Source organism: Acidiluteibacter sp. (genome assembly GCF_055129545.1).
This window is the reverse complement of sequence record NZ_JBSRUB010000023.1, coordinates 1-57,671: the sequence shown is the minus strand read 5'-3', so window position 1 is coordinate 57,671 and position 57,671 is coordinate 1. Positions and strand designations below refer to the sequence as shown.

61 protein-coding genes and 1 pseudogene (1 of these 62 running past the window's edge) are annotated in these 57,671 nt (G+C 36.9%); 42 read left to right on the top strand and 20 right to left on the bottom strand.

Features of this window, described 5'->3' with window-relative positions; translation table 11 throughout:
* From ACTB0X_RS11045 to ACTB0X_RS11020, 6 genes are all read left to right on the top strand, one after another.
* On the top strand, positions 1-221 hold the 3' end of the coding sequence (locus tag ACTB0X_RS11045; protein WP_463025079.1) for a vWA domain-containing protein. It extends 787 nt beyond the left edge of the window; only the last 221 of its 1,008 coding nucleotides appear in the window; its start codon lies beyond the left edge, outside the window; its stop codon occupies positions 219-221.
* A 1-nt stretch (position 222) separates the two neighbouring features.
* The gene (locus tag ACTB0X_RS11040) at positions 223-1,263 is read left to right on the top strand and encodes a vWA domain-containing protein (RefSeq protein ID WP_463025078.1); all 1,041 of its coding nucleotides are present in this window, start codon (positions 223-225) and stop codon (positions 1,261-1,263) included.
* On the top strand, positions 1,260-1,997 hold the full coding sequence (locus ACTB0X_RS11035) for a tetratricopeptide repeat protein (RefSeq protein ID WP_463025077.1): 738 nt from the start codon (positions 1,260-1,262) through the stop codon (positions 1,995-1,997). Before ACTB0X_RS11040 ends, ACTB0X_RS11035 begins: the two co-directional genes overlap by 4 nt.
* Positions 1,998-2,001: 4 nt before the next feature.
* Complete coding sequence (locus ACTB0X_RS11030; protein ID WP_463025076.1) at positions 2,002-3,801, top strand: BatD family protein; 1,800 nt, start codon at positions 2,002-2,004, stop codon at positions 3,799-3,801.
* On the top strand, positions 3,798-4,553 hold the full coding sequence (locus ACTB0X_RS11025; protein ID WP_463025075.1) for a tetratricopeptide repeat protein: 756 nt from the start codon (positions 3,798-3,800) through the stop codon (positions 4,551-4,553). The genes ACTB0X_RS11030 and ACTB0X_RS11025 overlap by 4 nt, the downstream gene beginning before the upstream one ends.
* A gap of 415 nt (positions 4,554-4,968) precedes the next feature.
* Positions 4,969-5,823 (top strand): ChaN family lipoprotein, encoded by an 855-nt coding sequence (locus tag ACTB0X_RS11020; protein ID WP_463025074.1) that lies wholly within the window; start codon positions 4,969-4,971, stop codon positions 5,821-5,823.
* Positions 5,824-5,843: 20 nt separating this feature from the next.
* Here the strand turns inward: ACTB0X_RS11020 and ACTB0X_RS11015 are convergent, their stop codons facing one another.
* Together ACTB0X_RS11015 and ACTB0X_RS11010 are read right to left on the bottom strand one after the other, a co-directional pair.
* Positions 5,844-6,107, bottom strand: a complete 264-nt coding sequence (locus ACTB0X_RS11015) for a hypothetical protein (protein WP_463025073.1) — start codon at positions 6,105-6,107, stop codon at positions 5,844-5,846.
* Positions 6,108-6,345: 238 nt separating this feature from the next.
* Complete coding sequence (locus ACTB0X_RS11010; RefSeq protein WP_463025072.1) at positions 6,346-7,266, bottom strand: AraC family transcriptional regulator; 921 nt, start codon at positions 7,264-7,266, stop codon at positions 6,346-6,348.
* A 162-nt stretch (positions 7,267-7,428) separates the two neighbouring features.
* Here ACTB0X_RS11010 and ACTB0X_RS11005 point away from each other — a divergent pair, with 162 nt between their 5' ends.
* Positions 7,429-8,928, top strand: a complete 1,500-nt coding sequence (locus ACTB0X_RS11005) for an aldehyde dehydrogenase family protein (RefSeq protein ID WP_463025071.1) — start codon at positions 7,429-7,431, stop codon at positions 8,926-8,928.
* A 71-nt stretch (positions 8,929-8,999) separates the two neighbouring features.
* Entirely contained in the window at positions 9,000-9,356 is a 357-nt protein-coding gene (locus tag ACTB0X_RS11000; RefSeq protein WP_463025070.1) for a DUF779 domain-containing protein, read from the top strand.
* 15 nt (positions 9,357-9,371) lie between these two features.
* On the opposite strand, the gene ACTB0X_RS10995 is transcribed toward ACTB0X_RS11000, so the two are convergent.
* On the bottom strand, positions 9,372-10,418 hold the full coding sequence (locus tag ACTB0X_RS10995) for a nucleoid-associated protein (protein ID WP_463025069.1): 1,047 nt from the start codon (positions 10,416-10,418) through the stop codon (positions 9,372-9,374).
* Between the two features lie 157 nt (positions 10,419-10,575).
* On the opposite strand from ACTB0X_RS10995, the gene ACTB0X_RS10990 reads away from it, so the two are divergent.
* The gene (locus ACTB0X_RS10990) at positions 10,576-11,688 is read left to right on the top strand and encodes an AbiH family protein (RefSeq protein WP_463025068.1); all 1,113 of its coding nucleotides are present in this window, start codon (positions 10,576-10,578) and stop codon (positions 11,686-11,688) included.
* Positions 11,689-12,112: 424 nt separating this feature from the next.
* Here the strand turns inward: ACTB0X_RS10990 and ACTB0X_RS10985 are convergent, their stop codons facing one another.
* From ACTB0X_RS10985 to ACTB0X_RS10975, 3 genes are read right to left on the bottom strand one after another with little or no spacing between them, the layout of a single operon-like run.
* Complete coding sequence (locus ACTB0X_RS10985; RefSeq protein ID WP_463025067.1) at positions 12,113-12,946, bottom strand: MBL fold metallo-hydrolase; 834 nt, start codon at positions 12,944-12,946, stop codon at positions 12,113-12,115.
* Position 12,947: 1 nt separating this feature from the next.
* Complete coding sequence (locus tag ACTB0X_RS10980) at positions 12,948-13,277, bottom strand: tRNA-binding protein (protein WP_463025066.1); 330 nt, start codon at positions 13,275-13,277, stop codon at positions 12,948-12,950.
* Positions 13,270-13,779: a DinB family protein gene (locus tag ACTB0X_RS10975; protein ID WP_463025065.1), complete on the bottom strand. Its 510-nt coding sequence runs from the start codon at positions 13,777-13,779 to the stop codon at positions 13,270-13,272. Before ACTB0X_RS10975 ends, ACTB0X_RS10980 begins: the two co-directional genes overlap by 8 nt.
* A gap of 228 nt (positions 13,780-14,007) precedes the next feature.
* Between ACTB0X_RS10975 and ACTB0X_RS10970 the strand changes: the two genes are divergently transcribed.
* A complete protein-coding gene (locus ACTB0X_RS10970; RefSeq protein ID WP_160632305.1) occupies positions 14,008-14,151 on the top strand; it encodes a hypothetical protein in 144 nt (47 codons plus the stop codon).
* A gap of 56 nt (positions 14,152-14,207) precedes the next feature.
* Here the strand turns inward: ACTB0X_RS10970 and ACTB0X_RS10965 are convergent, their stop codons facing one another.
* Positions 14,208-14,495, bottom strand: a complete 288-nt coding sequence (locus ACTB0X_RS10965) for a hypothetical protein (RefSeq protein WP_463025064.1) — start codon at positions 14,493-14,495, stop codon at positions 14,208-14,210.
* A gap of 67 nt (positions 14,496-14,562) precedes the next feature.
* Here ACTB0X_RS10965 and ACTB0X_RS10960 point away from each other — a divergent pair, with 67 nt between their 5' ends.
* From ACTB0X_RS10960 to ACTB0X_RS10875, 18 genes and pseudogenes are all read left to right on the top strand, one after another.
* Entirely contained in the window at positions 14,563-15,090 is a 528-nt protein-coding gene (locus ACTB0X_RS10960) for a 3'-5' exonuclease (RefSeq protein ID WP_463025063.1), read from the top strand.
* A 466-nt stretch (positions 15,091-15,556) separates the two neighbouring features.
* Positions 15,557-17,056 (top strand): T9SS type A sorting domain-containing protein, encoded by a 1,500-nt coding sequence (locus tag ACTB0X_RS10955; protein WP_463025062.1) that lies wholly within the window; start codon positions 15,557-15,559, stop codon positions 17,054-17,056.
* Between the two features lie 128 nt (positions 17,057-17,184).
* Positions 17,185-17,649, top strand: coding sequence for a hypothetical protein (locus ACTB0X_RS10950; RefSeq protein WP_463025061.1), 465 nt, complete (start codon positions 17,185-17,187; stop codon positions 17,647-17,649).
* A gap of 15 nt (positions 17,650-17,664) precedes the next feature.
* The gene (locus ACTB0X_RS10945; RefSeq protein WP_463025060.1) at positions 17,665-18,003 is read left to right on the top strand and encodes a hypothetical protein; all 339 of its coding nucleotides are present in this window, start codon (positions 17,665-17,667) and stop codon (positions 18,001-18,003) included.
* Positions 18,004-18,082: 79 nt separating this feature from the next.
* Positions 18,083-18,658, top strand: a complete 576-nt coding sequence (locus ACTB0X_RS10940; RefSeq protein ID WP_463025059.1) for a hypothetical protein — start codon at positions 18,083-18,085, stop codon at positions 18,656-18,658.
* A 257-nt stretch (positions 18,659-18,915) separates the two neighbouring features.
* Positions 18,916-19,215 (top strand): annotated as a pseudogene (locus tag ACTB0X_RS10935) (GNAT family N-acetyltransferase); the annotation flags it as partial.
* Between the two features lie 264 nt (positions 19,216-19,479).
* The gene (locus tag ACTB0X_RS10930; RefSeq protein ID WP_463025058.1) at positions 19,480-19,908 is read left to right on the top strand and encodes a MarR family winged helix-turn-helix transcriptional regulator; all 429 of its coding nucleotides are present in this window, start codon (positions 19,480-19,482) and stop codon (positions 19,906-19,908) included.
* Between the two features lie 76 nt (positions 19,909-19,984).
* Complete coding sequence (locus tag ACTB0X_RS10925) at positions 19,985-20,443, top strand: nuclear transport factor 2 family protein (RefSeq protein WP_463025057.1); 459 nt, start codon at positions 19,985-19,987, stop codon at positions 20,441-20,443.
* Positions 20,440-20,676 carry a DUF2798 domain-containing protein gene (locus ACTB0X_RS10920; protein ID WP_463025056.1) on the top strand — a complete coding sequence of 79 codons (237 nt, stop codon included), beginning with the start codon at positions 20,440-20,442 and terminating at the stop codon, positions 20,674-20,676. Before ACTB0X_RS10925 ends, ACTB0X_RS10920 begins: the two co-directional genes overlap by 4 nt.
* Complete coding sequence (locus ACTB0X_RS10915) at positions 20,666-21,040, top strand: DoxX family membrane protein (RefSeq protein ID WP_463025055.1); 375 nt, start codon at positions 20,666-20,668, stop codon at positions 21,038-21,040. The genes ACTB0X_RS10920 and ACTB0X_RS10915 overlap by 11 nt, the downstream gene beginning before the upstream one ends.
* A gap of 4 nt (positions 21,041-21,044) precedes the next feature.
* Positions 21,045-21,707, top strand: a complete 663-nt coding sequence (locus ACTB0X_RS10910) for an isochorismatase family protein (RefSeq protein ID WP_463025054.1) — start codon at positions 21,045-21,047, stop codon at positions 21,705-21,707.
* Between the two features lie 193 nt (positions 21,708-21,900).
* Positions 21,901-22,254, top strand: coding sequence for a hypothetical protein (locus tag ACTB0X_RS10905; protein WP_463025053.1), 354 nt, complete (start codon positions 21,901-21,903; stop codon positions 22,252-22,254).
* Between the two features lie 72 nt (positions 22,255-22,326).
* The gene (locus ACTB0X_RS10900) at positions 22,327-23,151 is read left to right on the top strand and encodes a pirin family protein (protein WP_463025052.1); all 825 of its coding nucleotides are present in this window, start codon (positions 22,327-22,329) and stop codon (positions 23,149-23,151) included.
* Between the two features lie 11 nt (positions 23,152-23,162).
* The gene (locus ACTB0X_RS10895) at positions 23,163-23,999 is read left to right on the top strand and encodes a pirin family protein (RefSeq protein ID WP_463025051.1); all 837 of its coding nucleotides are present in this window, start codon (positions 23,163-23,165) and stop codon (positions 23,997-23,999) included.
* Complete coding sequence (locus ACTB0X_RS10890; protein ID WP_463025050.1) at positions 23,980-24,663, top strand: pirin family protein; 684 nt, start codon at positions 23,980-23,982, stop codon at positions 24,661-24,663. Before ACTB0X_RS10895 ends, ACTB0X_RS10890 begins: the two co-directional genes overlap by 20 nt.
* Before the next feature lie 46 nt (positions 24,664-24,709).
* Entirely contained in the window at positions 24,710-26,077 is a 1,368-nt protein-coding gene (locus ACTB0X_RS10885; RefSeq protein WP_463025049.1) for an alginate export family protein, read from the top strand.
* 32 nt (positions 26,078-26,109) lie between these two features.
* A complete protein-coding gene (locus ACTB0X_RS10880) occupies positions 26,110-26,616 on the top strand; it encodes an SRPBCC family protein (protein ID WP_463025048.1) in 507 nt (168 codons plus the stop codon).
* Between the two features lie 83 nt (positions 26,617-26,699).
* Positions 26,700-27,041 (top strand): hypothetical protein, encoded by a 342-nt coding sequence (locus tag ACTB0X_RS10875; protein WP_463025047.1) that lies wholly within the window; start codon positions 26,700-26,702, stop codon positions 27,039-27,041.
* Positions 27,042-27,080: 39 nt separating this feature from the next.
* On the opposite strand, the gene ACTB0X_RS10870 is transcribed toward ACTB0X_RS10875, so the two are convergent.
* From ACTB0X_RS10870 to ACTB0X_RS10845, 6 genes are read right to left on the bottom strand one after another with little or no spacing between them, the layout of a single operon-like run.
* Positions 27,081-28,076 (bottom strand): zinc dependent phospholipase C family protein, encoded by a 996-nt coding sequence (locus ACTB0X_RS10870; protein WP_463025046.1) that lies wholly within the window; start codon positions 28,074-28,076, stop codon positions 27,081-27,083.
* Entirely contained in the window at positions 28,077-28,814 is a 738-nt protein-coding gene (locus ACTB0X_RS10865) for a 2-phosphosulfolactate phosphatase (RefSeq protein WP_463025045.1), read from the bottom strand.
* A 23-nt stretch (positions 28,815-28,837) separates the two neighbouring features.
* Positions 28,838-29,914, bottom strand: coding sequence for a glycine cleavage system aminomethyltransferase GcvT (gene gcvT, locus ACTB0X_RS10860; RefSeq protein WP_463025044.1), 1,077 nt, complete (start codon positions 29,912-29,914; stop codon positions 28,838-28,840).
* Positions 29,911-31,008, bottom strand: coding sequence for a glycosyltransferase family 4 protein (locus tag ACTB0X_RS10855; protein ID WP_463025043.1), 1,098 nt, complete (start codon positions 31,006-31,008; stop codon positions 29,911-29,913). Before ACTB0X_RS10855 ends, gcvT begins: the two co-directional genes overlap by 4 nt.
* Positions 31,009-31,017: 9 nt before the next feature.
* The gene (locus ACTB0X_RS10850) at positions 31,018-31,917 is read right to left on the bottom strand and encodes a methyltransferase domain-containing protein (RefSeq protein WP_463025042.1); all 900 of its coding nucleotides are present in this window, start codon (positions 31,915-31,917) and stop codon (positions 31,018-31,020) included.
* 25 nt (positions 31,918-31,942) lie between these two features.
* Positions 31,943-33,160, bottom strand: a complete 1,218-nt coding sequence (locus tag ACTB0X_RS10845) for a glycosyltransferase (RefSeq protein ID WP_463025041.1) — start codon at positions 33,158-33,160, stop codon at positions 31,943-31,945.
* Positions 33,161-33,349: 189 nt separating this feature from the next.
* Between ACTB0X_RS10845 and ACTB0X_RS10840 the strand changes: the two genes are divergently transcribed.
* From ACTB0X_RS10840 to fmt, 4 genes are all read left to right on the top strand, one after another.
* Positions 33,350-33,769, top strand: a complete 420-nt coding sequence (locus tag ACTB0X_RS10840) for a nucleoside-diphosphate kinase (RefSeq protein ID WP_463025040.1) — start codon at positions 33,350-33,352, stop codon at positions 33,767-33,769.
* A 677-nt stretch (positions 33,770-34,446) separates the two neighbouring features.
* Positions 34,447-35,649, top strand: a complete 1,203-nt coding sequence (locus ACTB0X_RS10835) for a class I SAM-dependent rRNA methyltransferase (RefSeq protein ID WP_463025039.1) — start codon at positions 34,447-34,449, stop codon at positions 35,647-35,649.
* A complete protein-coding gene (locus ACTB0X_RS10830; protein WP_463025038.1) occupies positions 35,639-36,982 on the top strand; it encodes an MATE family efflux transporter in 1,344 nt (447 codons plus the stop codon). Before ACTB0X_RS10835 ends, ACTB0X_RS10830 begins: the two co-directional genes overlap by 11 nt.
* 2 nt (positions 36,983-36,984) lie before the next feature.
* Entirely contained in the window at positions 36,985-37,938 is a 954-nt protein-coding gene (gene fmt / locus ACTB0X_RS10825; RefSeq protein ID WP_463025037.1) for a methionyl-tRNA formyltransferase, read from the top strand.
* Between the two features lie 58 nt (positions 37,939-37,996).
* Here the strand turns inward: fmt and ACTB0X_RS10820 are convergent, their stop codons facing one another.
* From ACTB0X_RS10820 to aroC, 5 genes are read right to left on the bottom strand one after another with little or no spacing between them, the layout of a single operon-like run.
* Entirely contained in the window at positions 37,997-38,512 is a 516-nt protein-coding gene (locus tag ACTB0X_RS10820) for a DUF4920 domain-containing protein (RefSeq protein WP_463025036.1), read from the bottom strand.
* A gap of 38 nt (positions 38,513-38,550) precedes the next feature.
* Positions 38,551-40,560, bottom strand: a complete 2,010-nt coding sequence (locus ACTB0X_RS10815; protein WP_463025035.1) for an OmpA family protein — start codon at positions 40,558-40,560, stop codon at positions 38,551-38,553.
* A 55-nt stretch (positions 40,561-40,615) separates the two neighbouring features.
* Positions 40,616-43,327 carry an AsmA family protein gene (locus ACTB0X_RS10810; RefSeq protein ID WP_463025034.1) on the bottom strand — a complete coding sequence of 904 codons (2,712 nt, stop codon included), beginning with the start codon at positions 43,325-43,327 and terminating at the stop codon, positions 40,616-40,618.
* Positions 43,328-43,340: 13 nt separating this feature from the next.
* Positions 43,341-44,642 (bottom strand): dicarboxylate/amino acid:cation symporter, encoded by a 1,302-nt coding sequence (locus ACTB0X_RS10805; protein WP_463025033.1) that lies wholly within the window; start codon positions 44,640-44,642, stop codon positions 43,341-43,343.
* Positions 44,643-44,650: 8 nt separating this feature from the next.
* Positions 44,651-45,730 (bottom strand): chorismate synthase, encoded by a 1,080-nt coding sequence (aroC, locus tag ACTB0X_RS10800; RefSeq protein ID WP_463025032.1) that lies wholly within the window; start codon positions 45,728-45,730, stop codon positions 44,651-44,653.
* Between the two features lie 115 nt (positions 45,731-45,845).
* Here aroC and hutI point away from each other — a divergent pair, with 115 nt between their 5' ends.
* From hutI to ACTB0X_RS10775, 5 genes are read left to right on the top strand one after another with little or no spacing between them, the layout of a single operon-like run.
* The gene (hutI, locus tag ACTB0X_RS10795; RefSeq protein WP_463025031.1) at positions 45,846-47,087 is read left to right on the top strand and encodes an imidazolonepropionase; all 1,242 of its coding nucleotides are present in this window, start codon (positions 45,846-45,848) and stop codon (positions 47,085-47,087) included.
* A 1-nt stretch (position 47,088) separates the two neighbouring features.
* Positions 47,089-48,078, top strand: coding sequence for a formimidoylglutamase (locus tag ACTB0X_RS10790; RefSeq protein WP_463025030.1), 990 nt, complete (start codon positions 47,089-47,091; stop codon positions 48,076-48,078).
* Positions 48,079-48,080: 2 nt separating this feature from the next.
* Positions 48,081-49,079: a glutamate formimidoyltransferase gene (ftcD, locus tag ACTB0X_RS10785; protein WP_463025029.1), complete on the top strand. Its 999-nt coding sequence runs from the start codon at positions 48,081-48,083 to the stop codon at positions 49,077-49,079.
* A 33-nt stretch (positions 49,080-49,112) separates the two neighbouring features.
* A complete protein-coding gene (locus ACTB0X_RS10780; RefSeq protein ID WP_463025028.1) occupies positions 49,113-51,365 on the top strand; it encodes a patatin-like phospholipase family protein in 2,253 nt (750 codons plus the stop codon).
* Between the two features lie 9 nt (positions 51,366-51,374).
* Positions 51,375-51,590, top strand: coding sequence for a hypothetical protein (locus ACTB0X_RS10775; RefSeq protein ID WP_463025027.1), 216 nt, complete (start codon positions 51,375-51,377; stop codon positions 51,588-51,590).
* On the opposite strand, the gene ACTB0X_RS10770 is transcribed toward ACTB0X_RS10775, so the two are convergent.
* Complete coding sequence (locus tag ACTB0X_RS10770; RefSeq protein ID WP_463025026.1) at positions 51,587-51,949, bottom strand: GTPase; 363 nt, start codon at positions 51,947-51,949, stop codon at positions 51,587-51,589. The two genes, ACTB0X_RS10775 and ACTB0X_RS10770, sit on opposite strands and share 4 nt — an antisense overlap.
* Positions 51,949-52,485 carry an inorganic diphosphatase gene (locus tag ACTB0X_RS10765; RefSeq protein WP_463025025.1) on the bottom strand — a complete coding sequence of 179 codons (537 nt, stop codon included), beginning with the start codon at positions 52,483-52,485 and terminating at the stop codon, positions 51,949-51,951. Before ACTB0X_RS10765 ends, ACTB0X_RS10770 begins: the two co-directional genes overlap by 1 nt.
* A 164-nt stretch (positions 52,486-52,649) precedes the next feature.
* Here ACTB0X_RS10765 and ACTB0X_RS10760 point away from each other — a divergent pair, with 164 nt between their 5' ends.
* The 5 genes from ACTB0X_RS10760 to ACTB0X_RS10740 all read left to right on the top strand — a co-directional run bounded on the left by ACTB0X_RS10760 (position 52,650) and on the right by ACTB0X_RS10740 (position 57,257).
* Entirely contained in the window at positions 52,650-52,994 is a 345-nt protein-coding gene (locus ACTB0X_RS10760) for a hypothetical protein (RefSeq protein ID WP_463025024.1), read from the top strand.
* Positions 52,995-53,787: 793 nt separating this feature from the next.
* Complete coding sequence (locus tag ACTB0X_RS10755) at positions 53,788-54,768, top strand: lipoate--protein ligase (RefSeq protein WP_463025023.1); 981 nt, start codon at positions 53,788-53,790, stop codon at positions 54,766-54,768.
* A 32-nt stretch (positions 54,769-54,800) separates the two neighbouring features.
* The gene (locus ACTB0X_RS10750; RefSeq protein ID WP_463025022.1) at positions 54,801-55,034 is read left to right on the top strand and encodes a 4a-hydroxytetrahydrobiopterin dehydratase; all 234 of its coding nucleotides are present in this window, start codon (positions 54,801-54,803) and stop codon (positions 55,032-55,034) included.
* A gap of 10 nt (positions 55,035-55,044) precedes the next feature.
* Positions 55,045-56,487: an exonuclease domain-containing protein gene (locus ACTB0X_RS10745; RefSeq protein ID WP_463025021.1), complete on the top strand. Its 1,443-nt coding sequence runs from the start codon at positions 55,045-55,047 to the stop codon at positions 56,485-56,487.
* Positions 56,488-56,612: 125 nt separating this feature from the next.
* Entirely contained in the window at positions 56,613-57,257 is a 645-nt protein-coding gene (locus ACTB0X_RS10740) for a hypothetical protein (RefSeq protein ID WP_463025020.1), read from the top strand.
* The last annotated feature ends 414 nt before the right edge of the window (positions 57,258-57,671 follow it).

The window sequence follows — 57,671 nt, the reverse complement described above, 5'->3', positions numbered from 1 at the left end:
CTGACATTGCTAAAACAACTGGTGGAAAATACTTTAGAGCGACAAATAATCGCAAACTAGCTGAAATCTATTCTGAAATAGATCAACTGGAAAAGTCAAAAATTGAAGTCACTGAATACCGAAGAAAAAAAGAAGAATACCTCCCATTTGCATTGATCGCTTCGGTGAGTTTATTATTGGCAATAGTGCTCAAAACAACTGTATTTAAATCCATTACTTAAGATGTTTAGATTTGAACATACCTATTTCCTTTGGGGATTGGCTTTGGTGCCAGTGATATTGTTGTTGTACTTTATGTATCGCAGATGGCAAAAGAAAGCGCGTCAGCGTTTTGGTGATGATCACAGAATGAATCAATTGATTCCGAACAAGTCTCAATTGAAAACGAATATAAAATTCTACTTGGTTCTATTTGCATTCATTTTCATTGTCATCGGATTAGCCAATCCACAAATTGGAACGAAACAAGAAAATGTAAAAGCAGAAGGCTTAGAAATTATGGTGGCGATCGATGTTTCGAACTCCATGATGGCCGAAGATTTATCTCCTGATCGATTGACAGCAGCCAAATTAGCGATGGCTCGACTAATTGAAAAATTAAAAAGCGACCGAATTGGAATGATCGTGTTTGCAGGAGAAGCTTTTATTCAATTGCCGTTAACTTCAGATTATTCTGCAGCTAAATTATTTTTACAAACCATCAATCCAGGCATTGTGCCTACACAAGGTACAGCGATTGGTGCGGCTATTGACCTAGCCGTTAACTCCTTCCCAAAAGAAGAAGCAAAAAATAGAGCATTAATCATTCTAACTGATGGTGAAAACCACGAAGATGATGCCATTGCAGCTGCTGAAAGCGCAAGAAAAGCGGGTATTAGAGTCTTTACTGTGGGTATGGGAAGCCCATCAGGAGCGCCGATACCGGTCATTAAAAATGGACAGCAAAACGGATATAGGCAAGATAATTCAGGCAATACTGTAGTGAGTAGTTTGAACGAAGAAATGCTACAAGAAATAGCAATGGCGGGAGATGGTCAATATTTTCGTGCGACAAATTCTGGCGCTGGAATTCCACAAATCATGCAAGAATTAAGTGGAATTGAGAAAAAAGAATACGACAGTAAAATCTTCACTGATTTTGAAGATCGTTATCAGATTTTCTTTGGAATTGCGTTTTTCCTATTGTTTATCGAAGTGATCTTATCGGAACGCAAACCAAAATGGATAGAAAAAGTGAAATTATTTGAGGAGAAAGAATCATGAAAAAGCACCTCTACATATTAATCGTTGGAATAATTTCAAGCGTAGGTTTATTTGCTCAAAGCGAATACACCAGCATGCGCAAGGGAGATGAATTATTCAAACAAAACAAATACACCGAAGCGGCTGAGCAATACAAAAAAGCATTGGAAATTAATCCATCGGCTGATAAGGCCATGTATAATTTAGGAGATGCATTGTATCGAGAAGGAAAATTTGAGGAAGCTGCCCAGTATTTTGATCGATCGGCTCAAGCGTCAAAAGATAAAAATGACAAAGCAAGAGCCTATCATAATTTGGGGAACACTTTTATGAAAACTGAAAAGTACAAAGAAAGTGTAGAGGCTTATAAACGAGCTTTAATTAATCAGCCTAAAGACGAAGAAACTCGTTATAATTACACTTACGCGAAACAAAAACTACAAGAACAACAGCAGCAAGAAGAAGAGAAAAAAGACGACGAAAAGAAGGACGAGGATAAAAAAGAAGAAGAGAAACAAGATCAACAACAAGATCAAAAGGATCAAGAAAAAGAAGAGCAAGAACAACAGGAACAAGAGCAGAAAGAAGAGGAACAGCAGCAGGAACAAGAGCAGCAGCAAAAGGAGAATGAAATGTCGAAAGAAGATGCTGAACGAATGCTAGAAAACTTGAACAATAGAGAGCAAGAAGTACAGCAAGAGTTGCAAAAGAAGAAAAAGAAAGCAGTAAAAATTAATATAGAAAAGGATTGGTAAAAAGATGAAAAAGAGTGCTATCTATCTATTTATTCTTCTAATTGGGGTTGCTTTTGACGCCACTGCTAGTTCGGTGAGTTTTAAAGCAACTGTGAGTAAGACTGCCATTTCTTTGGGAGAACGAATTCAAGTTACTTTTACGACCAACACCAATTTAAGAAGCTTTACTCCACCTGACTTTAAAGGGTTTCAGGTGATTCAAGGCCCTATGCAATCCTATCGGCAGCAGAATGTAAACGGCAGAATCAGCAATGTGAGTTCTATTTCCTATGTTGTTCAAGCCATAGAGGAAGGAGATTTAGAAATTGGATCTGCTCAGGGAGATAATGGAGGAGAAATCATTAGTACTGAACCTATTCAAATAAATGTTTCCCAAAAGAATGCCGAACAGGAACGAAAAGAGCGTGAAGCGCAACAGAGAAAAGATGCCAACGCACTTTCTGAATCCATGTTTATCATGGTGGACGTGGATAAAAGATCAGCATATGTAGGTGAAAAAATTACTGTAAAATATACTTTATACACTCGTCAAACGCTTGCCAACCTTGCGGTAAATAAAACACCTGACTTAAATGGCTTTTGGAGTAAAGATATTAAATCGCTCTACGACAACAAGTTAAATCAAGACGTCGCTACCTTTAATGGAAAGCAATACACCACCTTAGAGCTTAAAAGCTCCATCCTTTACCCGCAGCGATCAGGAGAATTACAGATTGATCCAATTGAAATTAACGCCATTTACCAAGTGAGAACAGGCCAAGCTAGAAGCGTATTCGAGCAAATGTTTGGTGGAGCGATTGAAAACAAAGAAATATTACTAAAAAGTAAACCAATCAATATAACGGTTAAACCTTTAAAAGGAACGCAACCAGAAGATTTTAATGGTGCTGTTGGTTCGTTTTCAGCAGAAATGACTGCTACCAAAACAGAAGTAAAAGCCAATGAGGCGATCAATTTAAAAATAACAATCAATGGAAAAGGGAATTTACATTTATTGCCCTCTCCCACTCTTCCGGCTCAGCCTGATATAGAAGTTTACGATCCTAAAGTGAATGATAAATTTGCCACTAATATGAGTGGAATTTCAGGAAGCAGAGAATTTGATTACTTGATTATTCCTCGTCACGAAGGAGATTTTACTATTCCTGCATTTACTTTCAGCTATTTTGATTTAGCGAGTAATTCATTCAAACAAGCTTCTACCCAACCGATACAACTAAAAGTGTTGAAAGGCGATGGGAAAGAAGTAGTTGCCTACACTCCTTCGAATAAGGAAGAGGTGGAATTATTAGACAATGACATCATCCACATTAAACGAACTACTGATGGATTAACCGATGAAAACGAACACTTCTTTGGGTCAGGATTATTCTATTTCTTGATGATTCTTCCTTTCTTGTTATTAGTCGGTGGGATTTGGTACAAATCTAAATTTGATGCGCTTAACAGCAATAAGACATTATTAAAGCGAAACAAAGCCAATAAAATGGCGACAAAACGTTTGGCTAGTGCCAAAAAGCACCTAACGAATAATGATTTAACTTCGTTCTATCAGGAGATAGGTGTTGCTGTTTTGAACTACTTTTCGGACAAATTGAGTATTCCAAAAGCGGACTTATCCAAAGAAAAAATACTTGACCAATTGAACGGAACCCAAGTAATACAGGAGGATGTTCAGTCGGTGGCACAGTTAATAGACGATGCAGAAATGGCTCGATATGCGCCAAGTTCTGATTTGAAAGCGGAAGAAATGTACCAGCTTTCTATTGAATTGATCAGTAAAATTGAAAACCAAATCAAATGAGAAAAACACTCTTCACTCTAACATTCTTGTTTTCTGTGAGCTTATTTGCAGGAAATCAATTTGAAGCACAATTTGAAAAAGCAAATGAGCTCTACGAATCGGCGAACTACGAAGAAGCGCTGAATCAGTATTATGAATTGGAAAAAGCTGGCATCAATGGGTTCAATTTACAATTCAATATAGGGAACACGCACTATAAATTGGACGAAATCCCTTCTGCGATTTTGCATTACGAAAAGGCCTTAAAAATCGATCCATCAAATGAAGATGTAAAACAAAACTTAAAGTTAGCATATGCCAAAACCACCGACAAAATTGAGCCTGCTAGAGATTTGGTGATCAACCGATGGTGGAAAGAAATCATCAATTTACACTCAGCTGATTCTTGGGGAATAATCGCCACTTTTCTTCTATTTTCTAGTTTAATGTTAGCACTGATCTATTTATTGGGGAATAAATCAATCATTCGAAGAATTGGATTCTTTGGAGCTTCCACTGTTCTATTAATTGCAATAATTTGCTATTTCTTCGGCTACCAGCAAAACAGCTATTCCAACGAAGCTAAAGCTGCCATTATTTTTACGCCAACTGTGAGTATTAAGAGTGCTCCAGGAGAAAGTGGAACCATTCTATTTGTGTTGCACAAAGGAACGAAAGTACATTTACTCGAATCTACTGACGAATGGAGAAATGTAGCGCTTCCTAATGGGAATAAAGGGTGGATAAAAGTGGATGATATTCGGGAGATTTAACACTTAAGTATAATATAAAATACCTTATATATAACTTTTTTTATGTTCTTTTGGCTTGAACCAAAATTAACCAAAAGTTCAAGTCTTTGAGCATACTTCTGCGAATTTCCTCTTAAAGTCTAAGACGTTCGTCGGATCTCCTCAATTCTTCGGAGCTAGACGAACTTTCTAAGACTTCATTTCGAAATCCTTGAAGAATTCTCAAGGACAACTACAAAACTAACCTAAGTCTACTTTATAGCTTCTTCTTCATAATAAAGACGATAAAATGGAACCATTCTTTTAGTATTACACAAGAGATGACCTTTCGATATAACCATTTATTTTGTTACGGTTATTATAGATATTAAGGATTGATCATCCAATTTTATTTGAGGAACTCCTACCTTTGAATTCAAACGACTATAAGACAACTATGAAAGCGATTCTTACCAGTATTTTCACGATCCTTCTTGTTCATGCATCTGTTGCACAGAAAATGGATGCTTACCAAATTTATACCGCCGAAGGGAAAAAGACGACCTATAAAAAGTTGGTAAAAGCAGCCGATAAAAGCAACATCATCTTATTTGGAGAGCTGCACAACAATGCCATTTCGCATTGGTTGGAGTTGGAAGTATTGAAAAGTATTGCTAAAACAAAAGCAGTAACTGTTGGAGCAGAAATGTTTGAAGCGGATAATCAAGAGCCATTAAATCTATACCTCTCCGATTCTATTGATGCCAAAGGATTAGATAGCACCGCACGTTTATGGAACAATTTCAGAACGGATTACCAACCATTGGTTGACTTTGCCAAAAGCAAGCAGTTTCCATTTATTGCGACGAATGTGCCTCGCCGTTATGCATCAAAAGTTTACAAAGGTGGTTTTGGAAGTTTGGATTCTATCTCTGATTTAGAAAAAACATGGATTGCTCCTTTGCCAATAGCTTATGATTCTTCGTTGAGTGGATACGTGGAAATGATAAAGATGATGGGCGGACATGGCGGTAATAATTTACCGAAAGCACAAGCACTAAAAGATGCGACCATGGCCCATTTTATCTTGGCCAACTATAATCCAAACAGCACGTTTATGCATTACAATGGAGCTTACCATTCTGATGATTTCCAAGGAATATTGTGGTATTTGAAATTGCAAAAACCAGAATTAAACTACTTGACGATAACTACTGTAACGCAAGCCGGTATTTACAATTTATCAGATGAAGCCAAACAAAAAGCGGACTTTATAATTGTGGTGGATGAGGATGTGACAGTGACGTATTGATTACTGTACAAAATGTATACTTAAATCTTCTTCCAAGCACATCCATATGAGTCGTAATCTCTAATAACACAATACAGAGAATATTCATCATTTGAACAAAACTGAATTGAATTAAAATCATTTATTTTATACCATGTTATCCTCAAAGGAAGCCGATTAAAATATTCTTGAAATTCTATATTTTGGTTTGGTCCAATAAAAACTTCAGCATTTACTTTACAATCTTCAAGATAAATTATTCCATTTATCTCTTTTTTCTTGTTTGTTGCTTCTAAAAAATTCATAACAATAAAATTTAATTAATTATAAATACAAAAATATGCAACCACCTTTGATTTAATGAATTATATAATTATTGTTTACTTTCTTCCTCTACAACCCACAGTTTTATTGAAAGAATTTTTCGAAGAAATTAGAATAAATTGGAATAGTGAAAACGAAAGAGATTCATTTTCACCAGAAAATAGCGTTTTTTTGAGATATCCAGAGAAAAGGATTGCCTTTTAGAAAAAATATAAAATTTTAATCACCCATCACCGACTTCTTAAACTGCTGTGGCGTCATCAACTCCATCTTTTTGAATTGTCGGTTAAAGTAGCTGGCATTGTTGAACCCTGATTTGTAGGCCACCTCAGCTATTTGCAATTTCTTGTTTCGTTTGATCATGCTTTTTGCAAACTTGATCTTCTCCGAATTGATGTAATCGATTGGGGAAAATCCCAAAGTGTTCTTAAACTTTTTATGAAAGTGAGAATTACTCATGCATGCCTTTTCGGCCAATTGCTCCACTGATAGATCCTTCTTGGTTAAATTCTCACGGATGTATTTAATCACCATTCCCATTCTGGTGTCGGTCAACATATTCTCGTGATCGTTTAAAATAATGGATTTCGCTTTGGTTTGCAGCAATCGAACCACCAACTCTTGAATCATCAAATCCAACAACACATCCTTGGACTTATTATTATTGGTAAACGTATAAACCAATCGATCTACTAAATGATTCACCGCCGTATTATTGGTTAAGTGTGAGGCGAAATTATCCAACTTCCAATTTCCATTCTCTTCTTCTATGACCGTATGCTGATTAAAATGATGCACAATGTCATTGATTTTATTGGTATCAATCCCTAAAGCCAAGCATTGGGTAGGATCAGACTTGGTGGCTATTGGAAAATCGATCACCATTTCTTTGCGCGTTGGCATCACAACAGATTGGCCTGGATAAAAATCAAAACTTTCCAATCCGTCAATGTGCATTACCTTTTTACCGGTCAACATACTTGCAATCACAGGGAAATCAAACGTCAAGGCCACTTTATCGGCCACTTCATAGGTCTCAAAGATATTTAGTTCTGCAAACTCAGCTCTATAAACTGTTCTGTTCTCTACCAATTGATTCAACTTCCGTCGTTGATGATGCAAACTTAATAACTGACTCATAAGTGTTTAATATTATTAATCGAAATATGATAGGACTGTTCAATTTAATAATAAATACGTTCAATTGAAAAGAAAATAGATGAACTATTTTTAATGGCCGCTTAATTCCAGCTTCACAGCGGAAGAATCGGCGCTAGTACTAACTATTAAAAATAATACCTTATGAGTTATTCAAAACCCAAATTTAAAGACACCTATCACAACTTCATCAACGGGAAGTTCGTTGCCCCTATCGGAGGACAATATTTCGACAATACTTCTCCAATCGACAATTCGTTTATTGCAAAGTACCCTCGTTCGCAGAAAGAAGATGTAGAACTGGCGTTAGATGCAGCCAATGCAGCTAAAGAAGCTTGGGGAAACACATCCGTGACCGAGCGTTCGGCCTTATTAAACAAAGTTGCTGACATTATTGAAGCCAACTTAGAAGAGTTTGCGCTAGTAGAAACGTGTGACAATGGGAAACCAATCCGTGAAACATTGAATGCTGATATTCCTTTAGCTGTTGATCATTGGCGTTATTTTGCAGCGTGTATTCGCGCAGAAGAAGGCGGAGCAAGTGAACTCGATTCGAATACCCTTTCGATGAACATTAAAGAGCCACTAGGTGTGATCGGTCAAATTATTCCATGGAACTTTCCTTTATTGATGTTGTCTTGGAAACTTCCTCCAGCATTGGCTACAGGAAATTGTGTGGTATTGAAGCCAGCAGAGCAAACACCTTCCACTGCAACCTTATTGATGGAAAAAATTGCAGAGGTATTTCCTCCAGGAGTATTGAACATCATTCATGGTTTCGGACCAGAAGCAGGAAAGCCATTGGCATCTAGCTCTAAAGTAGACAAAGTAGCCTTTACTGGTGAAACCACTACTGGACAATTGATTATGCAGTATGCTTCTAAAAATCTAAATCCCGTAACGATGGAGTTGGGTGGAAAATCACCAAACATTTTCTTTAATTCAGTAATGGATGAAGACGATGCGTTCTTAGACAAAGCCATTGAAGGTGCAGTATTGTTTGCCTTCAACCAAGGTGAAGTATGTACATGTCCTTCTCGTATTTTAGTGCAGGAAGACATTTACGATAAGTTTATGGAACGTGTAATCGCCAGAACAAAAGCCATTATTCAGGACAATCCTTATGATGTAAACACACAAGTTGGTGCTCAGGCTTCCAACGATCAATATGAGAAGATTCAATCTTACTTGCAAATCGGTGTTGAAGAAGGTGCGAAAGTATTGGCAGGTGGAGCTGTTTGTAAATTAAGTGGCGATTTGGCCAATGGTTTTTACATTCAACCAACCATACTAGAAGGACACAACAAAATGCGGGTGTTCCAAGAAGAAATTTTTGGACCAGTAGCTTGTGTAACGAAATTTAAGGATGAAGCAGAAGCGTTAGAAATTGCAAACGATACCTTATACGGATTGGGAGCCGGTGTTTGGACAAGAGATGCACACCAATTGTATCAAATTCCACGAGCCATCAAAGCCGGAAGAGTTTGGGTAAACTGCTACCATGCTTATCCTGCACATGCCCCTTTCGGTGGATATAAAAAATCAGGTTTCGGAAGAGAAAACCACTTGATGATGATGGATCATTACCGTCAGACCAAGAACATGTTGATCTCTTACGATAAAAATAAATTGGGCTTCTTTTAATTCAATTTTATATTAACTCCATGAAGGCTGAATAGATTATTATTCAGCCTTTATTTCAAACACATCTCACCATGAAACGAATCGACATAACCGAAGAAGCGCTAAAAATTGTTCACCAATTGAAGGAAAAACACGGTGAACTGATTTTTCACCAAAGTGGCGGCTGCTGCGATGGTTCTTCTCCAATGATTTTTGAAAAAGACGACATGTACCTCGATGAGAGTGACATCCTTTTGGGCGAACTGGGAGGCGTTAATTTTTACATGAACAAAGACCAATTTGAATATTGGAAACACACGCACCTGACTGTAGATGTAACAACAGGCAGGGGAGCGAGTTTTTCTCTAGAAATTCCACTTGGTTTACGATTTTTGATTCATTCCCGGCTACTCACCGAAGAAGAAAACAAAGCTTTGGGAAATTATTGATGGGAACTGGATTGATTAATCCTCTTTCTCGTAGTAGATTTTATAAAACTTACGTCCGTCGGATTCTACTCCTTTTTCAATTAAATCTTTATCTCCATGAATGTAAACATGGAAGTTTTTATCCAATTTCAGGATGCTCTTAAATAGGCGTTGTTGCTTTTTCACTGCTTGTCCTGAAATGTCAAATTCATCTTTAATTTCCATCTCATGTTCTGTTCGATAATTGCTATCGAATGATCGGAATGAATTGATCACATTTTCATCTTGAAATACAGTTTCTTCAAACTCTTCTTTGTTGAAGGATTCCTTGGTTTTAAAGTACTCTACCGAACGATTCAAAATATCAATCTGATCGGTTTTGTCCACTGCGAAATCATCCGACATTTTATCGGTCACATAGCTCTTAGCGATGTTCAAAAACTCCTTGGTGTTGTGGTAATCATCGTTGCAGGTTTTTATGTTCAAGAATAAGTCCTTCCAATAATGAGCCTCTTCGCCTCTATTGGCCTTGTCGATAATACACACGCGGTATCCTTGGTCTTTGTCTCTATTAAAAATCAGGCAGCCTTTGTCCAACTTATCAATGTTGATCCCACTTTCGTAATTGATGGCCAAGTTGTCTTCTGTATCATTAATCTGAATAAACGAATGCTTATTCTCTGATTTAAAAATTCCAATGACATCTACCGCTTGATCATTCAACCGAATGCCATCCAATTTGGCGACAAACAAATCCCCAGGTTTAATATTCGGATGATTCGACACATCATATAAATACTGCGCTATCTTCTTGGTGTTGTCGTGAAAGGAAATGCCTCCTTCAAAAATAGAAGTCGCATAGCTGTAGAGCGGATTCAACTCAAATTCTCCATTGGAAAAAGTAAAGTTGTAAAACTCTTCTGTGGTAAATGGCTTTAGGAAATATTGATTCAATAACCCTTGCAGTGTCTCATCTTGCACATCAATGGAATCAGATGAAAAGTTCAACGGTTCTTCATTGGCTTTGTTTCCGACTTGGTGTACTGAAAGCTCTTTTATTTCTGAATTGATGTGATTGATCATAGTTGAATGGGTCTTGATAATTTTCCGAATTCAAAAGTAAGGTTTGGAAAGGGGAATTGGAAAAGGAATTTTAGAAAAATGGAAAAAGAAGTATTTATCTAAGTTTGATTATTGAGTAATTAAAAATAATTAAGACCTTTACAATAAAGCATATAATATGAATAGATTAATTATTGTTGGAAATGGTTTTGATTTGGCTCATGGAATGAAAACAAGTTTCGCAGATTTTATTAAAACTTATCTCTGTCAGGCTTTAATTCTTACACAAAACACTCAAGATTACTATGAAGATAAATTAATTCGAATTAATGCTAAAGTTCACCTTAAGGACGAAATTACAAACAAAACTATTCTTAAAAATATTGACTACATAAGAAGTAATTTTAATGGGGTTTTCACTTATAAAACACGACTATTCCATGCACTAGTAGATCAAGTTAATACTTTAAGTTGGGTTGATATCGAAATAGAGTTTTTTAGTGCTCTTCTAGAGATAAAAAGAAGAAATTTAAATCGAAAAAAGCCTGACCAAGGATATATAAATGATGTAAATTTATTAAACGATGAGCTTGATTTCATTAAAGAAAAGCTTATTGAATATTTATTAAAAGAAGAGCAAAGAACAGAAAAGTTTAGCTTGATAGAAAAGATAAAAGGTAGCTTTCATGAACAATTTTTAAGTAGCAATTTTCATAGTAAAATAGATGTTAATGGAAAGGAACCTGAATTCGTTCAATTATTAAATTTCAACTACACTAATACATTAGAAAAATACCTCAAAATCAATAAAATAAAAGACAAGAATGCAAGTGTATTAGATATAAATTATATCCACGGAAATATTGATGAAAAATATGGTAAACCTATTTTTGGATTTGGCGATGAGTTAAATAAAGACTACTTAAGTTTTGAAGATGAGAAAAACAATTCTTTGTTTAAAAATATGAAGTCTTTTGGATATGTTAAGAATAATAATTATTTCAAACTCATAGAGTTCTTAAATAATGATGACTTTCAAGTCTATATAATGGGACACTCCTGTGGTGTATCAGATAGGGTAATGTTAAATGAGATATTTGAACATAAAAATTGTAAATCAATAAAGGTATTTTATTATCAAAATACAGATAATATTTCCGACTTTGAGGATAAAATGTATTCTATTTATATGAACTTTAAAGACAAAGGAGAATTTAGAAAAAGAGTTGTGCCTGAGTCTTTAAGCTCCCCACTTCCACAATACAACGAAAATAAGCACCTCATAGGATAAAAGACTTAAATCTCACCAAAGTGCATTTCGATACATTTTTTCCCAACAAGACTTTTCAATATTCCCAGTCAATCCAATTCCCTTGTGAAAAAACACTCAATGTCCTTTGATTACGACATTTTAATTCATTGCAGAATGTCAGCACCCTGAGTGATTTAAAGGGCAAAAAAAGTAGTCCTTGATTATTTTCATTCAATTCCATCAAAGCGCATTTCGATACATTTTTTCCCAACCAGACTTTTCAATGTTCCCAGTCAATCCAATTCCCTTGTGAAAAAACACTCAATGTCCTTTGATTACAAAACTCCAATTCATTACAGAATGTAAGCACCCTGAGTGATTTAAAGGGTAAAAATATAGTCCCTTATTAAAAAGAAAATGCCAACGCCCTTTAAATTGTATCGAAGGGCGCTGAATCTCTCTCCTAAAACACCTCGTTAAATCGGAAAGATTCTTTAAATCGAACTCCTTTCTCCGTATTCTGAACAGTTATGATTTCGTTGGTGGCGTCGTGCTCCATAAACATGAAAATCTCCTCATTGGCGCATCTGTCTAAAAACAACTTTTTCTCATCCATTGTCAGCAAAGGACGAGTATCGTAACCCATTACGTAAGGTAAAGGCACATGACCTGCAGAAGCCAATAAATCAGCCATAAATGCTAACTTTTTCCCTTGGTAATTAATCACCGGAATCATTTGCGCATCGGTATGTCCGTTTGCATAGAAAATCTCAAACCCATCGAATCCATCTTCCACAAACTTGAGCTGACCCAATTCTTGCATCGGCATCAAGTTTTCTTTTAAGAAAGACGCTTGCTCTCTTGGATTGGGTTCTATTGCCCATTTCCAATGTTTCCGATTCGTCCAATAGTTGGCATTTTTAAACGTCGCTTCAAATTTCGTTTTATCGCGATTCCATTTGATTCCGCCACCACAATGATCAAAATGCAAGTGGGTCAAAAATACATCGGTAATTTCATCCAAACCGAAACCCAATTTGGTAATGGAATCTTCTAAAGTAGCACTTCCATGCAAGTAGTAATGACTAAAAAATTTCTCCGACTGTTTTTCACCAATGCCATTGTCGATCAACATCAATCGATCGCCATCTTCAATCAGCATGCAGCGCATGGCCCAAGTACATAAGTTGTTCTCATCGGCAGGATTGGTGCGCGACCACAAACTCTTCGGTACAACGCCAAACATGGCACCACCATCTAATTTAAAATTTCCTGTTTCTATTGGATATATCTTCATGCTAACTAATTTTTATTCCGTTTTTAACTGGTCGTTCTGTTTGCAGCACCACCACTTTACCATTTTCTTCTACTGCCCCTAGCACCAAACATTCCGATTGAATGTTGGCAATTTGTTTCGTTGGAAAATTCACCACAGCAATTACTTGTTTTCCAATTAAATCATCCGTAGAATAATGAGCAGTTATTTGTGCAGAGGACTTTTTTATGCCTAATTCACCAAAGTCTACATGGAGAATATAAGCCGGCTTTCTCGCTTTTTCAAATACTTCAGCAGAAATAATGGTTCCAGTGCGAATATCTACTTTTTCAAAATCTGCCCAACTAATCATAATACTTTTCTTCGATTACATTCAAATGATGAATGACATGGCCCATCATTATATAAGCTAACCCACGAACTGTAAATTGAACATTATTGGCAGTACCTGTTCTTTCCCATTCTTGCGCTGTAAAATTTTTGAACATGGCCAAATTTGCTGCTCGTATTAACTCAAATTCTTCTAACAATCTTGAAACTGATTTATTCGACAAATCGGCGTTTGCTACATATCCATCATGATCAAAACCAGGAATGGCATTTTTTTCTCCACGAACAAATGCATGCACTCGATTCATCATGACCCGCTCCACATCTATTAAATGACTAACGATTTCCAATATCGTCCATTTTCCATCTGCATAAGCATAATTTGAACCTTTTGAATTTTTATCTAAAGTGTCTTTCAATTGACTCACATTCTTTGTCATCAATTTACTAAATTCACCATCAGTCACTAGGTTTACGTATCGATGATAATACTCGGGGATCTCATTTAAGTTGGGCCTTCTCATGGTTTCATTATTTGAAATTGAAAGTTAGGAGAAACTATGAATTAAAAGAAATATGTGCTTCATTTCTTTTTAAGGGTCTTACAATAAATCATTTGAAATACAATTTGGAAGATTGATTTAAGCTTTCTCTAGTTGTTAAGGAACTTTAACAGAAAATTACTATGCATGCATATTTTTTGTGGTATATTTAAAAAATTATATTATATTACGTCAATAAAAAAAATAGACATGGCGAAGGGTAAAAAAGAAAAAGTATTACAGCCTAAAATAAAAGTAAAATTAGATCGCAATACCATCATATATGTGAAAGATGAAAAGGCCTTGGAAATTTGGCTCCCAAGGTATCCAGATTTAAAAATAGTACCGATGTAAAACAAAAAAGTCTCAATATAAACTATTGAGACTTTTTTTATGTGCTGATTTTTGTATTAGCTCTTGTATAATTTATCTACTTCTTTGCTAAATTTCTCTGAAGATTCGTTCAACTCTGCTTTAATTCCTGCATAGTATTTCTTCACTTCTGCTCTTTTACCACCTTTTGGGTAATTGTTTACTTTCGCTACCAATTCAAACCACTTATCTGCTATCGTATCAATTAACTCATCTGCTTTCTGATCATTGTCACCAGGGTGATTCAATGAGTAGGAAAAAGCATCTTCCATCAATAGGTTTGTTCTGTACTTGATCTCGTGTTTTAACTCTCTTTTGCTCGACATATATAAAGTTTTAATTGTTTAATCAATCAATTCATTCTTAAATGATAAATTTGTACAAAAATACAGATTGTTTGCCATAATTGACATAGAAACTACTGGAGGTAATGCTCGACAAGGAAAAATAACTGAAATTGCTATTTTTATTCATGACGGATTGAAAGTAATTCGCGAGTTTTCCACCTTGATCGATCCTCAAACCACCATCCCACCATTTATACAAAAGTTAACAGGAATTACTGATGATATGGTAGTTGGTGCTCCGAAGTTTTATGAAGTGGCCAAAGAAATCGTACAAATCACGCAAGGCACTACCATCATCGCTCACAATTCTAAATTTGATTATTCCTACATCAAAGAAGAGTTTAAAAGTCTTGGCTACAAATACGAACGAAATCATTTGTGCACTGTCGTTTTGAGTCGTAAGTACATTCCTTTTCGCGCATCCTATAGTTTAGGAAAGCTCTGCAGAGATTTAGGTATAGAACTTAAAGGACGTCACCGAGCTAAAGGTGATGCTGCGGCTACAGTTCAGTTATTTGAAATGATACTAAAGGAAAATCCTACTGAAATTGCAAAACTTACCTCCAATGGATGATCAACCTTCCTCCTCCCAAAAAACTTCATGGCTGAAGAGAATCGGTGTTGCAGGATTCCTTTTTTTCTTAATTAAAGGATTGATCTGGATTGGAGTTTTCTTTGGGTTAGGTGAATTAGTAGGTTGTTAATTCAGCCAAGTTTAATTTCTCTTTTGCAGAAAATATTTCTTGTACCAATTAACTTACATTCTCATAAAACTTCATCAACCCACTTTCTAATCCATTCTAAATCTTTTTGTTCAAGGATTTACATTATCTCCGGTTCTGGATATTGGATAAACTGAATGACCCGTTTTAGATACTAGCCATCACTTTAAAGTCACTTAAAATAGCTATTACTTCTATTCCGTAAGGTTTGTGGGATAAAAGTTTCTTACTGAACACTACTTCTTTAATTATTAGGTAAATATTAACAGAACACTTTTTTTTATTAACTTGGAATTTCCTTCTTAAACCGCTGTAGATATGAAAAATGTAATCCTATTGCCACTTCTTTTAATAAGTTCCTGCCTTTTTGCTCAAGATTGGGCACCGTTTAAGGTATCGGATACCTTAGTTCAGTATAAAGATGATAGTTCCTCTTTTAGTAGTCTAGGTCTAATGAACAGTCTTTTTTGGGATGCCCATGCAATTCAATCATTAAGTGTAAAAAGCAATACCACCCAGTCAAATCAGACGGTCATTGTTTTCGAAAAAGGATATAATCTTGCTGCCATGGGTGACTTTGCTCCACAAATATATGGAGTCAATAAACCTTTAATCAAAGGCCGGCTGTTGGGCGATTCTCTTTTTGTTTCTTCTGATTCTTCCCTTTTTAAAACGATTGATTCAAGTGGGTTCAGTCTTTCTTTTCCGCACTCCTACGCATTAAATCAATCGTGGAAATTGGGCCAATCAGAAACACATACCATCACTGCGACAACAGACTCTGTGTATCTTTCTAGTATAGTAGGTTTAGGAACTGACTCTTTTGCCCAGGTGAGCTTAACTGTCTTTAATTTGCTCAATCAGCGAGATACTTCACATAAATTTGACCAAATCAAACTAGTAATATCTAAAAATAATGGACTGATTAAAACGGTAGATTTTTGTGATCTTGATACCTTCCGAACGGTCACGTTTGAAAAATACCAACTTTCTAACCAGCCATTTACCAACAATGATTACCACACATTAACTACGAATGATGAATATCATTTTACCACAAGAAAAAGCCCGTGGAATGGAGTTTTTGAAGCGAGGCAACACATCTCGAAAATAATAGGAGATACCACAATCGGAAATTTAAGAACCATCACTACTGAAGACCGCTGGAGGGACATCTACCAGCCCAATGCTGTGGGAATCGACACCACCCAAAAAACCTTTAATCCGACTGCCGTTAGATACAATAAAAAATCAATGATTATCAACGATTCTATAGCGACGCATAGTGGAGGCCTTTCTCAAACGTTGTTTCATACAGACAATCATAATTTATCAGCACTTTTAGAATACAACACCTGGTATTATGTGGGTCCATATCTCAATAGCACAACCTTAAATACAGTTGATTTTGTGCCTTTTGAGTCAAGCTATGAAAACTACGGACCAATAGGATTCCCCTACTCTACTAAGGAATTTACAGGCTATACCGGAGGTCCTGAAACCAAGACTACCATTCAAGGGTACATCAAAAAAGGAAATCAAACTTGGGGGACTCCTTTTACCTTTACAGTGGGAATAACTAAAAACTCGGCCTTAGCAAATGAAGTCACTATTTATCCAAACCCAGCGAGTAGTTTTGTCCAAATAAACACAGATTTAAACGTGACGAATCTTAGGATCTTCTCTTTAAATGGACAACTATTATCTGAGGCAGCCAATACTAAAAGAATGGATGTAGAAAATTTTAAATCCGGCTTATATGTGCTAAGAATAACTACCACTGAAGAAACTGTAACCAAACGATTGGTGATTAAATAACTTTATCAAATGGTGAGGTATTTTCATTCGTTTATCCCTAAAATCAACAACATAATAAAAATGCATCCTCAAAATATATGGTAGATAAATGGACCTTTCGCTTTATTTGGGTGTTATGGGGCATTAAAATGAGATCTACAATTTACATTTCGATAATTACTCTTTTTCTGGTTTCATGTAACTCCGAAAGAAAGAACATTGATAGCTTTTACAACTTTGATTATGATTATGAATTAAGGAGCTATTATTCTGACGATCTGGAAAATCATAAAAGTGCTCAGTTTTACAAGGATGGTAAATTGATGAGGAGAACTTCACGAGAAGGTGGTTGTGAAGTATTTCACTATGATTCAACAGGAAGATTAATTGAAACTACTTGGGGGCGTAATTGTGAGTACGGCAGAAGAACAATTTTTATTTACGATTCACTCAACCACATTGGGTATTACAGCACGTTAGACTCTATATTAGATATAGACACTGTTAAATTCACGCAAACTCTGTTTTATGATTCGGACAATAGATTAGTTAAAGAAAGAACTGATAAAAGGAAAGACATGCAAGGTATAGAATTTGAAATTTGGAATCACTAAATATATACTGACAGCTTGATACAAACAGAAACAATACTTAGAAATCAGGATACACTTTGGACTGGTGAATACTTCTACGATTCAAATAATAACTTGATAAAAATTCATAGAGTTAGGAATAGTCTTTATGAAACTGAACTCTATAGATACAACAAGAATGGATTGTTAATTGAAAATGAAATTATAAGCACAGAAAATCCTGTGACTCCAAAAACGAGCTTTAGTGCAGGAAATAATACAAGGACTTATAAGTATGATTCAGATGGAATATTGACTGAAGAAGCAGTACTCAATCATGAAGGGAAAGTTCAGATTAAAACGATTTATAAAAAGATAGAAAAAACGACCAAATAACAATGGCTATAGTGCATGCCCTGCGGGACACGCACCATAGCCAAACCGTTTTGAAATTGACCAACATAAAAGGTAAAAGATGGTAAAAGCAATAGGACCTGAGTACGAAAGGTCGTCACCATTTTTCGTTAGAAATAAACAAGCGTCAGAGCAGTTTGAACAAGATTTGAAAACACATGGAGCTTCTGTTAATGGCTCCTATGGTGCATGGGCTTTTAAATGTAAAGCAATCTTTAAAGACTTTCCAGAAACAACAGCTGAATTCGAAAAATCAACCTACACTAGAGACACGTGGTCGCTTTTTAAAAGTGTTTACAATTTATCGGTTTGGACAATTAATACTCCCGTCCTAGATAGCAAGATAAAAGTGAGAAAATCAAAATTTATTGACTTTCTGGGACTTACAGGATTCAAAAAAACCAACGAAATTATTGGTTATCGAATCAAACAAAAAGGGAATAATGTACTGAATAACAAAAATATAGTAAAAGTTGTTTTAGAATCAATAGCACCTGCAATTAAAGCTAAGGACATTTATTTAATAGTAATAGAAAAAAACACACTCACTATTAAATTTGAAAGCACAAATTCTTATACAAGTCTGCTAATAAACCTAAGAGAAAAAATAAAAAACTACACACAACAAGCACTATAGCGCAATATGAGTAATGCAGTTTAGTTGGCTTCTTCCTTATTTTAAAACTCGCAAAACCCGCTAGTAATATTGCGAGAAAATGAAAACCGTGATTGCGGCAAGCGAAATATACAAAGCTACTAGGTATCTTTTGTTGTTTAGCAAACTACTAGACCGCGCCTTGGTGGAAAAGTGTTAATTTTATCTATCCAACAACAAACAAAAGACAAGCATTATCATCAATCCCCAACTTAATTTAGAACCTATTTAAAAAGAAATACTTTATGCAAAAAGCGATGGAAATACAATTGGAACAATCCGAATCAAAAGGCGCGGCCTTTTTGGAACAAAGTGGAAAGCGATTAGCCGAAATGACCTATTCTATTGCGGGATCGGGTCTGATTATAATAGATCATACGGAAGTCGATGAGTCGTTGAAAGGAAAAGGGATAGGAAAAAAATTATTGATGGCGATTGTAGAAAAAGCCAGAAAAGAGGAGATAAAAATTATCCCGATATGCCCTTTTGCGAAATCAGTTTTTGAAAAAGACAAAACCATCCAAGATGTCTTGAAATAAAAACTGGCAAGTTGAAAATTAAGACCGATGACAAAAGAAATGACTATTGATTGTGGCACTATGAATCGAAGGTATGCTTGCTTCCTTCGAACTGCATAAAATGGGTCATATAAAATAGGGAGATCTTTAGCTCCTGCCTGGCGCAGACAAGGTTGTAACCATGTATTTTCATGAAGGATACAATCTAGCCCTGAAGAACTATTCTATGCAATACCCACATCAGAGTTTCAATAATTTAATTTACTTTGCACCTTACTTAATAATATGCTAGACTATAAAAATAATGTAGGTCGCCTAGTAGGCCACCTTAATCATCGATTTCTTAGAAAACTTGATGAAGCATTCAACGAACAAGGCATCGCTTTGACTGCTGAGCAGTTTCGTTTAATGACTGTTTTATGGGATAAAGATGGTGTTTCACAGCAGACCTTAGCTAAACGAATTGGTCGTAACCGAGCAACTACCGGAAAGATGATTGATGTATTAGAAAAGAAGGCGATTTTAGAACGCCATGACCATCCAACTGATCGGAGACTTAAACTCATTTTTGTTTCTAAGCAAGGTAAAAAACTTGATGAAAAAGCCAGAATCATAGCTAAGGAAGTTCTTGACTTGGCTACTAAAGGCATCCCACCTACTGAACTCAAAACCACACTAACTCATTTATATTCAATGATAAAAAACATGGACTAAAAAAATTTACATTTATTGTATTATATCATACAGTATTATATCGTATCTTTGTTTCATCAATTAAAAAAAGAGAATCATGATTACAGCAAAAGACGAATTAGAGATTAGAAATTTGGCAGCAGCTTATGCAATTACTACTGACAATGCTGATGTAAATGGTTTTATGAATTGTTGGGTTTCTGCTGAAGAGTTTGGCGGCTATGAAAGCGGTCCATTTGGAAGCATGAAAACCTGGCAAGAATTAAAAGATTTTGAAACCCACCATGTAGGTGAAGGTGGAATGGCAAATGGAAAAAGACATCAGGTTACCAACTTGATTATTGAACCCCTATCTGAAACGCAAGTTCATGTAACACATGATTTGTTGGTCTTTGAAACGGCTAATATTCCATCAATCATAGCATCGGGCAGGTATGACAAAAGCCTGGTCGTTAAAACCGAAAAGGGTTGGAAGTTCAAATCGAGGACACTAACCGTAGATCCAGGATTTTTCAAACTCATGGATCAGTTGAAACAAAACGAAAGCCACTCATGAAAAAAATTCCAAACAAGTTTCGAATGGTCGTTTTTGTATTCTTCATGACCTTGTTTATCGGACTCATCATGTCGGCCATAATGACCTGGAGAATAGAAGGCATATCAGCTGACTTTCTATCGAGTTGGATCGCTCGCTTTATTCAAACCTGGATCATCGTAATTCCAACGGTGGCAGTGGTAATCCCTATTGTAACTAAAATCACAAATAAAATCGTAGAAAATGAAAACTAAAATTTTAACCGCTCTGGCCATTTTGGCTGGGCTAATGCTTATCAACTCTGGACTTAATAAGTTTTTTAATTACATGCCCATGGAAATGGCTGAAGATGCAGCAGCCGTAATAAACAGTTTTATTGCTTCCAAATGGCTTTGGCCTTTAGTGGCACTAGTAGAAATCATTGGAGGGATCCTTTTTGCCCTGCCAAAAACCCGAGCATTGGGAGCAATCGTGCTTCTACCAATCACCATTGGCATTTTGCTTTTCAACCTGACTTGGACTCCAAGCACCACGCCTGTCGCAGTAATTATACTGGCCATCAACATCTGGGCAATTATCGATGCAAGAAAACAATACAGCACCCTAATTAAAAATTAACAAAATGAAAAAGTCAATTCTTTTAATCCTTTTAAACATAACATTTATAACATCAAACATTATGGCTCAAAATCAATACACCGAAAGGTTAAACAAAGAAGAAGTTACCTTAGTAATGGTAGATTTCTTAGAAGGATTCGTACCAGGAATCCGCACCATCGATCGCAATCTATTTTATGCCAATGCTGAAGCGCTCGCCAAAGTCGGCAGTATATTTAAGTTACCAACCATTATGTTGGGCGATGAAGGTGGATTCAGAGGTAATTTCTTTCCAAAAGTAAAAGAAAATCTGCCCAAAGCTACTTACATCGAACGACACACCGTTAGTGCTTGGGATGAACCGAAGTTCAGAGCGGAATTAGAGCGGATTGGCAACAAAAAAATCGTTCTTGGCGGGATATCCATTGATATCTGTACGGCCCAATTAACCTTAGATCTATTGAATAATGGATATCAAGTTTATGTAGTGGTAGATGCCTCTGGATCTGATACCAATCTCAATGAAATGGCAGCCATGCTTCGATTAACTCAGGCTGGTGCAGTGATGTTGAATTGGGGAACTTTAGCTTCCGAATTGATGAAAGATTGGGCAACACCTGAGGGACCTCAAGTCGGTGAGTTGTACCAAAAGTATTCCTACTGGGGAGGTTCAGAATTGAATAAATAAAATTTCAGACCAACCCATCGCGATCTCCATCCGTGGGTTGGTCAATTGAAAACATTAAATAAACCAATTACAAACTTTCGTTAAATGCCCAAAACAACTTATGAGAACACTCTTTAGTATTCTATTAATCGCTGTGTTTCTTCCTTGTTGCGGGCAAGAGGCAATAAAAGAAAGTAATTTCAAAAACAAGAAAATGGAAAACGAAATATTATCAGAAGTTATCGGTACTGAAAAAGCACCAGTAGTTATTCTATTTGGTGGGAACCCATATCGGAGAGAAGAGGTAGTAAAGTTACTTGCGGGGCTTGGAGACATTACCGTTTATGGTACCCTTGGGGAAGAAGAAGGAATGGCAAAAATTGAAGCCTTGGACCGCAAAGTAGATTTGATACTTATTGGAGGTCGCTATTCAGAAGAACAGCGTGCTCGAATCAAAAAATGGGTAGAAATAAACTTGTCTGGTGTAAAAGTAACACAACCAGGTTACGATTACCCATATTCCAACGAGTCTATTTATGCCGATGTAAAGAAGAAGATTAAGCTTTAGTAGGCTTTAATTAGGTAAAATATAAAAAAATTAGGCTTGTAATTCTCTATGCCTAGCAGATTAATACATCAAATGGAATTCAAAAAAATAACCATCGCTCCTCGGTTTGATCGTCCCCACTCTCGGAATGTTATGCCTTCAGGCTATCCAAAAAGTATTGGCCCATTCATTTACTTTGATCATTTGGGGCCTTTTGATTTTCCAAAAGATAAACCGATTTATATTCCTCCACACCCTCATGCTGGAATTACTACCATATCCTACATGCTTTCAGGCGAAGGAGACCACAAAGACAGCTTGGGAAATGCCCTTACTTTGGAACCTAAACGAGTCAACTGGATGAACGCCGGCAATGGCATCATCCACTCCGAAGGAACCTCTGAAGCTTTTTCAGAGGCAGGTGGAAAACTGCTCGGTTTTCAAATTTGGATGATGGGAAGCGATGATGAAAGAAGCAATGAAGCCACCTTTCAATCCTATGCTGAAGTAGAATTACCCAGCATACAATTCGGTGAAACCAGCATGCACCTTATTGCAGGTAAATACTTACAAAAGTCATCGCCCGTAGTGACAGATCAGGAATTGCTGCTCATGGTTGTTGAAGCTGAAAAAGATGCAATAGACCTGAGCTTAGACCCATCAAATGAATATTTGATCTATAGTTTAGAAGGAGAATTTCAAGTAAAAGAGACCACTTATTCTACCGGAGAAGGACTTGTAGTGACTGATGTGGAAATGCTACATGTCTTGACCAATGCCAAAACAAAAATAGTAGTGGCAGGTGGAAAGCCTTTAAAAACGACACCTCTATTTAGTGGTTCCCTTGTGGCTGGTTCTTATGATGAGCTTCAGGGGTATATAGACAAACTCAACAACCAAGGTTTCGGTACTTTATAATCTAACAAAAGATGAATAGAAGAAGATTCTTAATTACTGGAACCCTATCTTTTGCAGGTCTTTCACTTTTTACCAGACTTTTTTCAATGAATAATACAATGCAGAATAGTATAAATAACAAGCAGATTGATAAACTTCAAATTTACCGCTCAGATCAGCGATTGATCGAGAGAAGACCGGGATTCCAATCTTTTCAGAGTTTCAATTTCGCACACAATTTCAGGGCTGGCAGAAATGGATTCAAAGCACTCCAAGTCTTCAACGATGATTTTGTAGATCACAATACCAGTATTCCCCTTCACCCCCATGTAAATTATGAGATACTGAGTGTGGTACTGGAAGGAGAAATGAACCACGAAGATAATTTTGGCAATAACCTAGTAGTTCAACCCAATGAAGTGAAGCACATGAGTGCAGGCAAGGGTTTATATCATGGTGGAACCTGCTACCACGGCACCAATTTCCTGCAAATTTGGATAGAACCAAATGTAAAAGATACTGAACCAGTTATTTCGAAAATGACTTTTAATGAGGCTGAAAGAATTGGCAAATGGCAGCTTCAAGCCTCGCCAAATCAAGCAGATGCTGCACTTCACATTAAACAAAACATCTACGCTTTTCGAGGTAGTTTTAAGCAAGGAGAGCGAGTTAAATTTGATGATATTTCCGAAGCTGATGTGTTTTTACTGCCGCTTTCAGGAGCGTTTAAAATATCCGATCAATTTGTGGGCAAGAGAGATTCTGCGGAGTTCTTTACCCAAGATGGTTTTGAGATAGAAATTTTACAAGATGCCGATCTATGGCTAATGGCACAACCCCATAAAAAAAATGAAAACAAAAGTAATTAAGCAACAAGACCGAAGGGTAGATAGAAACAGTTGGAGAACAGCCTGGCATGAATACTACCCTGGAATGACCAATTTTGGTCAGTTGACTGGATTTAACCTAGATACGGTATCTCCTGCTCAAGGATTTCCAATGCACCCCCATCGGAATATGGAAATCATTACCTTACCGACCGAAGGTGCACAGAAACATCAAGACAGCATAGGAAATTCTCGAACGATTTCCTCCGGGGAGATTCAGGTTATGAGCGCAGGAAGTGGAATTCATCATTCTGAAATGAATGCGGCTGCTGATAAACCATTCACCAGCTATCAAATTTGGATCTATCCGAATCAACAGAACCTTAAACCGAGTTATCAGCAAAAGAGCTATTCTCCTTCTGAAACAGGGATTCAGCTGCTTGTTTCGCCCGATGGTGAAAGCGATAGCCTCGTCATTCATCAAAAGGCATGGTTATCCTTTGCCAATTTCACTGAAGGTGCCGCTACAACCTACCAACTTAGGGGAAGTTCAACTGGTGTTTACATTCAGCTTATCAAGGGAAAAGTTAAGATTGATGAACACGAGCTTCTAACTGAAGATTCCATTGAAATCGAAACAGATAAAAGTTTCCAAATAGAGTTTCTGAACGATTCACAACTCATCATCATTGAAACTGAATTATGACATGAGCAAACAGATGATATCCCATTCAGTGCGCTTCTTAATTTGCATGGCATTCACTTTAAATGGATTCAATGTTCTATCGCAACCAGGGCCGATCAAAATTTTTAGGTATTCGGATGATTTTGCCTATGTGCAAAACAATGATTCTATTGAATTAAAGTACTATGAAAAGCTAAAATACATGAGCCTCTCAAAGGATGGGCACATCAATCTCTCTTTAGGAGGAGAAGTAAGAGAACAATACCAATTCTTCAATAATGAAAACTTTGGTGACTTACCACCCAATGTTGCTCCTGATCAAAACGGACATCTCTGGCATAGAGTAATGGCGCATGCGCACTTGAGGCTTGGTAACCAATGGCGTGTTTTTGGACAACTCAATTCAACCTTTGCATTCGGAAAGTCTTTTATAACGCCTCAAATAGATGAAAATCGCCTTTCACTGCACCAGGCCTTTGTGCGATGGCAGCCTAAGAAAGGTAAGGGTTTTTTCACTCAAATTGGAAGGCAAGAATTTGGGATTGGTTCTGAATACATTATCGCTATGCGAGAAGGACCGAATACACGTCTGACCTTCGATGGAGCCCTAGTGGGCGTTGAAAGGGAAAAGTATAAGCTTTACTCATTTATAGCTACTCCTGTCATTTCACAAGTAGGTGTTTTTGACGACACACACATTTCAGAATACATTTGGACGCTCTACTGGACGAATCAACTGAAAAAACTTCAACTGGACTTATTTTACGTTGGATTCTACAGTGAGGAAAACAAATACAACTATGCCTCAGGGATGGAGCAACGACAATCCTTGGGCATTAGGCTTTATAATTTGCCCAAAAAGTCATTTTTATATGATGCAATGGCAGTGTACCAGTTTGGGCAGTTTGAAGAATTGAAAATCTCAGCCTATAACTTTATGGTCATTTCAGGATATCGCATTCAAAAAGGTAAGCAGGCATTCATTCCCGGTTTAACCTTAAACCTGAGTAGCGGAGATCAATCCCCTAATGATGATCAACTCAATACTTATAATATGTTGTACTCAAAGCCAACATTTGGTTTGTCAGCACCTATAGGAGCCTCTAATATCATTAACATAAAACCTACCTTGGAATATGACCCAAAATCTAATATTCGGATTATTTTGAGCGGCTATTTCATGTACCGACAAAGTAGCAATGATGGCACCTATACACCAGGCCGAGTTCAAACTCGTCCACTCCCCTTTCAACTATTCCAATCGAACGAAAAGGAAATCGGTAAACAGTTGAGCCTTGAGCTTTGGTACTTAAAAAATGCCAATTGGTCTTTTTTTGCTGATGCAGCTTACTTTATCCCCGGAAACTACGTGAAGGAAACTGGACGAGGACAAGCGATAACGTACCTGTCTGCTAAAGCAAGCTATAAGTTTTAAAAAAGAAGTTAACTAGTTAATAAATCAGTAAGATGAAAAAAATGATAGCATACGTAATTATTGGATTAGTTCTTCTCATTGGCGGATTGAGCCTGACAAATTTTGAAATTAATGAGAAAATTGAAATCAATGCTCCTGTAGAGAAGGTTTGGGCAACTATAATCGACTTTGATTCCTACTCTGATTGGAATTCTCAACTTAAATATCTCGGTGGTGAAGTAAAGCCAAACGGAATATTACACCTTAAACTATCTGCTGAAGGAACGGACCCTTATGAATTCAAACCAAGCATTAGCCATTGGGAAGAAAATGAAAAATTCGCTTGGATTGCTCGAACTGGCTTGCCAAGAGTATTTGATGGAGAACATTTCTTTGAATTGGAGCAGATGGATGACAATACAACGCTTGTGACCAACAGAGAAGTATATCGTGGAGTAATGTCTTTGATTATGAAAAGCTTACCAATGATGAAAACTGCACCAGAAGGGTTTAAAAAAATGAATGCTGAATTGAAAGTGTATATAGAAAATAAAGAATAAAGTAAGGCGATATTTGGCGAAAAGTGTTAAATTTATCTATCTCAATACAAACCATTCAGGGACGGTACAATTATCCATTAAAAATGAAACCCTTATTATTTAGTCTAATTATTATTCTCTCTATTAAAATATATGGACAAGAGTTGTCTTTCGTAACAAAGTATGACACCCTCATTAACAATAAGGATTCATTAACATTAAGGATTTCAACCTTTGAAGGATCAAATTTTTTGAATTCATTTGAAACCACCATTTCAGATACTATAGTTGAAATAAACAGAGGGAGATTTCCTTGGACCAAAAAATTTAAGTTTGAAACCTATGTTTTTGGGGAAAAACGAAATTATCAATTCGGTGAAAATCCTTCAAACATTCGTAATTGTGGTTTACAAAATGGTATCCTATTCATTACAAGATTAAAATAGAAGTTATTGATAACAAATTGGCAAAACTAATTTCACCCATCAATGATCGTGCTCTCTCCCCTTGATCGTTTTGCCTTGGTATTGCTCTTCTAATTCTTTGGCTTCCTTTTCCATCTGGGCGATGTCCCGATCGGAAAGCAGTAAAGCATCTAAATCCGGTTCTCCAGCATTTACCCATGCAGTATACCACAAGCTCCCAACTGAAATGACCGCTTTACGCATTCTTCGTTCCACCATTCCATCCAACATTTGGTTGTATTCCATGGAATAGTTTGTAGAATATTGCTTCATTATAGAGGCGCCTCTATTTTCATAGACATACTTTTGATCGGTTGGGTAATTGCTGTTCAAATCACGTTCAAACGACAATACAGAGTCCACCGCAGAATGACTAGCAATCACTGTTTCCCAAGCTAAATCTAACGGGCTTTTGACAAAAACGGCACGTCCAACAAAGTAGTCGTATTCATCGGCTGTCAACTCAGGAATTCTTGACTCCCAAAAACCGTGAATTCCACGTTGACCAGTTTGTTGCCCATTGTAATTCTCTGTGGTGTGCAACGGTACATGTGAATCTCCAATGTAATGCCCCAAATCAGCAGACAAGTAGAGTATCCGCTCTGTGTTCTTTTCCTTAAAGGCATCCGTCAATCGATACATCATCCGATTAATGTGCCATGGAACAATTCCATAAGCTTGAAGTGTATCTTCTGTGTACTTTTCAACAGCATCGTTCCACCTTCTTGGCACTGCTTCAAAAGGGTCGATGGAATCATTCCCATAATGATCAATGTCAATATAATGACGAGGAGCTTCAACTGCAGAGGCATACCGGCGTTTATCAGGGTCTACCGCATGTTCAGAAATGTAATCGATGTATCGTTTATAGAACCCTATCATTTGAGGTGGTAGGGTAAATACAGCCATTTTATTGATCCGAATGTGACCAAAAAAGCCCCAAGAGTTCAGTGTCTGAATCGGAAAAACCAATACCACACTTAATAACATCCCCCAAATGGCTGTTTTTGATTTCATCTATTTTACAATTAATGCATTTCCAACTAACTCAGGGACATTGGTGCTAATGTCTGTTTGTAAACAATACACAATGTCTTTCTCCAAATTTAAGCGAGCCAAGCGTCTTCTATGCGAAGAATCCTTTAAGTATTCGTTAAGGTCTCCTTTAGCAACTTGATACAAATGCATGCTCGCAATGGCACTATCAGCTAAATTACCGAATAAAGGATCTTTGATTAATCCTTCTACTACGGCGCCTGCGAACAAAGTATCTTCCATATTGAAACGATCTCTCCAACCTGCACACAGCAATAAAACATCTTTCTTTTGCTCGCGCAAATAGTCTATCACAGCTGTTAAATTCAAGAATGAACCTACGATTACTTTATTAGCAGCTTTTGCTCTGTTTAAGGCTTTTGTACCATTGGTAGTCGTTAATACAACTATCTGTCCTTTCAGCTGCTCTTGCATGTAGCTAAATGGAGAATTTCCAAAATCAAATCCTTCAATAATTTCTCCTTTTCGCTCTGCGCCTACGAAGTAACCTTTCTCTTTGTATTCTTTTGCTTCTTCAATAGAACTCACAGGAATAATTTCCTTGATTCCATTGTCGAAAGCAGTAACAATAGCAGAAGTAGCTCGAAATACATCGATTACCACTACTACACAATTCTTATTACTATAATATACTGGAAAAAGTGCAGGTGATAAACACACCTCCACTTTTCTTAAATGTGCTGCATCTGGATTTTCCAATCGCTATTTTTTTTAGATTCTTATTATAAAAATGGAGTCTTTGTCACTACTGCTTTTGCAGCTTTGTTTCTAATGTCGATAAAGATTTGAGTGTCTGCTTTCGCAAATTCAGTGTTCACATATGCCAATCCTAAACCTACTTTCAAAGATGGTGAACTAGTACCTGAAGTTACTTCTCCAATTTCATTCCCATCTGCATCCATCACTTTGTAATGCTGACGAGGAATTCCTCTGTCTTCCATTTTAAAGCCAACCAATTTCTTGGTTACGCCTTCCTCTTTTTGCTTCTTGAATGTTTCTGAATCAATGAAGTCTTTTGTAAACTTGGTCACCCATCCTAAACCTGCTTCAATCGGTGAAGTGGTATCGTCGATGTCGTTTCCGTATAAACAAAAGCCTTTTTCAAGTCTTAAAGTATCTCTACAGCCTAATCCTGCAGGCATGATTCCTTCAGCAGCACCTGCTTTGAAAATAGCATCCCAAATTTTGTCTGCATGCTCGTTATCAAAATACAATTCAAAACCTCCTGAACCGGTATAACCAGTTGCAGAAACGATTACATTTTCACAACCCGCAAAAGTTCCTCTTTCGAAAGTATAGTATACCATTTCTTCCAAGTTTACCTCCGTCAATGATTGCAATGCTGCTGCAGCCCGAGGACCTTGCACTGCCAATAGAGTGGTCTTTTCTGAAATATCTAACATCTCCGCACCAAAAGTATTCTGTGAAGAAATCCACTGCCAATCTTTTTCAATATTTGACGCATTCACCACCAATAAGTAGCTGTCTTCGCCCATCATATAGATCAATAAATCGTCAACGATTCCACCTTTTCCATTCGGCATGCAAGAATATTGCACTTTCCCAGGCACTAATTTAGCCGCATCGTTGGTAGATACTTTTTGAATCAAATCCAAAGCCCCACTTCCTCTTACGATGAACTCCCCCATGTGAGAGACGTCAAAAACGCCGACACTATTTCTCACTGCCAAATGCTCATCCGTCAATCCTGTGTATTGCAAAGGCATGTTATATCCTGCAAAAGGAACCATTCTCGCTCCCAATTCTATGTGTTTTTCTGTTAAAGCTGTTGTTTTCATTTCTCTATTTTTTGTTCTATAAGTTCGTTAAAATATTTCAAATAAATCGGCTGGAAAGCCTGCACAGAATAGCGTTCTTCAATTGTTTTTCGTGCTTCCTTACCAATTTGACTTCTCAGGGTTTCATTTTCGATGAGCAAAGATAATGTTCTCATCCAATCTTCTGCGGTTTCTGCTAAAAACCCGTTTTTTTCGTGTTCTATTATTTCTTTATTTACGCCAACTGGTGATAATATTGCAGAAGATTCCATCGCCATGTATTGCAATCCTTTAAAGCCACATTTTCCTAAACTCCATGCATCTTCTGTCAATGGCATCACTCCTATATCTATGGAATTCAATTGCTCTATTTCTTTGGATTTATTCCACTTTTCGTTGATTAAATCGATTCCTTCTAATTCCCAAGGTTGATCGCAAATCACTTTAAAGTAGATCTTATCGCCATATTTTTGCTGTAACTTAACAAATACCGGCTTTAATGGTTCCAAGTATTTTAAGGTAGTTTGAGTACCAGTCCAACCTATACAAATTCGTTCAGAAGAGTTTTTACTTTTTCTGATGTGATAGTTCGTATCTATGGTAGTAGGAATGATTTTTACATTTTCGCAAAAGGCGTTCGCAAAACTCGCCAAGTATTTATTTCCGGCAAAAACCATGTCAGCATATTCAATAATGGTATCCGTTTTAGACGGTTTTTTCAACACTTGCAAAGCTTTATTTCCTGCTGAGACATTGGGCAACCAAATGGCATCATCAAAGTCAAAAATAACTTTTGCTTTAGATTGTCCAACTTTTTTTTCGAAAAAGGTACTGCCTGTCAGCAATGCTTCCCTAAACACAAAGATTATGTCAAAGTCATTGGCTCTATTGGCGTCCTGCCACCTTTTCAACCATGATTTTAAGCCAATAACCGCCTTCTGAAAGAGCTTACCTTTTTGGTACAGAATCTTATCGTCTTTCTCAGAAATGATGTTGGACAATTCCCAGTCGTACCCATTGTCATTCAAATAATCTAAATATTGCTCAAAGCGAAACCGCTGACCGGGAGACCGATCCAACCGATGATTGGCGATAAACAATACTTTCTTTCTCATGTTTTTGAATTACTTTTTCTGTGCCACTACATGCCAGTATGGCTCTCCGTCAGAAAAGACCAAATTATGCATTCCTGCTTTCGTTAGCATGTCTGTAATTTGTTGTTTTGAAAAACGCTGTTCCAATGGTGTTCCAAACCGATCCAATGCATCATTTCGGATAATGTTCCAACTTTTATCGCGGTAATAAGCCAATGGAATTTTTAAATATAATTTCCCAGGGATAAGTGCTTTAACAATCTTAGAAAGACCAACAAATGGTAAATAAATAAAGACGGCTAACAAATCACATACAAAATGCTTCAACCCCTTTGGTAGAGCAGAAACAACTCTTCGCAATAAAGTGCTCAGATTAAATATCAATCGGTATAAAAAACCCCGATTATCAAGTGCATAGTATAAATAAATCAATGTATATCCACCAGACTTTAATTTTTTCATCAAAGTAGACAATGCTTTTGAAGTGTCTGGAATGTGGTGCAACACACCCAATGATATCACAAAATCAAAACTCTCATCAGCGAAAGGAATGGTATCTACACCAGCTTGAGAGAAACGCACATTTGGCAAATCGCCATAAACAGCAGCAGCACTAAAAACAGCCTCGCTTGGGTCTACGGCTTCTATAAAACCTGCTTTGTCCGCCATGTATTTGGTCCATCGCCCAGATCCACACCCCAAATCCAATACTTTAGAGTTAGAATTGAGCATTTTTTCAGTAACAATATCAAAATACTGGTCACCAGCATTTTTAATTTCAGCAGCTGAAAAGGCATCAAACTTCAGCCATTCATCGCCAAAAGATTCTACAGTTACTGTATCAATATTTTCTGTTCCAGCACCAAAACAAGCAATGGTTTTCCCATTGATTTCTCGCATGTATTCTTCCGATCGATTGTATTGAACCATAACTGCTAATTTGATGCAAAAAAAACTAAAGATTTTGATATACTTGATGATATCTTTCGGTGGCTTTTTCTAATGAAAAATAAGCCGCTGCAGCCGATTTTATTTCATCTGCTGTAGTTTTAAAAGTCAACAATTCTTCCGCACTCTTTTTTAATGCTTCAGCTGAATAATCAGTTGGAACAATGCCTGTGTTCGTATCCTTTAAAATGGTATCCGAATCACCCAAATCAGCATTGCAAACAATGGGCAAACCCAAACTCATGATTTCTCCTTGCTTTGTTGGACTAACCGCCTTTCCCGAAAAGGAAGTCACGATAAAAAATATGGAAGCCTGACTAACTGCGATATAATTCGGAATATCTTGGTAGGTGCAACTATCGGTAATAATTCTATTTGAATCGATGTTCAATTCAGAACAATACTGATCGATCTGAGTGGTATCGCTCTTGGTGATGAATAAGAATTTCGATTCTGGCTGTACAATTCGCAATTGCTTAAAGAACAATAGCATTTCTTTCAACCGATATCTGGTGCCTAATGAACCGATATAACTCAATACAAAATCAGAATCTTGAATCCCCCATTTTGATTTTAAATCGGTAATTAAAGAATGATTTAAATTCGCTGTACTAAAATGATCTAAATCCACCGCACAAGGCACTACTTGAAAATTTTTTTTGGTTTCGAAGTTCGCCAACACATGCTTCTTTGCATTTTCTGTCAAAGTGATCACTGCATCAGCTGTTTTAAAAAACTCCTTTTCTTTCTTTTTAAAGTAATTATAGATGGCTTTGTAGAGCTTATTGTCTAAATTCCAAAGTCCTCCCTCTACTCGCTCGTCTGCCCAAAAGCCACGAATATCAAAAATGAGTTTCCCTCCAAATTTCTTTCGCACACTATCGCCCACCATAGTAGACAAAATAGAACGACAATGGATAATATCAAAAGTCTGTTTTTTAGCCAAATAATAAGCCAACTTTCGCATTCTCCGAACCCCAAATGCCGTAGAAACAACTGGTGGTTTATTGGTGTAGAAGGTAAATTTCCACTCGATATTGGCTGCTTTTAATTTCTCTTCAACCACCGCCCTATTCTCTTCATAATTTTCAGGCTTCTCGTTACTTAAAATGGTAATGTCGTATCCTTTTTTTGAAAGCCCTGACAAATAAGGAATTATCTGTGATTGTCCCAGTGGATCGGTTAATCCATCGTAAGAAATATATAAAACACGTTTTTTGGTCAATGAAAGAGGTTTTAAAGCCTACAAAGATAGAATTCTAGAAGGAATTTGAAAAGAAAAATTAGTTGTAGAACAGCAGTCGACTCAATTCATAAAAAGCATCACATTTATTTAACTTTAGCATTAGCGAATATCTACTGGATTAACTAATTTTGCGCCCTAATTAAGCAATCAAAAAAATACAACAATAAAATGGCTACAAACAGAACATTTACAATGATCAAGCCTGATGCAGTTGAGAAGAACTACATCGGTGGAATTTTAGACAAAATTAATGCTGCAGGATTTAGAATCGTAGCAATGAAATATACTAAGCTTTCTAAAGAAGAAGCTGGTGCATTTTACGAAGTTCACAGTGAGCGTCCTTTCTACGGCGAATTAGTTGAATACATGAGTAATGGTCCTATCGTAGCTGCTATTCTTGAAAAAGAAAATGCTGTTGCTGATTTTAGAACTTTAATCGGTGCGACCAACCCTGCTGAAGCTGCTGAAGGAACTATCCGTAAACTTTATGCTGAGTCTATCTCTGCTAACGCTGTTCACGGTTCTGATAGCGATGAGAACGCTGAGATTGAAGGTAACTTTTACTTTTCTAGCCTAGAGCGTTTCTAGTCTATTTTAATAAAAATATTGAAAGCTCTTTCTCTGTTGAGAAAGGGCTTTTTTTATGCCGAAATCGGCCAATAAAAACCTACTTTTCTTCCTTTCCAACATAAATAGTCTAGGAATTTTCAATCATTTTTTCATATCAAAAACTGGCTATTTATTTAACCCAAAGCCTTTGTCATCCAGAGCTTTTGTGAGGTACTCCTCACAAAAAGTGTCGAAGGAGACAAAGGAATTGAATCTGAAAGGTCAGTTACATTGAAGGTAACTTTTTTCTATAAAAATCGAAAGCTATTTTATCTTTGTTCTTTTGGCTTGAACCAAAAGTTCAAGTCTTTGATAATACTTCTGCTAATTCCTTCACAAAGTCCAAGAACTTCGTCGGATCTCCTCAATTCTTCGGAGCTAGACAAATTTTTTAAGACTTTGATTCGAAATTCTTAAAGTCTTCTCAAGGACAGATCCACGATCATCATTTAATACTATTCAAGAATTTATATCCCAATGATCATTCATCCAAATTAATCTAACCTCTAACTTCTAACAGCGAAGCGCGCGCCTGACATCTGGCAGGGTCTTTTCTCTATTAACTCTAATATAAGAATTCAGTATCTACTTTTTAATTCTGATTTGCCTCCAATCCTATCGCTTTGGGTAAATTTGCCCCTCATTAATTTTACAGCATGGCCATTCCTATCATTACACTAAAAATAAAAAAAGAAGCATCAATTATCCGAAAGCACCCTTGGATTTTTTCTGGTGCTATTGAACGAATCTTAATCGACGAAGATCAAGATGATTTAGCGGATGGTGAAATTGTAAAAGTGGTTGCCAATGATGGATCTTTCCTGGCTTTAGGTCATTTCCACAATGGGTCTATTGCCGTTCGAATCTTTAGTTTTGAAGATGTTGCTCCAACTGCAAAATTTTGGGAAGATAAAGTTAAAAATGCCATTGAATACCGCAAATCCATCGGTTTATTCGATTCAGAAGAAACCACCACTTACCGTTTAATTCACGGGGAAGGTGATGGCTTTAGTGGATTGATTATAGATGTATATGGAGATGTGGCTGTTTATCAAGCACACTCCATCGGAATGCACAAAGTAAGAAATGAAATCGCTGCAGCAATTGTAAAAGCATCCAAAGGAAGGTTGAAAGCCATTTATGATAAAAGTGCAGAGACGTTACCTGCAGATTATGCTGCGACAATAGAAAACGGATACTTAATCGGCGAGCACGAAGGCAAGCAGTTGGTGAAAGAATACGGAATCACTTTTGAAATAGATTGGGTAAGCGGACAAAAAACTGGGTTCTTTATCGATCAGCGAGAGAATAGAAAATTATTACAGAAATATGTTGGTGGCAAAAAATTACTCAACACTTTCTGTTATTCAGGAGGCTTCTCTGTTTATGCTTTGAAAGCTGGAGCCAAAGAAGTGCATTCATTAGACAGTTCTGAAAAAGCAATTGTACTGACGGATAGAAATGTAGAAATCAATTTTGATAAAAAAGTCAAGCACAAAAGTATCGTTGCTGATACTATCACATTTTTGAATAAATGCGAGGAAGATTATGATGTGATCATCTTGGATCCTCCTGCTTATGCGAAAAATAAAAAATCGCTGCACAATGCGATTCAAGGATATAAACGATTAAATGCAAGAGCATTTAAAATGATGAAAAAGGGTGGCGTATTGTTCACTTTCTCTTGTTCTCAAGTGGTGGATCGAGCTACTTTTTACAATACCATCATGGCAGCAGCCATAGAATCAGGAAGAAATGTACGTGTGATGGAGCATTTATCACAACCAGCAGATCATCCAGTTAGTATGTATCATCCTGAAGGCGCCTATTTAAAAGGATTAGTAGTCTATGTCGATTAAAGCATTAAAAACCATATCGTTTAAAAATATTTGGTTGGTCAGTTTTCCGATTATTTTGAGCAATGTGGCTCAGAATATAGTAAACGTTACTGACACTGCATTTTTAGGACATGTGGGTGAAGTAGAATTAGGTGCGGCAGGAAATGCAGGCATCTTCTATTTCGTAATGGTGATGTTGGGTTTTGGTTTCTCTGTGGGTTGTCAGATTCTTATCGGACGACGAAATGGAGAAGAGAATTACACTGCGATTGGAAAATTATTCAACGTTAGTCTTTTTGCTTCTGTGGGAATGGGAATTGTGATGTTTCTCTTGCTCCGCTTTGGTTCAGGTGCTTTTTTGTCCAACTTCACCGCCTCTCCACGAATTCTTGAAAATGCCATCGCTTATCTCGATTATCGATCTGTTGGGATTATTTTCGTGTACATCAACGTCTTATTCATGGCGTTTTTTACTGGAATTACCAAAACCAAGGTATTGATATTTGTCACACTCATACAGTCTGCTGTCAATGTATTCTTGGATTATGGAATGATTTTCGGACATTTTGGTTTCCCTGAAATGGGCATTGAAGGAGCTGCCATCGCTTCAGTTATATCAGAAGCTTCAGCTACTGCACTCTTCATTTTTTACACTTTAAAGTTTGTAGACCTTAAGAAATATGCGTTATTTCAGTTTAAAAAATTAGACGGTTCTGCACTGAAATGGGCATATAAAATCGCTAGTCCGATTATGCTGCAGAACGCCATTTCGCTGAGTTCTTGGTTCATCTTCTTTTTGATTATAGAACAAATCGGAGAACGAGAATTAGCCGTTTCACATATTGTACGAAGCATTTACATGGTGATGATGATCCCGCTTTTTGGATTTAGTTCAGCCACAAGCTCCTTAGTTTCTAATGTAATTGGCGAAGGAGGTGTAAATCATGTTTTTAAGTTAGTCCGAAACATCATAATTTTAAGCGTCAGTTCAACTGTCATTATGATGATTGTCAACCTGTCATTTCCCATTCAAATTTTATCGGTGTATACCCAAGACATTGATTTAATCCAAGCGTGCTTACCTGTATTACAAGTCATCACAGCTACCATGCTTTTGTTCAGCATTGCCTATATATTGTTTAGCGCGGTGACTGGAACTGGAAATACAATGCACTCTTTAGTGATAGAACTGATTACCATTGTCGCCTATTTATATGGCGCTTATTTAATTGGAGTTAAGTATGATTTCTCCATAGCGACAGTGTGGTGTTCAGAATTTATTTACTTCGGAGGAATGGGTATTTTCTCTTTCCTTTACCTGTGGAAATACAATTGGCAACAAAAAACAATTTGACAATGAAACAAGATTTGAGAATTATATACATGGGAACGCCTGATTTTGCGGTGGCTCCATTAAAAGCATTGATCGAAGCCGGATTTAATGTGGTTGGTGCAATCACGGCTCCAGATAAGCCAGCCGGTAGAGGTCAAAAAATCATGCAGTCAGCTGTAAAGCAGTTTGCAGATCAGCACCAAATAAAGACGCTACAGCCGACAAACTTGAAGAACCCTGAATTCATCGATGAATTGAAGTCGCTAAATGCGAATTTTCAAATTGTAGTGGCTTTCCGTATGTTACCAGAAATGGTTTGGAACATGCCCGAGCATGGAACGATGAACTTGCATGCTTCTCTGCTACCGCAGTACAGAGGAGCGGCACCGATTAATTGGGCCATTATAAATGGAGAGAAAGAAACAGGTGTTTCTACATTTTTATTGAAGCACGAAATTGATACCGGAGATTTATTGGAACAAGAAAAAGTAACAATTGCTCCAAATATGACTGCTGGAGAATTGCACGATATACTGATGGAAGTTGGAGCTCGATTAGTGGTACAATCTACCTCAGCTATTGCAAACGGCACAACTAGCCCGAAACCACAAGAAGATTTAGAGTTAAAAGCTGCTCCAAAAATTTTCAAACCAGATTGTAAAGTTGACTGGTCACAGCCCATTGATCAAATTCACAATTTTATTAGAGGATTAAGTCCTTACCCTGCGGCGTGGAGTGCAATCCAAGCCAAAGAAGGCGGCAAAAAACTCACCTTTAAAATCCAAGAAGTCGATAAAGTAATGGATCCTCACAACCTAGCAACAGGAACAATTGTCACTGATGATAAAACGGAAATTAAAATAGCAGTAACAGGAGGCTTTATTCAGTTAAATAAAATTCAGTTGGAAGGAAAAAAGGCGATGCCAATCACTGCGTTACTCAACGGATTTAAGTTCAGTGAATATGAACTAGCCTAAAACAAAAAAGTCCCGATTAAAATTCAATCGGGACTTTTTTATATCTGTTAATCAGAAATTACATGATCACTACACCTGTAGCTTCAAAAGTAATTGCTTCTTCTGGTTCAGTAATTTTTGCGATTTCTTCAGGAGTTTGACCACCATCTTCAGCATAATGCTTCAAATCTTCAACTGAGGTAACTTCTTTTCTAGCAAATCCTTCAAAAATAATTTGCTTTCCTGCGATGTCTTTAGGAACAAAGAATCCGTAGTCTTTGAACGTAATTCTCATTTCTGAGCTATCCGCCATTGCTACTTTCATCCAACATCCTTTTTTAGCACAAACATCAATTGCTGTTGCTTTAACTGTAGCAGGAACTGAATCTGCAGTTGCCATCATGCTAGCTAATTCAGCAACTGAAATTGCTGCATCTACATTAATGCTTTCTCCAAAAATATTGGTTTCAGCGCTTTGTTCAACAATTGTAGTATCTGCCATTGCTGCATCTTCAACAGCTTCTCCAGACTTTTCAGGTTGAGAGCAAGCCATCAAAGCCATAGCACCAACCAATACGAAATACATTTTCTTCATTTTTGTTTAATTTAATTTTTGCAAATATATGAATTTGATTATTTAGAACGTATCACAAATTCAGTACGTCTATTTTTTGCTCTTCCATCTTCTGTTGCATTGCTTACCAATGGCTTAGATGCTCCAAATCCTTTATATGCCAATCGACCTGGATCAATTCCTTCTATTATCAAATAGTCATTTACTGCTTTTGCACGTCGTTCAGACAGTTCTAGGTTACGTTTTGCATCACCTTTGCTATCCGTATGTCCTTGAATGGATACTTTAACAGATGGATTGCTTTCCAAGAAGTCAATAAACTCATCCAAAATGGTCATTACTTTCTGGCTCAACAAGTAAGAGTCAGTATTAAAAGTAATGTCATTGATTCGGTATGTTTGCCCTTCCTCTATAGGATTAACTTCTAAATCGGCCATCTTCATTGGTCGTCCAATCACCTCTTTATCCGAATCGATGTATTGTGAAGTAAACGCATACCCATCTTTTTTCGCCATCATCATCACTGGCTCTTTGTCTTTTGCAGCAATTACGGCTACATATTCCCCTGTGGATTCATCAACTACTCCTTCTGTAATTTGATTGGTCTTGGTGTTCTTCAATTCGATGGTCATTCCTTTAGCAGCGTCTGGAGATTTACTGCTGATTTTTCCTCTTAAGAAAATAATCTCCTCAGGCCGAGCTTCTTCATACAATTCAAAGGTGTAGATATCTAAACTTTTTCCGCCCATATTCGACGAAAAGTAACCGTATTTCCCATCCGAACTTACAATAAATCCGTGTTCATCATTCTCTGTATTGATCGGATAACCAATATTTGTAGGTTTAAGAAAATTTCCTTCTTTATCAATTTTAGCATAAAAAATATCAAACCCTCCTACTCCAACATGGCCGTCAGATGCAAAGTATAAAGTATACGAATCCGAGTGCACAAATGGACTTTTATCGTTTCCTGAGGTATTGATATTCTCTCCTAAATTAATCGGGTTGGACCAACTTCCATCTGGCTTTCGATCCACTTTATAAATGTCCATTCCACCAAAGTTATTTTCTCCTCTTGCACTAGCGAAGTACAAGGTTTTATTATCTGCTGAAATACTCGGCTGACCTTCCCAAGTCGTTCGTCCATTTATATTGTCTCCAATACTTTTTAAATCCGTCCATCGGCCTTCTTTCATTTCTGAAAAGTAGATGTCGGCATTTGCAAAACCTCGACCTTGTATATTCTCCATCTGCACCACTGTCACAAACATCATTTTATTGTCGACAGACATGCAGTTTCCACCTTGGTATTCACCTTGATTAAAAGGCTGCGGCATCGGAATTCCTCGGCTAAAAGAATCCAATTTCATTTGAGAAGCTTGCGTTAATTGTTCTTTGATTTTTGGTCCAAAAGCGCTATTCCGATCGTTTACTTCTGATTTTCTGGTGAAAAACAAATACCTGTTATCAGGCGATAACATTGGTAAGTATTCATCATCAGCAGTACCAGGCCCTTTCAGTTGAATGGGATTAAAAGGTACAGGCTCTGCCATTAACTTTAAAAACGAATTGATCGACTCCAAACGTTCTTTCGCTTTTGGCAATTCATTGCGCTTAGCGGGATTGGCATTTTTGACGTAACTATCCAGTAAGGGCTGAGCTTCTTTGTATTGCTTGCGAACAAAATAATGGTCGGCCAATAAATAACTTACCTCATAGTTTCTAAAAGAAGGGCATGCTTGGATGGCACTAATCCAATACTTCAATGCCTTATTTCCTTCTCCTTCATATCGTAAAGGATCATTTTTAAACTTTTGCATGTTGATGTCTGCCAATACAAAAAAGGCATCCACATAATTCTCGTCTATTTTAGTAGCTTCAACCAAGTCACCATAGGCTTGTGAACCTTTAAACCTAACCTGAGCAGCCTTTTCAAAAAGCTTTTGCGCCTTTTTATTCGGTTCTTGACAGCCTTCCGATTGTGCGAAAGCGGGTAAAGTAGCAATGAGCGTAAAAAGTACGGAAAGCAGACTGAAGCTAATATTTTTAAATGTGATTCTTAAATCCATTAATGATTTGACTATAATTCTAAAAAAGCGATAAATTTAGGGTTTTAGCTGATTATTACTTGAATAATCCCTTCAACTTTTTAGCAGCGTCTTCTTTTAATTTATCCACTTCCTTTTTACCTTTCTCTTCCAATTCTTTTTTGAGCTTGTCCGCTTCTTCTTTCGCTTTGGCTTCTGCCTCTTTCTTCAAACGATCGGCTTCTTCTCTCGCCTTTCTCTCCAACTCTTCTTTTTGCTTATCAATTTCTTTATTGATTTCTTCTTTTATTTGCTTCTTCGCATCTTGAACGGCATTTCCCGCCATCTTTTTGAAGTCCGTTGTAATTTTAGGATCATCCATCGTTCCAACTACCTTCACATCAATGTTGATATTTTCACTCATCCCAACGTTTAATCCATTTTTGTTAGCTTGAGACAACAATCCGTCAATTGCTTTATTGGCTTCACCACCTAGTTCTGCTCTCGGTATTTCGAAAGCCATGGTATAGTCAATTGTTTGGTCTAACGAACTACTACCGGCAATAGTCACCTTACTCTTATCTAATTTAATGTCGAAAGGATCTGTAAATACTTTTCCATTCACCACCGCGAAAGAAATATCGACATCTTGCAATTTCAACTTTCTAATTTTATCATACTTCAATGCATCCGCCACTTTCTCTAAAACCTTAACATCTTTTACTTCGATATCATCAGTAGATACTTTTCCTTTTCCATTTACTGTGCTGTAAATCGGTTCCATTTTGGTATCCAAATCACCTTGTAAAAACATTTGAGCAGAAAATTTACCAACCGTTTTCTTCGCCAAAGGCATCAATTTATCCACCGTATTGAACATTACTGCGGTTTTATTTAAATCCAATTTATCCAATCCAAAGTCAATGGCATAAGTTGGTTTCAAGGAATCAGTTGTTTCATAATATCCATCCATAGCAACATGGCCGTCTAAAAGATCCAATCCCACTTTATTAAAGTCTAATTTTTGATCTTTCACTCCTAAACTTCCTTTGAAGTTTCGCATATCAATGTCGTCGTAAATCATTTGCTTTACGTCCATGGTCATTACAAAATCAATGAACTTTGGAACCAATGCTACTTCCATGGCTGCGGTATCAGCTGTCGGTGCGCCATCTGCAGGAGTCTCTGTGGTCGCTTCATTAGTTGATGCTGACTCTTCCTCGCTACCCATCAACTCTGTGATGTCCAATTTCGTTGATTTTACATTTAAGGAACCTTTTAGCGTTTGATTGTCTGATAAAGCGTATCCTACAAAGTTGGTCAATTGACCATCCATTGAAATATCAGAGCCACCCAAAATCATATCTAAGCTTTTTAAACTAGCTGATTTGGTATCAAAAACCAAGTCTCCATTGTTTATGGCGATTGGGTAATCTGCAGCATTTGTTTTATACACCAATTGGCTCACTAACATTTTACCACTCGCATTAAAATTCTCATAATCTTCCTTTTCCAAAGTAGATACTCGTCCTTTTAATTGAATATCCATGTCTATGATTCCTGCGATTTGCTCTCCTTCTTCCAATGGAATCATGTCTTTCACATTGTCCAAGATAATCTTCCCTTTTGCGTTTGCATCAATGTATGTATCCGTCATTGGGTTTTCAATGTGGGCTTTTAAATCAAAAGGATTATTAGCCATAGAAAAATGGAAGCGATTTACATCTATCACCATATTATCTAAATCACCACCTTTACTTGCTATTTTAGTATCTACTTGGATATCTTGAATCGATTCAGGTAAATCAGTATAAGCAAAGCTACCATCTTGCATCAATAGATTCATTCCAAATGCAGGATAGCTTTCGCCAATGTATTTTCCTTTAAAGAAACCGTCAAATTGAACCTTACCAGTTGTTTTAATTCCTTCCATATCTTTTGCAAACTCAGCAGGAATCAACGAAATGATTGATTTCATATCTGTTTTGGTCAATGCAAATTTCAAATCCATGTCCATGCTCTCATCTTCCAACATAGCTAACCAACCTTCCATTCCTAACTCTAGCTCATTTAAAGCAATATCACCTTTACTGATGGTGTATTTAGAATTCACCATATCAGCTGCAATAGCTAGTGCTGTTGTAAATTTAGCTTCCTTGATGTATTTCACCCCATCATAATCAATGGTTACTTTGGCAATTCCACCATCCATGGTAATGGTGGTCAAGTCTTCTGTCAAATCACCAGTCATTTCAAAATTGATGTCCGCTAACTCCATATACATCGGAAAAGTAGCATCGTCGTATATAATGGTAGAGTTGGTTAATTGCAATTGCTCCAACGCCAATTGAAATCCTCCTGATGAGTCTGTTTCTACCACTTCTTCAGGCACTTCTTCAACTGCAGCAGTATCTATTTTCGCAATGTCCCAGTTTGCTTTTCCATTCGCCAACACTTTGGCAGTCAAATTAGCTTTGTCAATTTTTATCTTTTTTACTTTTATCGTTTCTCCATTGATGATACTCATCACGTCAACTGTCAACGCTACTTCACCGATATCAGCCAAAGCTAAGCCCTCAAATTCATCAACGCCAGTCACTTTAATGTCCTGAATTGAAAAATAAAAATTGGGGAAACTTTTTATCAAACTGAGGTCAAAATCGCCGAACTCTACTTTTGCATTGACATTTTCATTGGCCACTTCTTTGACCATTTTCACAATGTCATCTTTAAAAATAATTGGAATTACAATCAATGCAGCAACAATTAATACGACGATTACTGCTAAAACTTTCAATACTTTCTTCATGTCTTAATTCAATTTATTTTTCAATTGGATGTGGGTTCAATTCTCCTTCTGTATAAGCAACTATCGTAGCAACAGTTGCATCTCCGGTTACATTCACTACAGTACGACACATGTCTAACGGTCGATCTACGGCAAATATTAAGCTTATTCCTTCTAATGGCACTCCAACAGCACCTAATACGATTGCCAACATAATTATTCCAGCTCCGGGAACTGCTGCTGAACCGATAGATGCTAAAGTAGCGGTAAGAACTATTGTCAACTGCGCCGACAGTCCCAATTCCATGCCATAAACCTGTGCAATAAATACCGCTGCAATCGCCTGATAACAGGAAGTTCCATCCATATTTATTGTCGCACCCAAAGGTAGAACAAAGGACGCTACTTTCTTCGAAACACCTAACTTTTCTTCACATCGCTCCATCGTCAATGGAAGCGTTGCAGCACTTGAACTCGTTGAAAAAGCCAATAGCTGAGCAGGAGCTAATCCTTCGAAAAATTTTCGGTAGGAAAACTTTGCAAAAAACTTTAGAAATAATGGATAAACTAGAAATATCATGAATGCTAATCCTAAAATCACTGTTAATGCATAAACGGCTAAGCCTTGTAATATTTCCACTGCTGCAGCAGGATTATCACCTGCCAAATCGACCATTATATTCCCCAAAAGCGCAAAAACACCAATAGGTGCGTAAAGCATGATGATATCGACCATCTTTAAAATGACCTCATTAGCTCCGTCAAAAAAGACCTTAATCCCTTCTACTTTTGATTGATCAGGAACCATAATTAAAGCAATTCCAAATAGCAGCGCAAAGAAGATCACTTGCAGCATATTTCCATTGTCGCTTGCAGAACTAAAGATATTTGAAGGCACCATGTCCACTAAAAACTGCAACGGACTACTTTCCTTTTGTGCATTAGCGCTTTGTTCCACTTGACTTGCTTTTTGCTGATTTTCAACTACCATTTGATCCCTCGTTTCTTTGGAGAATGATTTACCAGGTTTAATCAAGTTCACCGCAACTAATCCAATCGTCACAGCAATTACGGTAGTAATCAAATAAATCCCAATGGTTTTTCCACCCATGGATGACAACTGAGAAATGTCCTTTAATCCCGACACTCCATTGATCAACGAAATCAAAACCAACGGCACTGCAATCATCTTTAACATATTGATAAAGATGGTTCCAAAAGGGGAAATCCAATCGGATGTAAAAGATTGGAGTCCTGCATTGGACGCTAACAATCCGTAAATAATTCCCAAAAACATCCCTATTAATATCTGCCAATGCAGTGCTAACTTCTTCATAGTTGAATTTAAATTTTTGCTGTTCTATTTCTTAATAAATGGTCAACGATTACCAATGCTGCCATCGCTTCTATAATAACAACTGCTCGTGGAACGACGCAAGGATCGTGTCGTCCTTTTCCTTGAACTTCTGCTTTTTCGCCCTCTTTATCGACTGTGGCTTGCGACTGCATAATGGTGGCTACTGGCTTAAATGCTACTTTAAAATGAATCGGAGTTCCATTGCTTATTCCGCCTTGAATTCCTCCAGAGTTGTTGGTCAACGTCGTTACTTGCTCTTGTTCTTTTACAAAAATATCATTGTGTGCAGAACCTCTCATTGTTGCTGCTTTAAATCCTGAGCCAAACTCAAACCCTTTCACAGCATTTATGCTCAGCATCGCTTTTCCGAGATCGGCATGCAATTTATCAAATACTGGTTCACCTATACCTGCAGGCATTCCTGTTAGATATGCAGAAATAACTCCACCGACAGTATCTCCGGCTTTTCTGACTTCCTCAATTCGAGCTATCATTTTATCGGCTATATCCAAATCAGGACAACGTACCATATTTTCAAAGGTGTTTGAAAAGTCTAGTTGCTCTGCTGGAATGGTCAAACAAATGTCTTCCACTTGAGACACATATCCGTTGATTTGAATTCCTTCTAATTTTAAAACTTGTTTAGCAATCGCTCCAGCCACTACCCGACAAGCTGTTTCTCTTGCGGAAGAGCGGCCTCCACCTCTATAATCTCTATCGCCAAACTTCTGATCGTAGGTATAATCAGCATGCGATGGACGATATACGTCTTTCAAGTGAGAATAATCCTTTGACTTCTGATCTTCATTCGGAATGATAAATCCGATTGGAGTACCTGTTGTTTTTCCTTCAAATATTCCGGAAAGAAACTGCACTTGATCACTCTCTTTGCGTTGAGTTGTAATTTTTGATTGACCAGGCTTTCGTCGATCTAAATCGATTTGAATGGCATCCATATCCAATAGCAAACCTGCAGGAACACCGTCGATAATACCACCAATAGCAGCACCATGACTTTCTCCGAACGTATGCAACTTGAATAATTGACCAAAGGAATTTCCACGCATGTCAACAAAAATAATATTTCTAATTGGGGAATATTGGATTATTTACCAACAACAGTAATAAAAATCAGGATATTTGTAAACAAGCAATTCAAAAAACAAAAGAAACGGACCAAAAATGGAAATACTGATTCAAAACATTAAAGAACTCATTCAAACAAATACTGCCAATTCTCAACTATTAAAAGGAAAAGAAATGGGAACTCTTTCGAGTATCTCCAATGCTTGGATTAAAATAAAAGAGGGTAAAATTGAGGACTTTGGGTCGATGGATTCTCCGTATTCGGGAAACTTTGAGAATGTTCAGATGCTAGATGCCACCGGAAAAATGGTGTTCCCTTCGTGGTGCGATTCTCATACCCACATCGTTTACGCAGGTAGCCGGGAAACGGAATTTGTTGACAAAATCAATGGGTTGGGTTACGAAGAAATTGCAGCCAATGGTGGCGGAATCTTAAACTCAGCCAAGCGATTGCAGCATGCCACGGAAGAAGAATTGTTCGACCAAGCCTTAGCACGACTGGAAGAAATCATGCGAATGGGAACTGGTGCGGTTGAAATTAAAAGTGGATATGGACTGACTGTGGAAGCTGAATTAAAGATTTTGAGAGTCATTAAGAAATTAAAAGAAACCAGTCCTTTAAAGATAAAATCAACCTTTTTAGGCGCACACACTTATCCTTTAAAATACAAAGAAAATCACCAAGGTTATATTGATGAGATTATCAATGAAATGTTGCCAGTGATTGAAAAAGAAAAGCTAGCCGATTACATTGATGCCTTTTGTGAAAAAGTAGCCTTTTCTCCTGAAGAAACAGATCAAATCGTTAAAGCAGGCGCTAAAATTGGTCTTAAAGCAAAAATTCATACCAATCAGTTTAACTGCATGGGTGGTATAGAAATGAGTGTGGCCAATAACGCCGTTTCAGTAGACCATTTGGAAGTACTGACGGATGACGAAATAGAATGCTTGAAAAATTCAACCACGATAGCAACACTATTGCCAAGTGCTCCATTTTTCTTGAGGGATCATTATCCTCCGGCGAGGAAATTAATCGAAGCTGGAGTTCCAGTGGCATTAGCTACTGATTTCAACCCCGGCTCCACTCCTTCTGGGAAAATGTCATTTGTACTTTCACTGGCCTGTATTTACATGCGAATGACACCGGAAGAAGCGATCAATGCAGCGACAATTAACGGCGCTTTTGCCATGGAATTGGGTGAAGATTATGGAAGTATTGCCAAAGGAAAAGTAGCGAACTTGTTTATCACCAAAGCCATTTCATCTTACGCTTACATTCCTTATTCTTTTGGATCTGATCACATAGAAACGGTGATTTTAAACGGAAAAGTTCAATAATATGAAAATTCAACTCATTACTTTCGAACAAATTAGTAAACTGACTGCCAGCCGAAATGGGGAAACTAAAATTGGAGAAACCGTCCAATCGTTAACCACTTTTAATGTACAAGCGTTGGCAAAAAGTGCTGCACGTTTTGTATTCATTGGCATCAGAGAAGACATTGGCCCACGAGCCAATTTAGGCAGAGCTGGTGCTCATTCAGCCTGGGATGCTTTTTTGCCAAAATTCTTAAACATGCAGTCGAACCGTTTTTTGAATGGTGCCGATTGTTTGATAGCAGGAAGTATTGACTTAAATGGTTTGACTGATTCTAATGAGATTGAAGACTTAAGAACAGCGACTTCCAAAATGGACCAAATCGTAACCGAGACCTTGAATCTCATTCATCAAGCTAAGAAAATACCAGTTATCATTGGTGGAGGCCACAACAACAGTTACAGCAATATAAAATCTGCTGCGATCAACTCTCTATCAGGAAAAATCAATTGCATCAACATCGATCCTCATGCTGATTTTAGGCCATTGGAAGGTCGACACAGCGGCAATGGATTTAGTTATGCATTTGAAGAAGGCTATCTGAAACAGTACGCCATTGTTGGTTTACACGAAGGATACAATTCTGAAAACATGCTGAATTCTTTGGATGACAAACAAGTGTCTTATACTACCTTTGAGGATATTTTTATACGTGAAAGCATCAGTTTTAATTCGGCTATTGACAAAGAATTGAACGCAGTAAATAATGAACAATATGGTGTAGAAGTCGATTTAGACGCCATAGAAAACGTTGCGTCAAGTGCGCAAACTCCAAGTGGAATCACTCCAACTAATGCTCGAAGATTTGTGCATGAAGCAGGTGCATCTAAAAATGCCTGCTACCTGCATTTATGCGAAGCTGCTCCGAGCCTTTCCAACCAGCCAGATCAAGTTGGAAAATTATTGGCGTATTTAGCTGCTGATTTTGTGAAATCAAGAAACCAATTCTAGAGATGGAACAGATCTTAGAATGTGTTCCGAATTTTAGTGAAGGTCAAAATAATGAGACCATAAAAGCCATTGCGTCTACTATTCGAAAAATTAAAGGAGTTGAATTATTACACATCGACAGCGGTTTTGCTGCAAACAGAACGGTTTACACTTTTGTAGGCAAACCTCAGAATGTTTTGGAAGCAGCTTTTCAAGCGATAAAAGTAGCCTCTGAACTGATTGACATGAGCCAACACAAGGGAGAACATCCTAGAATGGGCGCTTGTGATGTTTGCCCGCTGATTCCGATTAGTGGAATTACCATGGAAGAAGTCATTCAATTGTCCCATCAATTGGGAAAACGAATTGGTGAAGAATTAGAAATCCCAGTGTATTTATACGAGAAAAGTGCACAACAATCTGATCGTGTTCAATTGGCCAGTGTTCGAAATGGAGAGTATGAAGGTTTACCGACTAAAATTACATTGCCCAACTGGCAACCAGACTTCGGGCCTAAAATATTCAATGCTAAAAGTGGCGCCACTATTTTAGGTGCAAGAAATTTCTTGATCGCCTATAACTTCAATTTAAATACCGCTGATATCAAAATTGCGCGGGCGATAGCCGAACAAATCCGAGAAAGCGGCAAATTCTTGGGAAAAGATGCGGCAGGAAATAAACAATATGCCAAAGGTAAATTTAAAGCGGTAAAATCCATTGGATGGTTTATCCAAGACTTTGGAATTGCGCAAGTCTCTTGTAATTTTTCAGATTTTCAGTTAACACCGATTCATATAGTTCATGAAATGGTAAAATTATTAGCTGCAGAATTTGATTGCAAAGTCACAGGTGCAGAATTGATTGGGCTTGTTCCAAAAGAAGCGATTTTGCAGGCAGGTCGATTTTATGAACCCAACATTATCGATGAAAATTTATTAATAAAGGCAGCCATTAAAGAATTGGGATTGTCAGATTTAAATGAATTTCATCCAAATGAAAGAATAATAGAGTTTTTGCTTTAATTTTTAATATTTTTAAGGAATTAAAGCGCCCCTATGGATCAGCCAAGCAATTTTCAAAAATGGTTCTCAAGAATCATTTATTTTTTCCCGCTTCAGCTGGTTTTCGTGCATTTAAAAAAATCTCAGCAATTATTGATTTTTTGGATTCTCTTGTTTTTGACCATTTCAGGAAATTTTGGTCAGAAATACGGCATTCCTTTTTTATTACTTGACCCTGAATACTTAGGAAAAGTAAACTTTACGAGTTACCTTATTTTAGGATTCTCTTTCGGGGGATTTGTGATGGCGTTTAACATTGCAAGTTATGTCAACAATGGGTTTCGTTTTCCTTTCCTTGCCACCCAATCGAGGCCATTTTTAAAATACTGCATCAATAATTCGTTTATTCCATTGTTGTTTTTGATTTATTATTGTTGGGTCATGATTCAGTTTAAACTGAACAATGTCACCCATAATGAAATTCAGATCGTCTATGATGTATTGGGTTTTTTGGTGGGATATGTGATCGTTATTCTGATTTCCATGTCTTACTTTATCAATACCAATAAAGACTTTTTAAAGTTGTTTGGTACCGTTGGTAATGAAACTGAAGATGATGAAGGAATCTATCGACTGGCTTCTCACAAAAAACATAAAACGTGGTTTAACGACACCTTCAACAACAAAGCATGGCATGTTGAATCCTATCTTATCAAGCCCTTAAAAATTAAGTTAGCAAGAGACTTTTCACATTACAACAAGTCTCAACTGAATCAGGTATTTAAGCAGAATAATTTCAATGCCTCTATTTTTGAAATAGTAGTTCTTATTTCCATTTTTACGTTGGGATTATTTCGCGAAGTGGATGTATTTGTAATTCCGGCTGGTGCTAGTATTCTTTTGTTGTTTACTATCCTGATTATGCTCACTTCTGCCATTCGTTCTTGGCTTTACGGATGGACATTTGTCGCCTTTATAGGACTATTTGTTCTCATTAATTTTCTTTCTAAATATGAAGCCTTTACCTACGCTAATAAAGCTTACGGATTAGATTACGAAACAAAGGCGGTGAATTACAACCTCAATGTTATTTCACCAGATTCCATCGCTCAAGACTCTTTGTATCATATCCAAGTGCTAGAGCAATGGGCAAAAAAGAATGCACAACTGAAAGGAAAACCAAAGTTGGTTCTTTTCAATGTAAGCGGTGGTGGTTCGCGTGCATCTATGTGGGCATTTAGAGTGATTCAATACTTAGATAGCATAAGTAACGGAGAAACTAGTAAGCACATCCATTTAATTACTGGTTCTTCGGGAGGAATGATTGGTGCAGCATACTTCAGAGAGTTGATGAATTTACAGCAGGATGGAGAAAAACTAAACATTCACCATCCTAAATACATTTATGATTTAGGGAAAGACATTCTCAACCCAATCGTTTTTAGTTTGGCAGTGAACGATTATTTCATTCGATTGCAAAAATTTGAATACGATGGTCAGTTGTATTGGAAAGACAGAGGTTATGCCTTTGAACAGCGATTGAATCGGAATACCCGATACTTTATGGACAAGCCACTGAGCGCCTACCAATTGAAAGAATTTAACTCGAAATTACCGATGATGATTCTCTCCCCTTCCATCATCAACGACGGAAAAATTCTATTGACAGCTAACCATCCATTGGGATTTATGTGTCAAAATGAATTAGGGGTTGAAAACCAAACCATCGAATTGGGCGAAAATGTAGAATACAGTCGATTGTTGAAAGGTCATCAGCCGTTGAACATTCGTTTTTTAAGTGCGTTGAGAATGAGTGCCACTTTTCCTTACATCATGCCCACTATTGAGCTACCTACACAACCTCGCATAGAGCTCATAGATGCCGGATTACGTGATAATTATGGAGTAAAAACAAGTGTGAGGTACGTTTATAGTTTCAGGGATTGGATCGCGAAAAATACATCTGGTGTTGTCGTTGTTCAAGTTCGATATGGAAAGCAGCAAGCTAAAATTCAGACGAAAGGAAACAACACTTCTATTTTTCAAGACCTTACGGCCCCTTTTGGGAGTGTCTATGGAAATTTATTCAACATCCAAGATTACAATAACTCCTCCCTGATAGAATATGCCAACGGTTGGACCGGGAATAAGGTTCAATCAGTTGATTTTGTATTGAACTCAGACGAAGAGAAAGGAATTTCATTGAGTTGGCATTTAACAGAAACCGAACGAGAAAAAGTAATGAGGGCGATCTATTTAGATGAAAATAGAGCCGCCGCAAATAAAGTATTAGATTTGATAAAATAACCCAAAGCCATGAAGAAATTATTTATACCTATCGCTGCATTTTTTACCATAATCTTAAGCAGTTGTTCAACAGAAAAAGATCCTACCGCTGAAGCTTTAAAACTACAACTAACGGCAACAGAAGCTCAGTTAATAAATGTGAGTGCTGAATTGGCAAAGTGCAAAGGTGTGGAAGAAGAAGCAGATACTACCAAGCAATTGCTTGATAGCACTGCAACAAATTAATTTTTAGTCGGAAGTACAGAGAGTCCTTCTATTGCTTCAATTAGCTCCAGAGTCGATTTCATTTGACCAAGTTGTGTTTTATTAAACATCACTTTTAAGTGGTCGTCGTCTTCCATTACGACCACAGGATAGTCATAAGAGGTGCGATATTGTTCTTCAAAATCACCGATGTGATGCAAAGACAACTTGATATCAGTTTCATCAATAAATTTTTTCCATTCCGGCTTTTCCTTAAAGCTTCCATGTGTCAAAGCACACAGTTCGCATTTATAAGTTTTCGGACTGACAATTTTATGAATAAAATCCAATGAGCTGCTAAAGAAGTCTGAATTAGCATTATAAACAAGAATGAGCTTCATTACTTATTTAAAAAGGTTTTCTTGTACAATTCAATACTTTCATGAATAATTTCAAATGCCTTTTCTTTACCTAAGAAATCATCTACTATTACCTCTTTATTCTCTAATTTTTTATAATCCTCAAAGAAACGTTTGATTTCTTTTAGATTATGTGGTGGCAATTCAGTGATATCATTTACATAATTTACACTCATATCATTGGCAGCAACCGCAATAATTTTATCATCCGCTTCTCCATTGTCGATCATGCGCATCACACCGACTACTTTGGCATTCAATAAACACAATGGTGGAACTTCAATTGATGTTATTACCAAAATGTCCAATGGATCATTGTCTTCACAATAGGTCTGAGGTATAAAACCATAATTTGCAGGATAGTGTACTGAAGAAAACAACACTCTGTCTAGCATAATCAAGCCACTTTCTTTGTGTAGCTCAAATTTTCCCTTACTTCCTTTTGATATTTCAATACATGCATTTACGACTCTAGGAATGTCGTCTCCAGGTATTATATCATGCCATGGATTTTTCATATTCTTATTCTTAAACGTTTATTCTTTTTTTTGGGGTCGCAAAAGTACGCATAAATAACACTTTGGTAAGTATCGTTTATGTAAAATCACTTTGATTTTTTTAACAATACATTATTAATTAATAAATCTCTACGAATCAAATAATGGATTACTTTTGTTGCGTTATGAAAAAAGAACATTTTTCTTTATTCTTAGGATTATTCTTATTCCTAGTTTCAATATTTGCTTCACCGGCACCGATGGAACAAGACTTTCATGACCAACAGCATTCTTTTACGTTAAGCATCACTTCTCCCCAAATAGCTCCAGCTGAACAGAATTTTGAGGGGAACACTGTCTATCAATTGTTCCAACGAAATATTGAAGGAATCAAAGACAGCACACCGTTTGCCGGATTTTATGCTTATTCCAAACAAATGACACCTCGCTTATTGAATTCAAATCTTTTCAAACATCTTATGAATGGCAAAGTAACCCTTTCTATTTGGGTGCAATGCTTCCGTAATTAGTAGACCTTTCTTTTATATCTCACTGATTGTTTAGCATTCTGCTAATCAACGTTTAATTGGTTCTATTAATTTAAATTTATTCAAAATGAATACTGAAGTACAAAAACAAAGTTCAATGAAAAAAGGGTTTGGTCCTATCATATTTTTCACCGTTTTGGTGATTGCATTAGTGGTGGTATTAAAAGTAGTTTTTCATATGTAATATATGTTTATAGATAGTGTAATGGGCTGTTCGAAAGGACAGCCCATTTTTTTTGAGGTCTTTAAATAAAAATATTGATTGAGTATTGACTGATTGACTGATTTATCATTAAGAATTAACCACAAAGGACACAAAGGTTTCACTAAGCCATGCCTGCGGCAGGCAGGTTCGCAAAGAAATAAAATACCAATTAAAAAAGTCTATTCTCTCTTTTCTAACTTTTAACATCCTTCTTCTCTTTTTAAGGCACAAAGTTCACAAAGTATCAAATTTGAAATAAAACCACACTATCACTATTCTAATCTTTAGCGTCTCTCATCTAACTTCTAACTTCTTTTTTCTAAATCTAGACTCAACCAAAAAGGCACAAAGAACACAGAGGATTCGCAAAGAAATCATTGATATATTATTACATTAATCAATTGCTAGATTAATGAACTTCTTGCTTCCATTTTCTAATCACAAAGAACAATATTGACTTATTAATTCATTGACTTATTGACAAATTAAACTATTGAACAATTGTCCCCTTGAATAACTGAATTAAAGAATGCCTTTTCTACCTTTGCACACTCACTCAAAAATGTCATTATGCTTTGTATTAAACACCATTCTACTGATCCCTATTTTAATATTGCAACGGACGAATACATCTTCAAAAACATCAAAGAAGATTGCTTTATGTTGTGGCGAAACGACAATGCCATTATAGTAGGAAAGCACCAAAACACCTTAGCTGAAATCAATACTGACTACGTAGAAAAACAAGGAATAACAGTAGTTAGAAGGCTTTCAGGTGGTGGAGCAGTTTATCACGACTTAGGAAATCTAAACTTTTCGTTTACCCGAACAGGAGAAGAATCCAACTTAGTTGATTTTAAAAGATACACTTTACCTATTATAGAAGTATTACAAAATTTGGGCGTTGATGCCAAATTTGAAGGCAGAAACGATCTGACAATCGGCGGGAAAAAGTTTTCAGGTAATGCTGAGCATGTATTCAAAAACAAAGTTTTGCACCATGGCACCCTTTTATTTTCATCAGAAATGAAAAATGTAAGCGGCGGATTAAAAGTGAGTCCACTGAAATATAAAGACAGAGCGATTAAATCCATCCCTAAAAGAGTGACTAACATCACAGAACATTTAAAGGCTCCACTTACTTTAAATGCATTTACAGACAAAATAATGGATCATATTTTAGCCACTTTTGACGATGCTAAAATCTATGAATTTACAGCAGAAGACATTGAAGCGATTCAAAAATTGAGAGATGAAAAATACGCCACTTGGGAATGGAACTTTGGTCATTCACCGAACTACAACTTTAAGCAAGGTGTAAAAACAACTGGAGGCGTAATCGAAATGAATTTAGAAGTCAAAAAAGGAATCATAGAGGCTGTAAAAATTGAGGGTGATTTCTTTCACATCAATGATATAGATGCAGTAGAAAAAGCATTGGTGGGTTGTGCTCATGATAAAAAAGCCATTGAAGAAAAGTTAGACACATTGGATTTAGAAGACTACTTCAGTAATGTTTCTAAAGCAGACTTAATGGCTTCTATGTTTTAAGATTTTAGTAATTTCAAGGCAAACTAAAAACCATGAACTGGAAAGAAAAGAACAACACACTAAAAAGAAGTTTTGAATTTAAAAACTTTATTGAGGCTTGGTCGTTTATGACTAAAGTAGCGATGATTGCTGAAAAAATGAACCATCATCCGGAATTGAGTAATGTTTACAATAAGGTAAACATTACTTTGACAACTCATGATGAAGGCAATACCATTACTGAGAAAGACCGTGAATTGGCCAAGAAAATTGACCAACTCCTCTGATTACTAAACGATGAAACCGACTAATGCCATTTATGCTGTTACAGATATTGAAACCACTGGTGGCAGTATTGCGCATGGAAGAATTACAGAAATTGCAATCGTTTTGACCAATGGTCAAAAAATTATTGATCGATTTTCTACCTTAGTGAATCCCCAACAATTGATTCCGCCAAACATTACAAATTTGACTGGCATTACCAATCAAATGGTAGCCAATGCTCCATTGTTTCATGAAGTAATTCCTCAAATAGAAGCTTTTACAAAGGAGGCAATTTTTGTAGCCCACAATGTGAACTTTGATTATGGATTTATTCGTGAATCATACAACCGAGCTGGAGAACGCTTCCAACGCAAGAAGCTATGTACCGTTCGATTAAGTCGTAAAATTATTCCAGGATATCCGTCCTACAGCTTAGGGAAAATTTGTCAGCAAGTGGGCATTCCACTAAAAGATCGCCACCGGGCTTTGGGCGACGCTGACGCTACTGCTCTTTTATTGCATTTATTGGTGCAGAAAGACAGCGAGGGATTTATTCAAGAATCATTGAATCCTCGTTCTAAAGAGGCCTTGCTTCCACCCCATTTAGATAAAGAAAAATTTGAATCCATACCGAATGCCATGGGGGTTTATTACTTTTTCAATCAGAAAGGAAATGTGATCTATGTTGGTAAAGCCATCAATTTAAAAAAGCGAGTTCACACCCATTTTTCAGGAAATACCAATACAAAAAGCAAAAATAATTTTGCAGAGAACATTTATGATGTGTCGGTGGAGGTTTGTAGCAACGAGTTAATTATGACCTTAACAGAAGCTCACGCCATCAAAAAGCATTGGCCGATTCACAACCGAGCCATGAAGAAGGTGACGCTCAATTTTGGACTTTACTCCTACGTCGATCAAAATGGCTATGGTCGATTTACAATGGGAAGATCTGGCAAGCATGACCGGCCATTGATTAGCTTTCGGTCAGCTCATGAATCTCGAAAATACTTGGAAGATTTATGTGCATATTTTGAACTTTGCCCGAAGTTGTGCAGCCTTCAAACACCTGTGAATACGAGTTGTTACGATTACGAACACGATGCTTGTAAAGGCGCTTGTGTGGAAGCAGAAAGTGCATTAGACTATAACGAACGATTTGAAGCAGCCATCTTAGAAACCGACAAAGAAAACAACTCCTTTATCATACGAGGAAAAGGCAGAAACGATGAAGTGAATAGTATTGTTGTTTTGCAAAAAGGCCGCTATAAAGGCTATGGTGAAGCACCAGTAGAAGCCAAAATCACTTCAGTAGATGAGGCATTGAATTACATCAAATATGGTTATGACGATCAGGACATTCAAATTTTAATTCATTCCTATATTCGAAAGTGTGATGAAAGTGAACTCATCCCATTGACGCATTCCGAATCCCTTAATGCTAGTTTTTCAGGGTTGTTGTTTGATGTTTAGCAGCTTTACCTTCGCACCTTTTAGACAATCCAATCAATATTACCACTAACATCAATAATAAATTATATTTTAGAGTGTTATAATAAGCTACTAAATAACACGTTTCAAGGAAAAACTATATAATTATGAAAACAACTTATTTCATTGCGTTATGTGCAATCCTATTATTCGGATGTAAAAAAGAGGAGGTTCAAAAAGATCAAGTCATCTATATTGGACAATATTCATTGCTTAGTTCGTCTGCCGAAAACTTTCCTTACAATGACTCTTTAACCGAATTTACTTTCATTGATAATTTAAACAATGAAATAACGGCGAGTATTACTGCAATTGATCATCATTTCACAGATAACTATCAATCTGCCAACGACTACCATTCTAGCCCTTCCTCATTCATAGAATATATAAACGAATCATACAGTACTGCACTAAGTATTCCGAGTTTAAACAAAAAAATAAAAATTGAAGCATTCGTATCAGTAGATGTGACAGATTATGAATCAATAAAATATGCGGATATTTTAAAAGTTTATCATACAGACATAACATCTTCCAAGCAGCAAATGGTTATCGTTTTAGACGAGCGCAATCGACCAAATGGTTTTCCTGAAGCAAGTGTTCCAGATTCATCGCTAACCATAAATGGAAAAACGTTTACAAACGTATATTCTAATAAAGTGGATAAAGCCTTTATCATTTATTTTAATCTTGAGGAAGGAGTTGTTGGAATTAAAGATAATGCAACGGGACTGATTTACAACTTGAAGTAATTATAAGTTTAACCATTTTTATTTTCGACCAAAAACAGTGAATTAAACTTCTATTTAGTTGCTATCTTATTACTTTAATAGTTAAAAGCTTTATCTAAAAACAACTCGAAAACAAAGCTTTAGTAAAAGAGATCGACTTGCTTTCTGAAAATACTATCCTCAGCATTTAAAGTATGGCCAATGCAATACTTATCGTGATAAACGGAATATAGAATCTATATATTAAACATAAACCAATCTAAACAAAAAAAGCCCTGAAAATTCAGGGCTTTTGTGATCGAGATCCCGATTCATTCGGGATGACCGTTCCGTTCCAGAAAAGGAACGGAATGCTCTATCTTGCTATTAGCCTCTCAATATAGTTTCGTGATTTCTTTTTCTTGATTTCTAACTCTCGTCGATAGGCCTCCGTTT

Bases quoted from the DNA above. Each gene is read 5' to 3' on its own strand.
- ACTB0X_RS11040 (WP_463025078.1), top strand. From the start codon at position 223: ATGTTTAGATTTGAACATACCTATTTCCTTTGGGGATTGGCTTTGGTG.
- ACTB0X_RS11035 (WP_463025077.1), top strand. From the start codon at position 1,260: ATGAAAAAGCACCTCTACATATTAATCGTTGGAATAATTTCAAGCGTA.
- ACTB0X_RS11030 (WP_463025076.1), top strand. From the start codon at position 2,002: ATGAAAAAGAGTGCTATCTATCTATTTATTCTTCTAATTGGGGTTGCT.
- ACTB0X_RS11025 (WP_463025075.1), top strand. From the start codon at position 3,798: ATGAGAAAAACACTCTTCACTCTAACATTCTTGTTTTCTGTGAGCTTA.
- ACTB0X_RS11020 (WP_463025074.1), top strand. From the start codon at position 4,969: ATGAAAGCGATTCTTACCAGTATTTTCACGATCCTTCTTGTTCATGCA.
- ACTB0X_RS11015 (WP_463025073.1), bottom strand. From the start codon at position 6,107: ATGAATTTTTTAGAAGCAACAAACAAGAAAAAAGAGATAAATGGAATA.
- ACTB0X_RS11010 (WP_463025072.1), bottom strand. From the start codon at position 7,266: ATGAGTCAGTTATTAAGTTTGCATCATCAACGACGGAAGTTGAATCAA.
- ACTB0X_RS11005 (WP_463025071.1), top strand. From the start codon at position 7,429: ATGAGTTATTCAAAACCCAAATTTAAAGACACCTATCACAACTTCATC.
- ACTB0X_RS11000 (WP_463025070.1), top strand. From the start codon at position 9,000: ATGAAACGAATCGACATAACCGAAGAAGCGCTAAAAATTGTTCACCAA.
- ACTB0X_RS10995 (WP_463025069.1), bottom strand. From the start codon at position 10,418: ATGATCAATCACATCAATTCAGAAATAAAAGAGCTTTCAGTACACCAA.
- ACTB0X_RS10990 (WP_463025068.1), top strand. From the start codon at position 10,576: ATGAATAGATTAATTATTGTTGGAAATGGTTTTGATTTGGCTCATGGA.
- ACTB0X_RS10985 (WP_463025067.1), bottom strand. From the start codon at position 12,946: ATGAAGATATATCCAATAGAAACAGGAAATTTTAAATTAGATGGTGGT.
- ACTB0X_RS10980 (WP_463025066.1), bottom strand. From the start codon at position 13,277: ATGATTAGTTGGGCAGATTTTGAAAAAGTAGATATTCGCACTGGAACC.
- ACTB0X_RS10975 (WP_463025065.1), bottom strand. From the start codon at position 13,779: ATGAGAAGGCCCAACTTAAATGAGATCCCCGAGTATTATCATCGATAC.
- ACTB0X_RS10970 (WP_160632305.1), top strand. From the start codon at position 14,008: ATGGCGAAGGGTAAAAAAGAAAAAGTATTACAGCCTAAAATAAAAGTA.
- ACTB0X_RS10965 (WP_463025064.1), bottom strand. From the start codon at position 14,495: ATGTCGAGCAAAAGAGAGTTAAAACACGAGATCAAGTACAGAACAAAC.
- ACTB0X_RS10955 (WP_463025062.1), top strand. From the start codon at position 15,557: ATGAAAAATGTAATCCTATTGCCACTTCTTTTAATAAGTTCCTGCCTT.
- ACTB0X_RS10950 (WP_463025061.1), top strand. From the start codon at position 17,185: ATGAGATCTACAATTTACATTTCGATAATTACTCTTTTTCTGGTTTCA.
- ACTB0X_RS10940 (WP_463025059.1), top strand. From the start codon at position 18,083: ATGGTAAAAGCAATAGGACCTGAGTACGAAAGGTCGTCACCATTTTTC.
- ACTB0X_RS10930 (WP_463025058.1), top strand. From the start codon at position 19,480: ATGCTAGACTATAAAAATAATGTAGGTCGCCTAGTAGGCCACCTTAAT.
- ACTB0X_RS10925 (WP_463025057.1), top strand. From the start codon at position 19,985: ATGATTACAGCAAAAGACGAATTAGAGATTAGAAATTTGGCAGCAGCT.
- ACTB0X_RS10920 (WP_463025056.1), top strand. From the start codon at position 20,440: ATGAAAAAAATTCCAAACAAGTTTCGAATGGTCGTTTTTGTATTCTTC.
- ACTB0X_RS10915 (WP_463025055.1), top strand. From the start codon at position 20,666: ATGAAAACTAAAATTTTAACCGCTCTGGCCATTTTGGCTGGGCTAATG.
- ACTB0X_RS10910 (WP_463025054.1), top strand. From the start codon at position 21,045: ATGAAAAAGTCAATTCTTTTAATCCTTTTAAACATAACATTTATAACA.
- ACTB0X_RS10905 (WP_463025053.1), top strand. From the start codon at position 21,901: ATGGAAAACGAAATATTATCAGAAGTTATCGGTACTGAAAAAGCACCA.
- ACTB0X_RS10900 (WP_463025052.1), top strand. From the start codon at position 22,327: ATGGAATTCAAAAAAATAACCATCGCTCCTCGGTTTGATCGTCCCCAC.
- ACTB0X_RS10895 (WP_463025051.1), top strand. From the start codon at position 23,163: ATGAATAGAAGAAGATTCTTAATTACTGGAACCCTATCTTTTGCAGGT.
- ACTB0X_RS10890 (WP_463025050.1), top strand. From the start codon at position 23,980: ATGAAAACAAAAGTAATTAAGCAACAAGACCGAAGGGTAGATAGAAAC.
- ACTB0X_RS10885 (WP_463025049.1), top strand. From the start codon at position 24,710: ATGGCATTCACTTTAAATGGATTCAATGTTCTATCGCAACCAGGGCCG.
- ACTB0X_RS10880 (WP_463025048.1), top strand. From the start codon at position 26,110: ATGAAAAAAATGATAGCATACGTAATTATTGGATTAGTTCTTCTCATT.
- ACTB0X_RS10875 (WP_463025047.1), top strand. From the start codon at position 26,700: ATGAAACCCTTATTATTTAGTCTAATTATTATTCTCTCTATTAAAATA.
- ACTB0X_RS10870 (WP_463025046.1), bottom strand. From the start codon at position 28,076: ATGAAATCAAAAACAGCCATTTGGGGGATGTTATTAAGTGTGGTATTG.
- gcvT (WP_463025044.1), bottom strand. From the start codon at position 29,914: ATGAAAACAACAGCTTTAACAGAAAAACACATAGAATTGGGAGCGAGA.
- ACTB0X_RS10855 (WP_463025043.1), bottom strand. From the start codon at position 31,008: ATGAGAAAGAAAGTATTGTTTATCGCCAATCATCGGTTGGATCGGTCT.
- ACTB0X_RS10850 (WP_463025042.1), bottom strand. From the start codon at position 31,917: ATGGTTCAATACAATCGATCGGAAGAATACATGCGAGAAATCAATGGG.
- ACTB0X_RS10840 (WP_463025040.1), top strand. From the start codon at position 33,350: ATGGCTACAAACAGAACATTTACAATGATCAAGCCTGATGCAGTTGAG.
- ACTB0X_RS10835 (WP_463025039.1), top strand. From the start codon at position 34,447: ATGGCCATTCCTATCATTACACTAAAAATAAAAAAAGAAGCATCAATT.
- ACTB0X_RS10830 (WP_463025038.1), top strand. From the start codon at position 35,639: ATGTCGATTAAAGCATTAAAAACCATATCGTTTAAAAATATTTGGTTG.
- fmt (WP_463025037.1), top strand. From the start codon at position 36,985: ATGAAACAAGATTTGAGAATTATATACATGGGAACGCCTGATTTTGCG.
- ACTB0X_RS10820 (WP_463025036.1), bottom strand. From the start codon at position 38,512: ATGAAGAAAATGTATTTCGTATTGGTTGGTGCTATGGCTTTGATGGCT.
- ACTB0X_RS10815 (WP_463025035.1), bottom strand. From the start codon at position 40,560: ATGGATTTAAGAATCACATTTAAAAATATTAGCTTCAGTCTGCTTTCC.
- ACTB0X_RS10810 (WP_463025034.1), bottom strand. From the start codon at position 43,327: ATGAAGAAAGTATTGAAAGTTTTAGCAGTAATCGTCGTATTAATTGTT.
- ACTB0X_RS10805 (WP_463025033.1), bottom strand. From the start codon at position 44,642: ATGAAGAAGTTAGCACTGCATTGGCAGATATTAATAGGGATGTTTTTG.
- aroC (WP_463025032.1), bottom strand. From the start codon at position 45,730: ATGCGTGGAAATTCCTTTGGTCAATTATTCAAGTTGCATACGTTCGGA.
- hutI (WP_463025031.1), top strand. From the start codon at position 45,846: ATGGAAATACTGATTCAAAACATTAAAGAACTCATTCAAACAAATACT.
- ACTB0X_RS10790 (WP_463025030.1), top strand. From the start codon at position 47,089: ATGAAAATTCAACTCATTACTTTCGAACAAATTAGTAAACTGACTGCC.
- ftcD (WP_463025029.1), top strand. From the start codon at position 48,081: ATGGAACAGATCTTAGAATGTGTTCCGAATTTTAGTGAAGGTCAAAAT.
- ACTB0X_RS10780 (WP_463025028.1), top strand. From the start codon at position 49,113: ATGGATCAGCCAAGCAATTTTCAAAAATGGTTCTCAAGAATCATTTAT.
- ACTB0X_RS10775 (WP_463025027.1), top strand. From the start codon at position 51,375: ATGAAGAAATTATTTATACCTATCGCTGCATTTTTTACCATAATCTTA.
- ACTB0X_RS10770 (WP_463025026.1), bottom strand. From the start codon at position 51,949: ATGAAGCTCATTCTTGTTTATAATGCTAATTCAGACTTCTTTAGCAGC.
- ACTB0X_RS10765 (WP_463025025.1), bottom strand. From the start codon at position 52,485: ATGAAAAATCCATGGCATGATATAATACCTGGAGACGACATTCCTAGA.
- ACTB0X_RS10760 (WP_463025024.1), top strand. From the start codon at position 52,650: ATGAAAAAAGAACATTTTTCTTTATTCTTAGGATTATTCTTATTCCTA.
- ACTB0X_RS10755 (WP_463025023.1), top strand. From the start codon at position 53,788: ATGCTTTGTATTAAACACCATTCTACTGATCCCTATTTTAATATTGCA.
- ACTB0X_RS10750 (WP_463025022.1), top strand. From the start codon at position 54,801: ATGAACTGGAAAGAAAAGAACAACACACTAAAAAGAAGTTTTGAATTT.
- ACTB0X_RS10745 (WP_463025021.1), top strand. From the start codon at position 55,045: ATGAAACCGACTAATGCCATTTATGCTGTTACAGATATTGAAACCACT.
- ACTB0X_RS10740 (WP_463025020.1), top strand. From the start codon at position 56,613: ATGAAAACAACTTATTTCATTGCGTTATGTGCAATCCTATTATTCGGA.